Genomic DNA, 57,405 nt, shown 5'->3' with positions numbered 1-57,405 from the left:
ACGAGCTGGGCATCCCGCCGGAGCGGGTGGTGAAGCTCTCCGGGATCGGCTGCAGCTCGAAGAGCCCCGCCTACTTCCTCTCCCGCGCGCACGCGTTCAACGCGCTGCACGGGCGCATGCCGTCGGTCGCGACCGGCGCGCTCCTCGCGAACCAGGGGCTCACGGCGGTGGGGGTCTCGGGCGACGGCGACACCGCCTCCATCGGCGTCGGCCAGTTCGTGCACCTCATGCGGCGCAACCTGCCCATCGTGTACGTGGTGGAGGACAACGGCGTGTACGGGCTCACCAAGGGCCAGTTCAGCGCGACCGCCGACGTGGGCTCCCGGGCGAAGAGCGGCGCGGTCAACGAGCTGCCGCCCATCGACACCTGCGCCCTGGCGGTGGAGCTCGGCGCCACCTTCGTCGCCCGCAGCTTCTCCGGCGACAAGCGCCAGCTCTCGGCGCTGCTCAAGGCGGCGCTCGCGCACCGCGGCACGTCGATGCTCGACGTGCTCTCGCCCTGCGTCACCTTCAACGACCACGAGGGCTCGACCAAGTCGTTCGCCTACGTGAAGGAGCACGCCGAGGCGCTGGAGGAGCTCTCGTTCGTCCCGGCGCGCGAGGACATCGCGGTGGAGTACGCGCCCGGCACCTCGCTCGACGTCGAGCTGCACGACGGCTCGCGGCTCCGGCTCTCCAAGCTGGAGGAGGGGTACGACCCGCGCGACCGGATCCGGGCGCTGACGCGGCTCGCGACGGCGCAGCAGCGCGGCGAGGTGCTGACCGGCCTCTTCTACGTGAACACCGGCGCGCCCACGCTGCTCGACCAGCTGGCGCTGGTGGACGCGCCGCTGGCGACGCTGCCCGAGCGCGCGACGCGTCCCTCGCGCGAGGTGCTGGAGACGCTCCTGGCGGAGCTCCGGTAGCGCGGACGACCCGCCCGGCCGACCCAGCCCGCCGGGTCCGCGGGCGCCGCGGCGGAGCTGGCCCGGCGCGTGCTACGGCTGGGCAGCAATGGCCCACCGTCCCCCTGGCCTCCCGCGCGCCCACGCCGCCCGCGCCCTGCGCGCGGCGCCGCGGCTCGTGGCGTGGGTGGCGCTCTCGGCCGCGCTGGCGGGCGCCGCCCCGGCGCGCGCCGGCGAGCCGCGCCCGGCGCCGGCCGCCAGCGCCCCGGATTCCGGGGACTTCGAGGCGCTGCTGGCCGAGCAGGGCGACTGGGTCCGCGCCGCGCGCTGGGGGCGCGCCTGGCGCCCGGCCGGCGTCGACGGGGACTGGCGCCCCTATTTTCACGGATCGTGGACCTATACCGAGGACGGCTGGTTCTGGGTCACCGACGAGCCGTGGGGCTTCGCGACCTACCACTACGGCCGCTGGGTGCTCGACGGCGCGTACGGCTGGGTGTGGGTGCCGGGCCGCACCTGGGCGCCGGCGTGGGTGGCGTGGCGCTGGGACCGCGAGGTGGTCGGCTGGGCGCCGCTCCCGCCGGACGGGCCGGCGCCGCTCCCCTCCTGGACGTTCGTCCCGGCGGCGCGCTTCGTGGGCGAGCGCGTCGAGGCCAATGCGTTCCCCGCCGCGCGCGTGCCGGCGCTGTGGGCGCGGACCCGCCCGTCCGCCGCGCACGCGCCGGGCGGCGCCGGGGCCGCCGCCCGTCGGCTCGCCCCGCTCTCGCAGCACGGCCTGCGGCGCGGGTAGGGGGCGGGGCTCCGGCGCGTGGGGGGCCGGCGCAGCGTGATCGTGGGTCGACAACCCACACCCGCCTGTGCTCTCCTGGGAGTTCAACCCCACACCGAGCCGAGGTGGCCGTGCCCCCCACCGCCCCGACCCCCGCCCGCCGGATCCGCAAGGTGCTCGTCGCGAACCGCGGCGAGATCGCGATCCGCATCTTCCGCGCAGCCACCGAGCTCGGCATGGGCACGGTGGCCGTCTACTCCCACGAGGACCGGCTCTCGCTCCACCGCTACAAGGCGGACGAGGCGTACCTCGTCGGGAAGGGCCGCGGGCCCATCGACGCCTACCTCGGGATCGACGAGCTCATCGCCCTGGCGCGCGAGAAGGACGTGGACGCCATCCACCCCGGGTACGGCTTCCTCTCGGAGAACCCGGACTTCGCGGAGCGCGTCGAGGCGGCCGGGCTGGTCTTCGTCGGCCCCACCGCCGAGCAGCAGCGGCGCCTCGGCGACAAGGTGGCGGGGCGGAAGGCCGCCCTGGAGGCGGGGGTGCCGGTCGTGCCGGGGACCGACGGGCCCATCGCGCACGAGGAGGAGGCGCTCCTCTTCGCGAAGACCCACGGCTACCCGCTCATCGTCAAGGCGGCCGCGGGCGGCGGCGGGCGCGGGATGCGCGTGGCGCGCGACCGGCGCGAGCTCCTCGAGGGGCTCGCCTCGGCGCGGAGCGAGGCGCGCGCGTCCTTCGGCAACGCCACCGTCTTCCTGGAGCGCTTCCTCGAGCGCCCGAAGCACATCGAGGTGCAGGTCCTGGGGGACGCGCACGGCCACCTGGTCCACTTCTTCGAGCGCGACTGCTCCATCCAGCGGCGCCACCAGAAGGTGGTGGAGCAGGCGCCGGCGCCGGGGCTCGCCCCCGCGCTGCGGGAGGCGATCTGCGCGGCGGCGCTGAAGATCGCGGGCCTGGTGCGCTACCGCTCGGCCGGGACCTGCGAGTTCCTCCTCGATCGCGAGGGGCGCTTCTACTTCATCGAGATGAACCCGCGCATCCAGGTCGAGCACACGGTGACCGAGATGATCACCGGGCGGAACCTGGTCCAGGCCCAGCTCCGCATCGCCGAGGGCGCCACCCTGGCGGAGCTGGGCATGCCCGACCAGCGCGCCATCGAGGCGCGCGGCCACGCCATCCAGTGCCGCGTCACGACCGAGGACCCGCAGAACGGGTTCATGCCCGACACCGGCACGCTCAAGGCCTACCGCTCGCCGGGCGGCGCCGGGGTCCGGCTCGACGCCGGCAGCGCCTTCACCGGCGCGGTCATCACGCCGCACTACGACTCGCTGCTCGTCAAGGTGAGCAGCTGGGGCCTCACGCTCGACGAGGCCTCGCGCATCATGCACCGGTGCCTGCAGGAGTTCCGCATCCGGGGCGTGAAGACCAACATCCCGTTCCTCGAGAACGTGATCACGCACCCGGACTTCCTCGCCGGCCGCTGCGACACCTCCTTCATCGACGAGCACCCGGAGCTGCGCGAGGCTCGCCGGCGCCAGGACCGCGGCTCGAAGCTGCTCCAGTTCCTGGGCGAGGTGGTGGTGAACGGCTCGCCCGGCGTCCCGTCGAAGCTCGCGCCCTCGAAGCTGCGCGAGCCGCGCCTGCCGGCGGTGGACCTGGCGGCGGCCCCGGCGAAGGGGACGCGCGACCTCCTCCGCGAGCAGGGGCCGGAGGCGCTCGCGCGCTGGGTGCTGGCGCAGGAGCGGCTGCTCGTCACCGACACCACCATGCGCGACGCGCACCAGTCGCTCCTCGCCACCCGGGTCCGCTCCTACGACCTCTTGCGCGTCGCGCCCGCCACGGCGCGGCTGGCGCCCGGCCTCTTCTCGCTCGAGGCCTGGGGCGGCGCCACCTTCGACGTCTGCATGCGGTTCCTCAAGGAGGACCCGTGGGAGCGGCTGCACCGCCTCTCGGAGGCGGTCCCCAACGTCTGCCTGCAGATGCTGCTCCGCGGCTCGAACGCGGTCGGCTACACCAACTACCCCGACAACGTGGTGGAGGCGTTCGTCGCCACCGCCGCCCAGGCCGGCGTGGACGTGTTCCGCGTCTTCGACGCGCTCAACTGGACGAAGGGCATGGCGGTCGCCATGGGGGCGGTGCGGCGGAGCGGGAAGCTCTGCGAGGGCGCCATGTGCTACACGGGCGACCTCACCGACCCGAGGCGCGACAAGTACCCGCTCACCTACTACGTGGCGCTCGCGAAGGAGCTGGAGCGCATGGGCGCCCACGTGCTGGGCGTGAAGGACATGGCGGGGCTCCTCAAGCCGTTCGCCGCCCGCAAGCTCGTCAAGGCGCTCAAGGACGAGCTCGGGATCCCGGTCCACCTCCACACCCACGACACCTCCGGCTACGCGGGCGCCACGCTGCTCGAGGCGGCCCAGGCCGGGGTGGACATCGTCGACGCGGCGCTCTCGCCGCTCTCCGGGCTCACCTCGCAGCCGTCGCTCGACACGCTGGTGGCGGTGCTGCGGGGCACGCCGTGGGACACCGGCCTCGACCAGGGCGGGCTGCAGCAGCTCGCCGCGTACTGGGAGACGGTGCGCGAGCACTACGCGCCCTTCGAGTCGGGCCTCCGGAGCGGCACCGCCGAGGTCTACCGCCACGAGATCCCGGGCGGCCAGTACTCCAACTTCAAGCCGCAGGTGGCGGGGCTGGGCCTCCTCGACCGGTGGGAGGAGTGCAAGGAGATGTACCGGAAGGTGAACCTCCTCTTCGGCGACATCGTCAAGGTCACGCCCTCGTCCAAGGTCGTGGGCGACATGGCCATGTTCCTGGTGAAGAACGACCTCGAGCCGGAGGACCTCTTCCGGCCGGGTCAGGACCTCGCCTTCCCGGCCTCGGTGGTGGGGATGTTCAAGGGCATGCTGGGGCAGCCGCACGGCGGCTGGCCCCCGGCGCTGCAGCAGCTCGTGCTGAAGGGCGAGGAGCCCATCCACGTCCGGCCGGGAGAGCTCCTCGAGCCCGCCGACCTCGAGGCGGAGCGGCGGAAGGCCTCGGAGCGCGCCGGGCGGCGCGTCTCCGACGAGCAGCTCGTGAGCTGGCTCCTCTACCCGAGCGTCTGGGCGGAGCTGGAGCGGCACCGCGCCGACTACTCCGACACCTCGGTGCTGCCGACGCCTCACTTCCTGTACGGGCTCGAGCCGGGGCAGGAGACCAGCGTCGAGATCGAGCCGGGCAAGACGCTCATCGTGAAGCTCGTGCTGGTGGGGCCGCTCGCCAAGGACGGCACGCGCGAGGCCTTCTTCGAGCTGAACGGGGAGGGGCGCAACGTCATCGTGCGCGACCTCTCGGCGGCGCGCGACGGGGCGGCGCGGCCCAAGGCCGATCGGGCCGACCCGCGGCAGGTCGGCGCGCCCATGCCCGGCAAGATCGTGAAGCTGTGCGTGAAGCCGGGCGAGGAGGTGGCGGCGGGCACGGTCCTGCTCGTGACCGAGGCCATGAAGATGGAGACGAACGTGAAGGCGAAGGCGGCCGGGCGGGTGGCGGAGGTCCGCTTCCCGGAGGGCGCCCTGGTCGAGAAGGAGGACCTCCTCGTCCTCCTCGCCTGAGCCGCGCGGGGCCGGCCGGCGCCGGCGCGACACGGCCGCCCTCTACCTGGCGACCGTGGCGTGCTACGCCGACATGTACCTCACCCAGCCGGTGCTGCCCGAGCTCTCGCGCGAGTTCGGGGTGGCGCCGGCGCAGGCGGGCCTCACCGTCGCCGCGGTGGTGTTCGCCATCGCGGTCACCTCCACCTCCTACGGCGCGCTCTCCGACGCGTGGGGCCGCCGGCGGGTGATGGTCACCGCGGCGGCGCTGCTGGTCGTGCCCACCGTCGCCTGCGCCCTCGCCCCGTCCTTCCGGTGGCTCCTGGCGCTCCGCGCGCTCCAGGGCGCCTTCATCCCCGGGGTGACCGCGGTCTCGGTGGCCTACGCCGGCGACCGCTGGCCGCCCGACCGGCTGACGCGGGTCGTGGCCGGCATCATGGGGGCGGCGGTCGCGGGCGGGCTCCTCGGCCGCGTCATGGCGGGGCCGGTCACGGCCGCCTTCGGCTGGCGCGCGACGTTCCTCGTCGGCGCGGCCGCCACCGCGCTCGGGGCGGCCGGGCTCGCCCGCGAGCTCGCGCCGGCGGACGCGCGGCAGCCGCTCGGGCTCCGCCGCGCCTACGCCGGCGTGCTGGGCCACCTGCGCGAGCCGCGGCTGGTCGGCGCCTTCCTCATCGGCGCCTGCCTCTTCTTCGGCTGGATGGGGCTCTTCACCTTCTTGCCCTACCACCTCACCTCCGCCCGCTACCGGCTGCCGACCGCGCTCGTGTCGAGCGTCTACCTCGTGTACGCGGCGGGGGTGGTGGCCTCCCCGGTGGCGGGGCGGCTCGTCCAGCGCGTCTCGCCGCGCGCGGTGATGGCGGCCGGGCTCGCCGCCGGCGCGCTGGGGGCGGTCCTCACGCTGGCGGGGCCCTTGCCGATCGTGGTGCTGGGGCTGGTGGTCTTCGTCGGCGGCGCCTACACCGCCCAGGCGGTGGCGCCCTCGTTCGTGAACGCCAGCGCGCGGACGGCCAAGGGCGGCGCGAACGCGCTCTACCTCACCTTCTATTACGTGGGCGGGACGTTCGGCGCGTCGGTGCCGGGCCTCGCCTGGCAGCGCGGCGGCTGGCCCGGGGTGGTGGCGGCCTGCGTGGCCGCCCAGGCGGCGGCGCTCGCGGCGAACGCGCTGCTCTGCGGGCGGCGGCTCCGGCGGGATCAGAACGCCTCGTCGAACGCGAGGTAGTAGGCGGTGGCGCCCTGGCCGGCGAAGCCGACCTCGAAGCGGATCACCACCGCCTCGTCGAGCAGCGCCCGGACGCCGCCGAACGCGCCGGCGCCGACCACGGGGGCGTGGCCGCGGTCGCGGGCGCGCCCGGCGTCGCCGCCGGCCGACACGCCCCACTGCTGGCGCCGCCCCAGCCAGCGCGTCTCGGTGAGCCACGCGCGCAGCTCGACCCCGGCCAGGAGCTTCTCCTCGCCAGAGAGGCGGTCGCGCGCGAGCCCGCGCACCGTGCCGTTGCCGCCGAGCCCCTCGCCGTACGTGAGCCCCTCGTACTGCGAGCGCTCGTAGAACGGCACGTCGCCGAGCTTGAGGTCGTAGAGCCCGCGAAAGGCGAGCACCGTGTCGCGCCAGAGCGGCACGTAGACGCGGAGCCCGACGTCCCCGCCGGCGAGCTGCTGCGCCGCCAGGGGCGAGAGCGGCGGCGAGGCGAAGATCGAGGCGTCCGCGAGGACGCCGCGGCGCGGGGAGGAGGGGCGATCGCGCCGGTCGTAGACGAGCCCGAGGTGGACGAGCGACGACGGCCCGCCGCCCCGGCCCGGCGGCGCACCGGCGCGGAGCGCCTCGCCCGGGTCCGCCACGGAGATGTCGGTGAACCGGTAGCGCACCCACCAGCCGAGCGGCCCCAGGAGATCCCCGCGCAGGATGAGCGACAGCCAGGGGCCGGAGCTGCGCCACCGGAACGGATCGGGCGGGTTCCCCGCCCCCGGGGCGACCGGGAGGCCGCCCAGCCCGGCCCCCTCGCCCCAGTACGGCGCCTCGGGGTCGAACCAGACCTTCGCCTGGAAGAGCGCCCGCAGCGAGGTGTCGAAGAGCCGGAGGAGCTCGCCCTTGGTCTCGATCCCGCGCGGCCCGTGCGTCGACCAGGCGAACCCCAGCGCACCCCAGTCGCCACGCTGCCCCTCGCGGTCGAGCTGGTAGAGGTAGCTCGCGGCGCCCGCCTGGAGCCCGATGTCGCTGCCGTAGGTGACGAGGGGGATGGCCGTGAGCTGCACGACCGGCTCGCGCGGCGCGGCCGGTGCCGCTGGCGGCGTGGGCGGCGTGGGCGGCACCGGCGGGGGCGGGGTAGGGCTGGCCGGCTCGGTGCGGGTCGGCGTCGACGGCTCGTCCAGATCCGACGTCGAGCTCGAAGTCGGCGGCGCGGTCGTGGTCGAGGTCGAGGTCGGCGCGCGCGCGGCGCCGTCCGAGGGTGCGTCCCCCGCCGCGGCGAGCCAGAGCGCGAGCGCGATCGAGACCACCGCGCCTCGCTAGGCTCCCTGCCGGATCTCCCACCACGGCAGCACTTCCGGCCTGGGCTGGCGAGGCCGCGGCCGCACGCCGTGCGTGGCGAGCACCTCCAGCACCGCCGCCACCGCCGGCTCGAGCGCCGGGCGGACCCGGTCGGAGAGCCCGCCGTTGAGCTCCACGCTCTCGGGCTCGGCCCCGACCACCGCCACCTGGCGCGGGGCGCCGCCGGTGAACTCGAGCGTGAGGACCAGGTTCCGCAGCGCCGGCTCGTAGGGGCTGTTGCGGAGCGCCGGCTCGCGGTTCGGGAGCTCCCGGTCCATCACCTCGGCGTGCGACACCCGGTGCAGGGTGCCGGGCGGCGCCTTGCGGTGGACGCTCGAGACCACCACCAGCGCCTCGGCGCCGCGCACGAAGGGCGTCAGGTCGACGCCCTGCGTGCCGATCTCCGTGACCTGCACGTCGTCGGGCCAGTCGTACCAGCCCTCGAGGAGCTGCGCGACGTACGGGCCGAAGCCGTCGTCGCCCATGAGGACGTTGCCGAGTCCGATGATCGCGATGCGTGACATGGTGCTCCGCCGCAAGGAGGGGAGGGCAGGGCGGCGTGGCTTCCGCCCCGGTCCGTCATCTCCCCAGTCTGCCTAGCGAGCCGCGGCGTTGCCAGCGCGTTCGTCGGTCCCAGCTCTCCGGGGGCGTGCGGTCTTCGCCGGCGCCCGGCCGGGCTGGCCGGCGCGCGAGAGCTGGAAGGTCGCCACCATGCCGGCGAGCTCCTGAGACTGGCTCGACAGCTCCTCGGCCGCCGAGGACGACTCCTCGGAGCTGGCGGCGTTCTGTTGCACGACCGCGTCCATCTCGCCGACGGCCTTGCTGATCTGCACGATGCCAGCCGCCTGCTCCTTCGCCGACGCGGAGAGCTCGGCCACGATCTCCGTCACGCGGGCGACGGAGCCGACGATCTCGCCCAGCTGCGACGACACCTCCCGCGCCATGGCGTCGCCTTCCCCGGCCTGCTTCACCGCCTGCCGGATGAGCTCCTCGGTCTTGTGCGCGGCCTCCTTGGAGCGCAGGGCGAGCGAGCGGACCTCCTCCGCGACCACGGCGAAGCCGCGGCCGGCCTCCCCCGCGCGCGCGGCCTCGACGGCGGCGTTGAGGGCGAGGAGGTTCGTCTGGAAGGCGATCTCGCCGATGTCCTTGATGATCTGGGAGGTGCCCTCGGCCGAGGCGCGGATCCGCGCCATGGAGCTGGTCATCTGCCCGACCGCCGCCGCGCCGGCGGTGGCGGCGGCGTGCGCCGTCTTCGCCAGCGCGTCCGCCTGGCGGGCGTGGTCGGCCGCCTGCGCGGTGGTCGAGGTCATGGTCGCGAGGCTGGCGGCCGTCTCCTCCAGCGCGCTCGCCTGCTGGCTCGCGCCGCCCGCCACGACCTGGCTCGACGAGGCGATCTGGCCCGAGGCGGAGGCGACCTGGTGGGCCGCCTCGGCGACCTGCCCCAGCGCGTCGTGGAGCGCCTGCGCGGTCGCGTTCACCGCCTCGCGCATCCGGGCGTGGTCGCCCTGGTAGCTGCCCTCCATCCGGACCGTGAGGTCGCGCTGCGCCAGCGCCTCGAGCACCCGCCGCGCCTCGCGGCCGGGCGCCTCGACGAGCTCCAGCAGCTCGTTCACGTGGTCGAGGATCTTGCGGTGCGAGCCGCGGTAGCGCGACGCGTCCGCGCGAGCGGAGAGCTGCCCCTCCTTGGCGGACCGGATGAGCGCGTCGAGGTCCCGCCCGCGGCTCGCCACCGTGGTCATGAGGTCGTTGAGCCCGCGCTTCAGCTCGTCGAACCGGCCGCGGTAGTCCCCCTCGACGTTCGGCGGGATCTCGCCCGCGCAGAAGGCCACGAGCCAGTCGATCGCCTCGTCGAGCGGCCGCGCGACCGCGTCCATGGCCTCGTTCAGGCCGGCGATCACGGGCCGGAACTCCTCCGCCACGGCGCCGGGGTCGACGCGCGCCTGGAGCTGCCCCTCGACCAGCGCGTTGCGCACCCGCCCCGTCTCGGAGGCGAGGTTCCGGAGGGCGGCTCCCGTGCTGCGGGCGATGGTGAGGCCGATCGCCGCCAGGCCTGCCAGCGCCAGGACCACCGCCGCTGCCATGAGGACCCCGCACCAGGACACGACCTGCCGCGCGAGGCGGCGCTCCGCCTCGAGCGAGGCGGTGTTCTCCTGCACCACCGCCTGCACGGGGGCGTCGACCGCGGCGAGCGCCTTTCGCGCGTCGTACCAGGCGCGGTACAGGTCCTGCTCCGCCGCGGCCAGCTGGGGGCCCTCCGCTCCCGCCGCGCGCGCCGCCGCCTCGGCGGCGTTGCGCGCCCGCGCCGCCTCCATGACCGACCGGACCGCGCGCTGCCAGGCCACGAGCGGCGCGGCAGTCTCCTGCCACAGCGCGCTGGCGCGCGCGCCGCGCGGCAGCGCCTCGTAAGCGCGGCGCGCCTCCTCCACCGCGCTCAACCCCCGCTCGAGCCGGTCGAGCGAGAGCTGGCGGTCCTCCGCCGACAGGCCCCGGATCAGGCAACCATTCACGAAGCGGAAGACCTGCATCTGCCCGAGCGCGAGCCGGTCCAGGGCCAGCGCGCTCGGGTAGTGCACGCTCGCCACGGTCTCGAGCTGGTTCGCGACCTTGCGCTGGCCCAGGTAGGCGAGCGCGGAACCGGCCAGCATCATCGCGCCCGCGACGAAGAAGCCGAGCGCGACGCGGCCCACCGTCGTCTTGAGCCAGCGGAACATGCGGGCCTCCCGGCCGGAGCCGGCGTGCGGGCCGGACTCTACGTCCGTGCCGCCGCCGCCCACCAGGGCCGCTGAGCACCGGCTGTGCCACCCGCCGCCCGGGCCGCGCGCCGGCGGGCGAGCCGGGTGATTTCAAGGGTGCGCGCGGGCGCGCAGGCCGGGGACGCACGGGATGCGCGGACGGGGCGTGCGGCACCCGGGGGCGGGTCGCGACCCGCGCGCAAAGCGTGCGTCGAGCAGCTCCCTCCCCCGAGGCCGCTTCTGCATTTCGAGCGCACGGCGCCGCGCCGACGGACCGAGGGTACGTGCGACCCAGAGTGGAGCGACACATGGCCGCACCTCCCGGAACCGCGGCGATCGCGGGCTGGCGCGCTTCGTGCCTGGAGCGCGGGTGGGGGAATCACGCCACCTCGCGAGGACACCTGCATGAGCCGAACGTCGAAGCTGTACACCTTGAGCCTCACCGCGCTGCTGGCCGTGGCCTGCAGCAAGGGGTCCCCTCCGGCGGCGAGCGCGCCAGCGACCGGCGGCGTCGCGCTGCCGAAGGAGATCTCGGCCCTGCCGCCGAAGCCCCAGACGGCGCTGGCGACGGCGGGCGCCAGCGCGCTCCGGATGAGCGCGTTCCGCGACCTCGGGCGGGCGCTGACGGTCAGCTCCCTCCCTGCCGGCTCCGACTACGGGACCGCCTCGACCGTCAAGTGGGTGAACGAGCAGGCGCTCTCCCGCTTCGACATCCTGAATTCGATCTTCAAGGCCATCGGTCAGACGAACTACGCCGACCCGGCGAACGTCGGCGCCGGGCCGTACGGCGCGAACGTGACCTCGGTCGGCGACGGGGGCGGCGACGGGGCTCAGCAGAAGGCGCTCCAGACGTGGGTCGTCGACTCGACCGTGGCGACGGAGGGCGGGCAGCCGGTGAACGTGCTGCACTGCTGGATCGCGGACCGCGGCGGCCTGGTGACGGCCGTCCTCAAGGTCTATCGGGCGCCGGCGCAGAACGCCGACGGGTCATACTCGGACTACGGCGTCTGGACGATCGACGCGGACCTCTCCCCGGACGGCTCGCAGTACTTCGTCGCCTCGGCCGAGCTCGGCCCGGACGGCGCCTCGATCGTGAAGGTGCACAACACCGACGGTGGCGGTGGCGGTGGCGGGCCGCTCGAGACGCGCGGGATCATGCACAAATCCGGCGCGGCGGGGTACGGCAAGGTCTCGTTCTTCGACCAGAACTGCGGCTCCTCCGGCTGCCAGCCGCAGCCGGTGACGGTGGCTTACGCGTACGACGCGCACCACGTGAAGATGGCACTCACGAAGGGCGGCCAGACGGAGACGCTCTTCAAGGACCGCGACACGGTCGTCGATCTGGTCGAGCGCTACGGGCTGTACGACTCCGGCGGCGCGGACGTCGCGAAGTCGCGCCACTTCGGCTTCCCGTTCCGGTACGGGGCGAACGGTGGAAGCTGGGGCTACTACGGCGCCTGGCAGGGCCGGCACCAGATCTGGGCGAACGGCGAGACGGTCGCCGCGGGCGTCACCGTCACGAGAGGTGACCGCGGGCCCGACCAGCCGACCGAGACGTACACCACGAGCCGGGTCTACCCGGGCATCCTGGTGAAGCGTTCCTACGTCGGCGCCGCGCTCGACGACATCAAGGACGTGGTGGTCGGGGCGTGGGACTTCCAGAGCTTCACGCTGGTGGGGACCGGCGCCGCCTGGCAGCGGTGCGTCATGTCTCCGCCGCCGGCGCCCGGCATGCCCGCGCCGCAGCCGGTGTGCGACCCGGGCACCTTCACCGGGTTCGCGGACCTGGTGGCCGACCCTGCCATCGGGACGCAGGTCGACCTCGCCTCCTGGTCGAGCGGCATGGGGACGCCGTCGACGCGCACCACCCTCGGGGTGAACGCGACGCGGGACGGGCTCGTCGACGCCACCGGCGCGGCGTTCCTGCCCACGCTCGGCACCCAGGTCGGCGTCAACGCGAGCGGCCCGATCTGGATCGCGTACACGGGCTCGGGCTGGGTGAAGAAGCAGGTCGTGTCGATCGACCCGACCACGCACCAGCCGACGTTCGGCCCTGGCGACACCGCCTACGCGATCCCCGACGGCCGTGAGTACTACCTCGACAACATGGGCGTGCGCTACGTCGTGAGCTGCTCGGGCGGCGCTTGCACCGCGAAGCTCGAGAACCAGGCGGTGGCGAACCCGGCCAACGTGGCGGCCCTCGTCCCGGCCGGCACGGTGTTCACGCAGCCGTCCTGGGGCGCCACGCCCTCGACCTACACGCTCGTGACGGACCCCGCGGACCCGAGCTTCATGGAGCTCGTCTACCTGACGGTCGGGCAGCAGGACCTGCAGCAGCACCCGACGGCGGTGGCCGGGGGCGTCGTCACCTCGGGCCAGTGGGGGCTCAGCGCGACCATCGGCGGGACGCAGGTGCAGTTCAACTGGGAGTACCCGGATGCGAGCGGCGCGTGCACCACCTGCGGCACGCAGCAGTTCCTCCTCGACGCGGGCGGGCAGATCGTGCAGCTCGACGACCCCATCCGCCTCGCCGCGATGGACCTCGTGAACGGCGCCGGCGAGCACCACCGGTACTCGATGCAGTTCGACGGGTCGTGGGTGAGCGGCTTGCCCGATCTGCACGCCGACCTGCAGGCGGCGGGTTACCAGATCACCCCGGCCATCCAGGCCAAGGCCGTGGCCATCCCGACGGGCACGGTGGTGACCGACGCCGCCGACGCCTCCAGGCAGTACGTGTTCAAGCAGCTCCAGGTCAGCGAGTACCTCGCCACCGCCGCCGACCCGGGCGGCCTCGACCTCGCGGCCGCCGGCGCGCTCGACCTCTCGACGGTGCCGGCCTGGGTGGCGACCGGCCTCGGCGCGCGCCCGCCGTTCGTCCTCAAGTACTCCGAGGGGAACCCGGTGAAGTAGCGGTCCGCGAGCACCAGGCTGGGCCGCGCGCCCGCCCTCCGGGGCGGGCGCGCGCGTCTCGACGTCCTCCGGCCAGGGCAAAAGGAAAGGGTGAGGGCCGCTGGGCCCTCACCCTTCGAGCTACCGCAAGGCCGCGTTTACAGCACCTTCACGCGGGCGATCTCCTGCCCCTCGCCGTCCACGGTGTGGATGGCGCAGGCGAGGCACGGGTCGAACGAGTGGACCGTGCGGAGCGCCTCGAGCGGCTTCTTCGGGTCGGCGATGGGGTTGCCGACGAGCGACTTCTCGTACGGGCCGAGGTCCTTGTCGTCCTTGGCGCGGGGGCCGGCGTTCCAGGTCGAGGGCACGACCGCCTGGTAGTTGGCGAGCTTGCCGTTCTTGATGACCGTCCAGTGCGAGAGCGTCCCGCGCGGCGCCTCGTGGAAGCCGACGCCCTGGTACTCGCCCTTGGCCAGCTTCGGCATCGGGTCGTTGAAGATGGTGGTGTCGCCCTTGCCGATGTTCTCGACCAGCAGCTTCCAGTGCTTCTGGGCGAGCTCGCTCATCACCGCCGCGCGGATGGCGCGGGCGGCGATGCGGCCGACGGTGGACTCGAGGACGGCCGGGGTGAGCTTCGTCTTCGCCACCGCGCCGGCCGTGTTGAGCATGGCCGTCGCGTACTTGGTGGTGAGCGGGTCGCCGGCCTTGAGCGCGTACATGACCTGCGCCAGCGGGCCGACCTGCATGGGCTTCCCGTTGAAGCGGGGCGCCTTCACCCAGGTGTACTTGTCGGGGGCGGGGGTCTCGGCCTTCCAGTCGCCGGTGTAGTGGGGCTTGGTCTCGCCCTTCCACGGGTGGAGCGGCGAGCCGGAGTCGGCGTAGTAGGCGTACTTCGACGACTCGGTCACGCCGTCGCGGAAGTACGCGTCGCCGAAGCCGCCGATCGGCTTCGTCTGGCCGGCGATGATCGTGCCGCCGGGCATGTCGAACTTCGTGCCCTTCGTGTCGAGCGGCAGCTCCGGGACCGACAGGTAGTCGGTGACGCCGGCGCCGTACTTGGTCCACTCGGCGTACAGGCCGCCCACCGCCGCCACGTCGGGGAAGTACGCCTGCTGGACGAACGCGGACACCTCGTCGAGCAGCTCCTTCACCTGATACAGCTTCTGCATGTTGAGCGTGGCCGGGTTGTCGAGGTTGATGGCGTTGGCCACGCCGCCCACGGCCAGGTTCTGGATGTTCGGCGTCTTCGAGCCGAGGATCGCCACCACCTGCAGCGCCTTGCGCTGGTACTCGAGCGCCTGCAGGTAGTGCGAGACGGCGAGCAGGTTCACCTCCGGCGGCAGCCGCATCGCCGGGTGGCCCCAGTAGCCGTTCTGGAAGATGCCGAGCTGGCCGCCCGCGACGAAGCCGGCCAGCTTCTCCTTCACCGCCGCCAGGTCCCGGGTGGAGTTGTGCTTCCACGGGGAGAGCGACTCGGCGAGCTTCGACGCCGCGGCCGGATCGGCCTTGAGCGCGCTCGTCACGTCCACCCAGTCCAGCGCGGACAGATGGTAGAAGTGGACGATGTGATCGTGCAGGCAGTGCGCCGCGACGATGATGTTGCGGATGTACTGCGCGTTCATCGGCACTTCGAGGTCGAGCGCGTTCTCGACCGAGCGCACCGACGCCATGGCGTGCACGGTGGTGCACACGCCGCAGATGCGCTGGGCGAAGATCCAGGCCTCGCGCGGATCGCGACCCTGCAGGATGGTCTCGATCCCGCGCCACATGGTGCCCGACGACCAGGCGTTCTTGACCTTGTTCCCCTCCACCTCGAGGTCGATGCGGAGGTGGCCCTCGATGCGGGTGACGGGGTCGATGGTGACTCTCTGGCTCATTTACGCACCTCTATCGACCGGCAGCGGCCTGAACCTGACCCGCGCCGACATGGGAGTGATCGCGGGCGTCATCGACGACCACGACCGGGAAGAACCGAGCGACGACGAGGAACACGGCGACCCCGACGGCCGCCATTCCGACGGTGACGGCGATCTCGCCGAGGGACGGCATGTACTCGAAGCCATCCCCGCCGTTGTAGGCCGTGAGGTAGGCGTCGATGCGCCACAGCGCGCCGGCGAGGATGGAGAGCAGCGCGGCGCCGAGGAGCTTGCCCCGGTTCTGCTGGACCTTCTTCGAGAAGAACATGAAGGCCGGGACGAGGAAGAGCGCCGTCTCGAGCAGGAAGAAGAACAGGTGGAAGTCGAAGACCCCCAGGTACTTGAGCTTGCCGTGGGCGGCGATGTCGACCAGGCGGACCACGACGAACAGGAAGAGCAGGCCGCCGTTCACCTTGGAGAGGTCGGCGAAGAGCCGCTGGTCGGCCTTCGCGTTCCAGGTCATGTGCAGGATGTTCGTCAGCGCCACCACCGCGCCGTAGCCCATGGCGAGGCAGGAGATGAGGGCCAGGGTGGGCAGGAGCGCGGTGTGCCAGAGCGGGTTCAGCTTCGGCCCGGCGATGAGCATGAGGCCGCCGAGCGAGCTCTGGTGCATGGTGGGCAGGATCATCGCCGCGGCGATGAAGTAGGGCATGGCCTTCGCCAGCACCGGCCCCCACTTCTTGCCGATCTTCGCCCAGAACGGGTGCTTGCTGTCGGCGGCGCCCTCGAGGACGGCCGGGAGCACCTCGATCCACAGCACCATCACGTAGGTCATCACGCAGGCGGCGACCTCGAGCAGCACCGAGCCGAGGTTCCACACGCCGGGCAGGAACAGCCAGTAGACGTTCCAGTACCGGCCCAGCGCGATGAGGATGGAGGCGCCCGCCAGCGAGTACGCGATGGCGCCGAGCAGCACCGCCGGGCGGACCAGCGGGTGGTACTTGCCCTGGTTGAGGAGGTAGCAGAGCAGGCCCGTCGAGTAGGCGCCCGCGCCGATGCCGGTGAAGACGACGACGTTGACCGGCTCCCAGATGCCCCAGGCGTAGCCGTCGGACATGGCGCTCACCGGCCCGACGCCGGCGAAGAACCGGTAGGCCATGACCGCGACCGACAGCGCGAAGAGACCCAGGCAGACGTTCATCAGCGGGCTGAACAGCTTGCCGCCGATGGCCTTCGGATGATCGTGGCCGCTCATCTACTTGCCCTCCCCATGGTGCTCGGCCGCCTCTTCCTTCTTCCGGTTCCGGCGCACCACGAACGCGGCCGCCGCGTAGAGCGCGATGGGCGTGATGCCGTTCAGGTACGGCATGTGCGAGACGTGCTCGGAGAAGTAGGCCTGCGACTCCTCCGGCAGCTCGGGCAGGCCGAGCTGCTTGAACTCGACGCCCTTCGCGGCGAGGTACAGCACCTGCGTCCCGCCGCCCTCGACCTCGCCGTAGACGTGGCCGTTGTACTTCTGCGGGTTCGCCGCCAGGCGGCGCTTCGCCTCGGCGAGCAGCTCCGCGCGCTTGCCGTAGACCACCGCCTCGCGCGGGCACACCTCGCAGCAGGCAGGGTTCGCCACCGCCAGCGGGCCCGCCTTCTTGGGATCTGCCCGGTGCCGGCACAGCTCGCACTTCACGATGAGCGGGAACGCCTTCGTCCACTCGAACTTCGGGATGAGGTACGGGCAGGCGATCTGGCAGTAGCGGCAGCCGACGCAGGTGTTCTTGTCGTAGAGGACGATGCCGCTGCCGCGCACCTCGCCGTCGTGGTGGCGGGTGCCCTGGCCCTCCTTGTGGAGGGCGCCCATCATGCAGACCGAGACGCAGGACGGGTCGACGCAGTGCATGCACTGCTGCTTCATGAAGGCGTACTGGCCGCCCTCGGAAGCGAGCACCTTGATGACGTTCTTGGTGTTGCCGTTCAGGTCGTCGGGCTGGTCGTAGAGGCCGTCCGCGCTGCGGTCGTAGGGGAGGCCGTTCGCCTCCTTGCACTTCGTGACGCAGGCGCGGCAGCCGATGCAGAGGGTCGAGTCGTACAGCATGCCGACCGCTTCCGCCTCGACCTCCCGCTTCTCGCGGGCTTCGGCCCGGCCGACGACGGCGGTCGCGGCCCCGGCCGCCACCGCCCCCTTCAGCAGGCTTCGACGGGAGATGCGCATCGCGCTACTCCTTCCCCTGCTTCTCGGTGTCGTTCGAGAGCTTCTTCGAGGCCATGTAGCCGGCGCCGACCAGCCCGCCGACGATGAGGCCCGCCACGCCCACCGAGGCCGGCGTCACGACGCTGTGGTCGGGGCGGATGGCCGGGTAGGTGCCCGGGGCGGTCGGGCGCTCGACGTCGACCGTGTCGTGCAGCGGCATGCGGAAGCCGAGCTTCTGCTCGGTGCAGCCGAAGCACGGGTGGCCGATGCCGATGGGCCAGGCGCCGGGGACCTCGACGAAGTGGTTGAGCGAGCAGTTGGCGTGCGTCGCCGGGCCCTTGCAGCCGAGCTTGTAGAGGCAGTAGCCGGCCTTGTGGCCCTCGTCGCCGTACTTCTGCGCGAAGCGGCCGGCGTCGAAGTGCGGCCGGCGCGGGCAGTCCTCGTGGATGGTGCGGGCGTAGGCGAACTTCGGGCGGCCCAGGTCGTCGAGCGCCGGCAGCGTGCCGAAGGTCGCGAACTGGAGCACGGTGCCGAGCAGGTTGTACGGGTTCGCCGGGCAGCCGGGGATGTTCACCACCGGCTTGTCGGTGACGAGCTTGTTCACGCCCACCGCGCCCGTGGGGTTCGGGTCGGCCGAGGGGATGCCGCCCCAGGAGGCGCAGGAGCCGATGGAGACGATGGCGCCCGCCTTGGCGGCGACCTTCTTCAGCGTCTCCATGGCGGTCTTGCCGCCGACGCGGCAGTAGATGCCGTCCTCCTTCGTCGGGATGGCGCCCTCGACCACGAGCACGTACTTCCCGGCGTTCTTCTCCATCGACTCCTCGAGCGACTTCTCCGCCTGGTAGCCGGACGGCACCATGAGCGTCTCGTGGTAGTCGAGCGAGATGAGGCCCAGGATGAGCTGGGCGACGTCGGGGGCGCTCGTGCGGAGCAGCGACTCCGAGCAGCCGGTGCACTCCTGGAAGTGCAGCCAGATGACGGGCGGCTTGGCGCTCGAGGCGGCCTTCTCCGCCATCTTCTCGCCGGCCCAGGCCGGCAGGCCGACCGCGCCGGCGGCCATGGTGGCCACCTTCAGGAAGTCGCGGCGCGAAACGCCCTTGGTTTCCAGCTCGCTCATGAGGTTCTCCGTGAGGCCCGCCCAGGTGGCCCGTGGCCGACGCCGAGCGAGCGGTTGCGAGTGATCCATTCCCCGGACGGGGATGCAGCACGAGGTGTGCCGTCCGTCCACGGCGGAGCCACGGAGTAAATTCAAGTGCTTGCGAGTTACGGTGGAAACACGCCCGGCAGGTCGCTTTCCGCTTTGGCTGAAGGGGCGGAAGCGTGTATTCCGGTCCCGCTCCCGCGCGGAATTCACGCCGGGAGCGTGCGGGGTTGAACGTCCCGGGTGGGAACGGCGAATATCGGCGAGGAGGTAGGTCCTTGGAAGCGGTCTCAGCCCTCACTTCGGTCCCCGACGACCGGAGCAGCGCCCCTGCGCGCCCGCGCGCGCAGTCCGTGCTGGTGGTCGACGACGAGGTGCGCTCGCTGGAGGCGCTCACGCGGACGCTGGAGGAGGAGTTCACCGTCTTCACCGCCAGCACCGCGGAGGAGGCGCTCGAGGTCCTCCGGCGGGAGTTCGTCACCATCATCCTCTGCGACCAGCGGATGCCCGGCATGCCCGGGGTGGCGTTCCTGAAGAAGGTCCGGGCGGAGTGGCCCGACCCGATCCGCATCGTCATCTCCGGCTACACCGACGCCGAGGACATCATCGCGGGCGTCAACGAGGCCGGGATCTGGCAGTACCTCCTCAAGCCCTGGCACCCCGAGCAGCTCCTGCTCACGCTCCGCAGCGCGGTCGAGGTCTACCGGCTGCAGCGCGAGCACCAGCGGCTCTCGCTCGAGCTGCGCGACGCGCCGGTGGTGCTGAAGCAGCAGGTCGAGGCCAAGCGGGCCCAGGCGCGCCAGCGCTTCGCCGCCGACGCCATCGTCCGCGCGCCGGACAGCCCGCTCGAGCGCGTCTGCGAGCTGGTCGAGCGCATCGCGCCCCACGACCTCTCGGTGCTCATCACCGGCGAGTCCGGCACCGGCAAGGAGCTCGTCGCCCGCGCGCTGCACTACGGCAGCGGCCGGGGCGCGCGCCCGTTCGTGATCGAGAACTGCGGCGCCTTGCCGGACGAGCTGCTCGAGTCGGAGCTGTTCGGCCACAAGCGCGGCGCGTTCACCGGCGCCTACGAGGATCGGCTCGGCCTCTTCCAGGAGGCGGACGGCGGGACCATCTTCCTCGACGAGATCGGCGACACCTCGGCCGCCTTCCAGGTGAAGCTCCTGCGGGCCCTGCAGGAGGGCGAGATCCGCCCGGTGGGAAGCTCGCGCACGCTCTCGGTGGACGTGCGCGTGGTCGCCGCCACCAACCGCGACCTCGACGAGGACGTCCGGACCGGCCGCTTCCGCGAGGATCTCTACTACCGCATCGCCACCGTGACCCTGCCGCTCCCGCCGCTCCGCGACCGGCCGATGGACATCGAGCCGCTGGCGCGGTCGATCCTGGAGCGGAGCCGGGCGCAGCTGCGCCTCCCGGTGGAGGGGTTCACGCCCGAGGCCATGGCGTGCCTCAAGCGCTATCGCTGGCCCGGCAACGGCCGCGAGCTGCAGAACGAGGTCCAGCGCATGCTGGCCCTGGCCGACGGGCCCTGGCTGGGGGCGGAGCTGCTCTCCCCGCGCGTGCTGCACGCCGCCGCCGAGGGGCAGGAGCGCGACCTCTCGCTCCTCGCCGGGCTCGACGGGACGTTGAAGGAGCGCATCGAGCAGCTCGAGGCGCGCATCCTGCGCGAGACGCTCCTGCGGCACCGCTGGAACAAGACGCGCGCGGCCCAGGAGCTGGGGCTGTCGCGGGTGGGGCTCCGGTCGAAGCTCGCCCGCTACCAGCTCGAGCGGAGCTGACGGATGCCGGGCGACTCCAGCGCCGGCGGGCGCCTCAACGTCCTGTGGCTCCAGTCCGGCGGGTGCGGCGGCTGCAGCATGTCGCTCCTCGGCTCCAAGGCGGGCGACCTCCACCGGACGCTGGCCGGCGCCGGGGTGGAGCTGCTCTGGCACCCGAGCCTCTCCGAGGCGAGCGGCGCCGAGGCGCTCGAGGTGTGGCGCGCCTGCGCCGACGGCCGGACGCGGCTCGACGTGCTCTGCCTGGAGGGCGCGGTGCTGCGCGGGCCGGCGGGCACGGGCCGCTTCCACCTGGCGGCCGGGACCGGCGAGCCGATGATGGCCTGGGTGCGCCGCCTGGCGGCGCGGGCGCGGCAGGTGGTGGCGGTGGGCACCTGCGCCGCCTTCGGCGGGATGAGCTCGGGCGGCGGCAACCCGGCCGACGCCTGCGGCCTGCAGTACGAGGGCGACGCGCCGGGCGGGCTGCTCGGCGCGGAGTGGCGCGCGCCGGACGGGCTGCCGGTGGTCAACGTGGCGGGGTGCCCGCCCCACCCCGACTGGATGGTCGAGACGCTGGTCGCGCTCGGGATGGGCGCGCTCGGCCCGGCCGACCTCGACCGGCTGGGGCGCCCCAGGGCCTACGCCGACCAGCTCGTGCACCACGGCTGCCCGCGCAACGAGTACTACGAGTTCAAGGCGAGCGCGCACCGGCCTTCGGACCTGGGCTGCCTCATGGAGAACATGGGGTGCAAGGCGACGCAGGCGCACGCCGACTGCAACACGCGCCTGTGGAACGGCTCGGGGTCGTGCCTCCGCGGCGGGTTCGCGTGCATCGACTGCACCGCGCCCGGGTTCGAGGAGCCGGGCCACCCCTTCGCCGCCACGCCGAAGGTGGCCGGCATCCCCATCGCGCTGCCCATCGACATGCCCAAGGCCTGGTTCGTGGCGCTGGCGGCGCTGTCCAAGTCGGCCACCCCGCGGCGCGTCCGCGAGAACGCGGTCGCCGACCACCCGCTCGTCCCCCCCGGAATCCGGACCGCGGGGCGCAAGTGAAGCGCGTCGTCGTCGGCCCGTTCAACCGCGTCGAGGGGGACCTCGAGGTCACGCTCGACGTGGAGGGGGGCGCGGTGCGGGCGGCGCGGGTGTGCTCGCCGATGTACCGCGGGTTCGAGCAGCTCCTGGCCGGGAAGACACCGCTCGACGCGCTCACCATCGTGCCGCGCGTGTGCGGCATCTGCTCGGTCGCGCAGTCGGCGGCGGCCGCGCGCGCGCTCGCCTCCGCCATGGGCCTCGAGGCGCCGGCCAACGGGCGGCTCGCCTCGGACCTGGTCCGCGCGGCCGAGAGCGCCGCCGACCACCTCACCCACTTCTACCTCTTCTTCATGCCCGACTTCGCGCGCGAGGCCTACGCGCGGCGCCCCTGGTTCGACGCCGTCCAGGCGCGCTTCCAGGCGGTGCGCGGGAGCGCCGCGGCCGAGGCGCTCGAGGCGCGGGCGCGGCTCCTCGATCTCATGGGGCTCCTGGCCGGGAAGTGGCCGCACACGCTGGCGCTGCAGCCGGGCGGCACCTCGCGCGCCGTGCTCCCGCACGAGAAGCTCCAGCTGCTCCTCACGCTGCGCGCGTTCCGCGCCTTCCTGGAGCGGACGCTCTACGGGGACGCGCTCGAGCGCGTGGCGGCGCTCGACGACGCGGCGGCGCTCGCGGCCTGGCGCGACGCGCGCCCGGCCGGCGCGAGCGACTTCGCGGCCTTCCTCCGCGTGGCCGACGACCTCGGGCTCGAGCGGTACGGGCGGGCGCACGACGCCTTCATGAGCGTGGGCGCGTACGGGCCCGACGGCGCCCCGTGGCTCGCGCCGGGCGTGTACGACGGCGCGCTCCACCCGCTCGATCCCGCCTCCATCGACGAGGACGTGAGCCACGCCTGGCTCGCCGACGACGTCCCCCGCCACCCGGCCCAGGGAGTGACGCGCCCCGCTCCGGACAAGCCCGGCGCGTACACCTGGTGCAAGGCGCCCCGGCTCGGCGGGCGCGTGGTCGAGGTGGGGGCGCTGGCGCGCCAGGTGGTGGCGGGGCACCCGCTGGCCCGCGACCTGGTGGCGCGGGGCGGGGGCAACGTGCTCTCGCGCGTGGCGGGGCGGCTGCTCGAGCTGGCGCGGCTGGTGCCGGAGATGGAGCGGTGGGTGGCGGCGCTCGCGCCCGGCGAGCCGTTCTGCGCCGACGGCGCGCTGCCGGACGAGGCGAGCGGCGTGGGCCTCGTCGAGGCGGCCCGCGGCGGCCTCGGCCACTGGCTCGAGGTGCGCGGCGGCCGCATCCACGGCTACCAGATCATCGCGCCCACCACCTGGAACTTCTCGCCGCGCGACGCCGGCGGCCAGCCCGGGCCGCTCGAGCAGGCGCTCACCGGGCTGCCGGTGGGGGACGGCGAGGCGGCGGTCCTGGTGCAGCACGTGGTGCGGTCGTTCGACCCCTGCATGGTGTGCACGGTGCACTGATGACCCTGCGCGTGCCCATGGACGAGGCGCTGCACTGGAGCCAGGTGCCGGAGGGCGTCGGCGAGGGCGTCTGGATCCAGGTGATCCAGAAGATGGAGGAGGTCTACAACGACCTGCTCCAGTACGAGGTGGCGCTGGAGGAGAAGAACGCGGCGCTGGAGGCGTCGCAGCGCTTCATCGAGAGCGTCCTCGGCTCGATGTCCGACATCCTGCTCGTCTCCGGGCGCGACGGCGCCATCGAGGACGTGAACCACTCGCTGGTGAAGCTGACCGGCCGCTCCGAGCAGGAGCTGCGCGGCCAGCCGGTGGCCGAGCTGTTCGCCGACGCGGCGTCGCGCGAGCAGGCGACCCGGATCCTGGTGCGGCCCGGCGGCGACCCCGTGCACGACCTCGAGCTGCAGCTGCGCGCCGCCGACGGGAGCGCCATCCCGGTCTCGCTCAACGGCACGCCGCGCCACGGCCCCACCGGCCGGGTGCTGGGGATGGTGGTGACCGGGCGGCCGGTGGGCGAGCTCCGGCGCGCCTACGACGGCCTGCGCGAGGCGCACGAGAAGCTGAAGCGCGCGCAGCAGCAGCTCGTGCACGCGGAGAAGATGGCCTCGCTCGGGCGGCTCGTGGCCGGCGTCGCCCACGAGCTCAACAACCCCATCAGCTTCGTGCTCGGCAACGTCTACTCGCTGCAGCGCTACACGGCGCGGCTCGCGCGCTACCTCGGCGCGGTCCACCGGGGCGCGCCGCCGGCCGAGCTGGCCGCGCTCCGGGCGGAGCTGCGCATCGACCGGGTCATCGAGGATCTGCAGCCGCTCATCGAGGGGACCATCGAGGGCGCCGAGCGCACGCGCGCCATCGTGGACGGGCTGAAGCGGTTCTCGGCGGTGGACCGCGAGGAGCGCCGCCGCTTCGACCTCACGGCGGTGGTGCGGAGCGCGATCCATTGGGTGGCCAAGGCGGCCAAGACCAACTTCGAGGTCGAGCTCCACCTGCCGCCCGCGCTGGAGCTGGAGGGCTCGCCCGGCCAGCTGCAGCAGGTGCTCATGAACCTGGTGCAGAACGCCCACGACGCCACCGCGGCGCAGCCCGCCCCGCGGCTCGAGGTCGCGGCCCGGGTGGAGGGCGGCGCGGCGGTGCTCGAGTTCCACGACAACGGCCCGGGGATCGAGCCGGAGAACCTGCCGCGGCTCTTCGACCCGTTCTTCACCACCAAGCCGGTCGGGAAGGGCACCGGGCTCGGCCTCGCCATCAGCTACGGCATCGTCGAGCGGCACGGGGGCGCGCTCTCCGCCGCGAACCACCCGCGGGGCGGCGCCCTCTTCACGCTGCGGCTGCCGCTCGCGGCCGCGCCCGGCGCCGCGACCGACGGCGGCGCCGGGGGCTGAGCGGGCGCCCTACCGCGCGTAGGTCTTCAGCGCCGCCGAGACCGCCGCGCCCGGCGCGACGGCGCGCCCGGTCCGGGCCAGGGCCTGCTCCAGCGCGGCGAGCACCGCCAGCACGTGCTCCTGCCGCGACGACTCGCCCATGAGCCCGATGCGCCAGATCTTGCCGACGAGCGGCCCGAGGCCGCCGCCGATCTCGATGCCGTGGTCGGCGAGGAGCGCCTTCCGGATGGGCGCCTCGTCGTTCACGCCCTCGGGCGTCCGCACGCAGTTGAGGCTCGGCAGCCGGTGCCCCTCGGCCGCGTTGGGGGTGCAGCCCAGCTCGGCCAGGCCGGCCATGACCGCGGCCGAGTGGCGGCGGTGCCGCGCGAAGCGCGGCTCGAGCCCCTCCTCCAGCACCAGGCGCAGCGACTCGCGGAGCGCGTACACCATGCTGATGGGCGCGGTGTGGTGGTAGGCGCGCTTCCCGTCGGCCCAGTAGTCCGCGATCATCGAGACGTCGAGGTACCAGCTCTGGACCTTGTGCTTGCGGGCCCGCACCAGCTCGAGCGCGCGCGGCGAGAAGGTGAGCGGGGCCAGGCCGGGCGGGCAGGAGAGGCACTTCTGCGTCCCGGAGTAGCAGACGTCGATCCCGTTCCGATCCACCTCGACCGGCACGCCGCCGAGGGAGGTGACGGCGTCCACCACCAGGAGCGCGCCGTGGTCGCGGCAGAGCTTGCCGAGCCCGTCGAGCGGTTGCTGGGCGCCGGTGGAGGTCTCGGCGTGCACGATCGCCACCGCCCTGACCCGCCCCTCCTTGCGCAGCGCCTCCTCGATGCGGTCGAGCGTGAAGACCTGGCCCCAGGGCACCTCGAGCTTCACGAGCTGCCCGCCGCAGCGGCCGACGATCTCCGCCAGCCGGGCGCCGAAGACGCCCGCCACGCACACGATCACCTTGTCGCCCGGCTCGACGACGTTCACGAGCGCCGCCTCCATGCCGGCGGAGCCGGTGCCGGAGATGGCGATGGTAAACGGGTTCTCCGTCTGGAAGACTGTGCGCAGCATCCCCTGCACCTCGTTCATGATGACGAGGAACTCGGGGTCGAGGTGGCCGAGCAGCGGCGTCGACATCGCGCGCAGGACGCGCGGGTGGACCATGCTCGGGCCGGGGCCGAGGAGCAGGCGCGAGGAGGGCTTGAGCTCGGGGACGGTGCTGGCCATGGGTGAACCTCCGGCGAGGGGAAGGGGCCGCACGTGAGGGCGTGCGGGGGGTTCATCATAGCGAACGCGCGGGCTCGACATACGCCCCGAACCGAGCCACCCTCGGGCCTTGCCCCGGTCCGCCACCCGCGCGGTGTTGCTCATCACCGGCCTAGGCCTCGCGGGGCGGGCGGCGCTCGCGGCGCTCGCGCCGATCACCACCGACGAGGCCTACTACGTCGACTGGGCGCGCCACCTCGCGCCCGGGTACCTCGATCACCCGCCGCTCGTCGCCTGGCTCATCGCCGGCCCGCTGCGGCTCTTCGGCCGGTGCGCGCTGGCGGTGCGCCTGCCCTCGCTGCTGCTGCAGGCGGGGACGACCCTCTTCGCCGCCTCGCTGGCGCGCGCCTGGGCCGGGCCGCGCGCGGCGGTGCTGGCGGCGGCGCTCCTGCAGGCGGCCCCGGTGTTCTCGGTCGGCGCGGTGCTCGCCACGCCCGACGCGCCGCTCGCGTTCGCGTGGGCCGGCGCGCTGTGGGCCGTGGACCGGGCGCTGCGGGCCGACCGGCGGCTCTTCCTCCTCGCCGGCGCGCTGCTGGGGATGGCGGCGCTCTCGAAGCTCACCGCCGGCCTGCTCGCGGCCGGGGTGCTGGGCGCGCTCCTCGCGACCGGCGAAGGGCGCCGCGCGCTCGCCACCCCCTGGCCCTGGCTCGGCGCGGGGCTGGCGCTCCTCCTCGCCGCCCCCATGCTGCGGTGGAACGCCGCGCACGGCTGGCCGTCGTTCGCCTTCCAGCTCCAGCACGGGCTCTCCGGGCGCAGCTTCTCGTGGGCCCGCCTGGCGCAGTCGGCCGGGGCGCAGGCCGCCTACGTCTCGCCGGTGCTGCTCGCGCTCGCCGCCGCGGCGGCGTGGCGCGCGCTCCGGGCCGGCGCGGCGCAGCCTCCGGCCCGGCTCGCGGCGGCCCTGACCGCGCTCCCGGTGGCCGCCTTCTTCACGCTCGCCGCCGCGCGCACCCCCGGCGCGCTCCCGCACTGGCCGGCCCCGGCCTGGCTCTCCGCGCTCCTGCTCCTCGCCGCGGCCGGCGCGCGCTGGGCCCGGGCCGCGCTGTGGACCGGCGGCGCGCTGGTGGCGGCGCTCCTCCTCGCCCTGGCGCTGCCCCTCCCGTGGGCGAGCCCGCTCGACGAGCTGCGCGGCTGGGAGGAGCCGCTCGCGGTGGCGCGCCGCCTCGCGCCCGGGGCGCGGCTCGCGACGACGCACTGGATGGCGGTGGGCCAGCTCGGGTGGCGCTCCGCCGAGCCGCTCGCCTACGTCTCCGACCGGCCGGCCGGGCCCAGCTACTACCCGCCGGCGCCGCCCGACCCGCGCCCGCTCCTCGTGGTCGCGCCGGAGCGGCTCGGGCCGTCGCGGGCGAAGCTGGAGGAGCTGCTCGGTCCGCTGGAGGAGCGGGGTGAGCTGGCGGCGACGTGGCGCGGGCGCGTGGTGCGGCGCTACCGCTTCTACGCGCCGCGGCCGCCGCCCGCGCCGCCTGCCCCGGCGCGGTAACGAAGTCGCGGTCGGCGTCGAAGCCGCGGTCGGGGTCGAGGTCGATGTCGGGGTCGGGGTCGGGGTGCCGCCACGTTCCTACCCTGGCCGCCCCGCGCCCGCGCGCGCGTCGGCGCCCGTGCTCCGCGCCGCGCCGGGGTCCTCATGGCCAGAACGCGCACCGCGGTCCTCGAGAGGCGGCTGCGGAATCTTGCACCGCGGCGCCTGCGCGCCGCGGTGCTTCGGTCAGTCCTCGCCGCGGTCGAGGTCCCCGTGGGCGCGTTCCGGCGAACCTGGCGCCGGGGGCGGCGCTCCGCAATGGCGCCTCGTGCGCGCGCGGGCGCGGTGCGGCACGGCCGGGGCGGCGTGCGCGGCTGAGTGCCTGCGGGACTCACCTCGCCAGCGCGCGCAGCATGTGCTTCACCCGGACCGCGAGCGCCTGCGCGCGCCGCGCGGGCTCGGGCGCGAGCGCCCCGATCGCACGCGCCAGATCCACGGCGCCGACCACCTCGTGCAGCGAGCCGTTGGCCAGCGCGAAGTGCTTGCGCCGCATCGAGGTCGAGGTCGAGGTCGATGGTCGATGGTCGAGGTCGACGGTCGACGGTCGAGGTCGCACTCCTCCCCCGCCGGCACCCCCGCGGTGCGCGGCTCAGCGCGCGCCCACCGCCCCGCTCCGCAGCTCGACCGCCAGCATCGGCTCGAAGAGCAGCGACGGGTCGCGCTCGAGCCAGCTGCGCGCCACGACCGCCGGCGGCAGGTAGCCGGGGATGTGCTCCCAGCGGGCGACGGGCGCGAGGCGCGCCGCGAGCTCCGGCGGCAGGTGGTCGAGCGCGCCCCGCGCCAGGATGACCACCCCGCCCCCGGCGAGCGTCGGCGCGAGGGCCGCGCGCTCGACGCGGTGGACCGGCCGGCCCGCGCCCAGCGTGAAGATGCCCGGCACGTAGTCGTAGACGTGGAGGTCGCGCCCGGCGAGGCGCGCCAGCGCCTCGCGCGGGATGACGGGCGGGTTCACGGCGGGGATGGCGAAGGCGAGCAGCAGCGCCAGCCCGCCGCCGGCGCTGGCGGCCGCGGGCGCCAGCCGCCCGCGCGCGCAGAGCGCCGCGGCCGCCGCGAAGGCGAGCGCGGCGGGGGCGATGGCCGCCACCGCCGCGGGCGCGAGCGGCCACCGCAGCACCGCCAGCGCGCCGGCCGCCAGCGCGGCCAGCAGCGCGGCCGTGCCGAGGCGGGCCCAGCGCGGCGGCGCGGCGCGCGCGGCGAGCAGGGCCGCCGCCGGCGCGCAGCCGAGGCCGTAGTGCGGCCACTTGAGCGACGGGACGGTGAAGACCGCCAGCACCACCGCCATCCAGAGGAGCGGCAGGAGCGAGCCGGGCTCGCGCCAGGTGCGCAGCGCGCCTGGCAGCGCCGCGAGCACGAGCAGCGTCCAGGGCAGGAGGAACACCAGCAGCCCGACGAGCAGCGTCGCCTCGCCCCCCAGCGTCCAGGGGTGGCGGAACCGGTCGAGGTTCTGCTCCACCACGAAGAAGTCGTAGAAGCGGCGGCCGTGCACGGCGAAGCTCGCGACGTACCAGGGCAGGCCGACGAGCGCGCCCAGCGCGAACGCGCCCAGCGTGTACCGGCCTGCCAGCAGGCGCGGCCGCCGCAGCGCGACGAAGCCGCCGGCCAGGAGGAGGATGATCACCGCGCCGACCGGCCCCTTCAGCATGAAGGCGGCGCCCGCGCCGAGGCCCGCCCAGAGGAGCTGCCGGGGGCGATCCTCCTCGCAGGCGCGCCAGGCGCCGTACGCGGCGGCGGTGAAGGCGAGCGTCATGGGCGCGTCCATCATCGCCATCCGGCCGAACTTCACCCAGCCGAAGGTGCTGCCGACGAGGAGGGTGGCGAGGAGCTCCGCCGGCTCGCCGTACATGCGGCGGGCGAGGGCGCCGGTGAGGAGCGCCAGCGCGATCGCGCACAGCGCCGCCGGCAGGCGCCCGCCGAAGAAGCCGCGGCCGAAGGCGGCGTAGGCGGCGCGCTCGGCCCAGTAGAGGAGCGGCGGCTTGAACCACTTCGCCGCGCCGTCGATGGTCGGGGTGAGCCAGGCGCCGCGCGCGTCCATCTCGGCGCTGATGCCGAGGTAGTACGACTCGTCGGGGTGCGTGCCCGAGGAGGAGCTCCCGAGCGCGGGCAGGTAGAGCAGGGCCAGGAGACCCAGGGCGGCGAGCCGTGGCTTCATCGAGCCGCGACCCATATCGCAGGCGGCGCAGGCGCGGCAGGGGGTGCGCGGCCCGCGCGGCGGCTTGATGTGGGACAAGGTGCGTCAACGGGCCGCAACACGCAAAGCGCCTGATTCCGGGGACCTACACCCACAGCCTCGATCGCGGCGCTGGTGCGGGTCCGAAGCAGGGTATGGTTCCGTACGCACCGTCAAAGGTTCGGCGTGCAGCCCGGGGGGGCCGCCATGCGAACGTCGTTGCTCCACGATGGAGACGTGCTCGAGGTCCAGCCGACCGGGGAGGGCTGGGTGGCGGATGCGCTCGCGGCGGCCCACGCCTGCGTCTGGCGGTGGGAGGAGACGCCCGGTCGCCTGGCCTGGGAGGGCGCGCCCGGCGCGCTGCTGCGCGCGGTGCCGGGCACGCTCCTGGAGCTCGAGCAGCTCGTGCACGAGGACGACCGCGGCGCCCGCCGCACCGCCGTCGCGCGCGCGCTGCAGCGGGGCGGGACGTGGAGCTGCGCCTTCCGCCTGGTGGGCGGCGGCCAGCGCTGGGTCGAGGAGCGCGGGCGGGCGGTGGCGGGGCCGGCGGGCGGCGCCCGCGCCAGCGCGCTGCTGGTCGACGTGAGCCAGCGGCGCGAGGCCGAGGAGGCGCTGGAGCTCCGGCTCCGGCTCGAGGCGCGCGAGCGGCACCAGGCGCAGCTCGCGACCGGCACCGCCGAGGCGGCGCTGCGGGCGCTGGCGCGCTCCGAGGCGTACCTCGAGTCGATCTTCGCCTCGATGACGGACGGGCTGGTGCTCTTCGCGCCGGACGGCCGCATCACCCGCATGAACCCGACCGCCGCGCAGATGCTGGGCTTCGGCGAGGCGGAGGCGGCGATGACGACCGCCGAGCGCATGTCGCGGGTGCACCTCCTCGACGTCGACGGCAAGGTGGTGCCGCACGAGCGGCTGCCGGTCGTGCTGGCGTTGCGGGGCGAGCTGGTGCGCGCCCAGCCCTATTGCCTCGACCTCGCCGACGGCCGGAAGACCTGGGCCGTCTGCGGCGCGGCGCCCATCCGCGCGCCGGACGGGTCCATCGGCGGCGCGGTCCTCACCCTGGGCGACGTCACCCGGCTGCGCGAGGTGCAGGAGCAGCGCGAGGACCTGTCGCGCATGATCTCGCACGACCTGCGCACGCCGCTCGGGGTGATCCTGGCCCAGGCCAAGCTCATCGGGCGCCGCGCGGAGGCCACCGACGCGGTCCGGACGCGCGCCGACGCCATCGCGACCAGCGCCCAGCGCATGACCTCGATGCTGAACGACCTCGTCGAGTCGACGCTGCTCGAGGCGGGCAAGCTCCGCCTCGAGCGCGAGCCGGTGGACCTGGCCGCCATGGCGCGCGACCTGCGCGGCCGGCTGGCGGCGCCGTACGACGGCGAGCGCATCCGCATCGAGGAGGGGCCACAGCTCCCGAAGGTGAGCGCCGATCCGGCGCGCCTCGAGCGCGTGCTCGTGAACCTCTTCACGAACGCCCTCAAGTACTCGGAGCCCGGCACCGAGGTGCTCGTGCGCCTCGGCGGGCAGGAGGCGGAGGTGGTCCTGGAGGTGGTCGACCGCGGTCCCGGGATCGAGCCGGCGGACCTGCCGCACCTCTTCGAGCGCTACTTCCGCGCGCTGGGGCACCGCCGGTACGAGGGCATGGGCCTCGGCCTCTACACGGCCCGCTGCCTGGTCGAGGCGCACGGCGGCACCATCGCCGTGCACAGCGAGCGGGGGCGCGGCAGCACCTTCCGCGTCCGGCTGCCGACCGCCGATCGGCTCGGCTAGGGCGCGCTCGCGCCTGGCGTCGCTCGCGGACCTCGGTTACACCTGGGGGGTGGGCAAGCCGGGCGCGAACGATCTCTGCTGGTGCGGCAGCGGCCAGAAGTACAAGCGCTGCCACCGCGAGGCCGACCTGGCGGCCGGACCGGGCTCGCCCGTCCGCCCCGGTGCGGTGCGGCCGGGCGTCGTCTCCCCGCGCCGGGCGGTCCCGCCGGAGATCCCGCGGCCGAGCTACGCGCTCACCGGCCGGCCGCGCTCCGCGCCGCGCGTGGCGGACCCCCGGCTGCGCCTCGAGCGGATCCGCCGCGCCTGCCGGGCGGCGGCCGAGGTGCTGGCGGAGGGGGCGCGCGCGCTCCGGCCCGGCGTCACCACCGACGCCATCGACGGCGTCGTGCACCAGGCGTACCTGGCGCGCGGCGGCTACCCGAGCACGCTCAACTACCACGGGTTCCCGAAGTCGCTCTGCACCTCGGTGAACGAGGTCATCCTGCACGGCATCCCGGACTCGCGGCCGCTCGAGGACGGCGACATCGTGAACCTCGACGTCACCATCTACCTCGACGGCATGCACGGCGACTGCTCCGCCACCTACCCGGTCGGGAAGATCGACGAGGCCTCGCAGCGGCTGCTGCGCGTGACGCGCGAGTGCCTCGAGCTCGGCATCTCCGCGGTCCGCCCGGGGCGGCCCATCTCCGACATCGGGCGCGCCATCGAGAAGCACGCCGCGGCGCACGGGTACGGCGTGGTGCGCGCCTTCTGCGGTCACGGCATCGGAGAGGACTTCCACATGGAGCCGCAGGTGCTGCACTACTACGAGCCGCGCGCGCGCACGGTCCTCGAGGAGGGCATGGTCTTCACCATCGAGCCCATGCTCACCATGGGCCGCCCGGAGCACGTGGTGTGGCCGGACGGCTGGACCGCCTCGACCGTCGACGGCCAGCGCGCGGCGCAGTACGAGCACACCCTGGTGGTGACGCGGGATGGGGCCGAGATCCTGACCGTCGCGCCGGCCGAGCCGGCGGTGGCGCAGGTGCGCTGACCGGCCTCAGGGCGCCGCGGCGTCCTCGCCGCCGAGGTGGCCGCAGGCGCGCGCCACCCGCGACAGCAGCTGCTCGGCCCCGAACGGCTTCAAGAGGACGTCGCCGGGCGGAAAGGCGCTGGCGCGCGGCTGCGCGAGGCCGCTCATGAGCACGAGGGCCGGCGCACGGTCGAGCGCGGCGACGAGCTCCGAGGCGCTCATGGTGGGGAGCACCAGGTCGAGCACGATGGCGTCGGGCGCGGGCGCGCCGCGCAGCATCGCCAGCGCGGTCTCGGCGTCGAGCGCGGTCTCCACCTCGTAGCCGGTGAGCCGCAGGACCTCGGCGATGCTCTCGCACAGCTCGAGATCGTCCTCCACCACGAGCAGGCGATACCCGTTCCACATGACGCGCTCCTCGGGCTCGACGGTCCACACGGTGGGCATGCGGGGAAGACGCGTGGAGCCCCTGGAACGTGCCGCGGGGCCCCGCGCGCGCCCCGAAAGACCCACGCTGGCGGGCGGCGCCGGCGGCGGTCAGCGGGACCCCGTCCGGATCCACAGCTCCACCTGGCCCGCGACGTAGGGGACGGCGGCGTCCACGCGCAGGACGCGCGGGCCGAGCGAGAAGCCCTCGAACCCGTGGCGGGCCAGCGCGTCCGCCTCGTAGGGCGTCCAGCCGCCCTCGGGCCCCACCGCCACCACCGCCCGCGGCGCCCGCGGCGCGAGGGCCTCGAGCGGCCCCGCCGCCGCCGGGTGCGCCAGCAGCCGCTGTGCGCCCGGGAACGCGGCGTCGAGCTCGTCCTCGACGAACGGCTTGAAGCGCCGCCGCAGCAGCACCTCCGGCGCCACGGTGTCGCGGCCCTGCTCGAGCCCGAGCCGCAGCTCCGCGTCGAGCGCGCCGGCCTCGAGCAGCGGCGAGCCGAAGTAGCTCTTCTCGACGCGCCAGCTGCCGAGGAGCACGAGGCGCCCGACCCCCATGGCGGCCGCGGCGTGCAGCACCTTGCGCAGGATCTTGGGCCGGGGCAGCGCGAGGAGGAGGTCGACCGGCGCGCGCGGCGGGGGCGCCCGCTCGAGCCGGACCTGGAGCGTGACCGAGTCCGGCGCGAGCGCGAGGACCTCGCCCGTCCCGAGGAGGCCGCCCGCCACCCCGACCTGGAGCCGATCGCCGACCGAGGGCCGCAGCACCTCGAGCACGTGCGCGGCGCGCCGCCCCGTGAGCCGCAGCGCGCCGGCGGGGGAGAGCTCGGAGGGCTCGAGGAGGATCAGGTTCACGCGCGCGAAGGTAGCACCTCCCTCGCCCCGCGGGCCCTCCGCTCACCCCCGCCCTCTCCCGTGCCGCAGCCGCTGCGCCTCCCGGTACGGGAAGATGTCGACGATGTCGCCGGCCCGGTGGCGCGCCTGCATGCGGCGCCAGAAGGCGGCGGTGAGGATCTCCCCGTGGGCGGCCACGAAGGCGCCGCGGAGCTGCTCGGGGAGGCCCAGGAAGGCCAGGAACTCCTCGGGGAAGACGTCGTCCTCGCCGACGTAGAAGGTGGGCTCGCCGGACCAGGCCTCGTCGTCGTCGCGCGGGGCGGGCAGGTCCCTGAAGTTGCAGTCGGTGACGAGGCACAGCTCGTCGTAGTCGTAGAAGATGACGCGCCCGGTGCGGGTGACGCCGAAGTTCTTGAGCAGCAGGTCGCCCGGGAAGGTGTTGGTGGCGGCGAGATCCCGCAGCGCCTGGCCGTAGTCGAGCAGCGCGTCGCGGGCGGTCCACTCGTCGCGCTCCCGGATGAACAGGTTGAGCGGGCTCACCCGGCGCTCGGCGTACAGGTGCCGGATGAAGACGCGATCCCCCTCCACCCGCGCCGTGTCGCCCGACTCGGCCAGGAGCTCCTGGAGGAGCTCGGGCGCGAAGCGGGACCGGTCGAAGACGAGGTGCTCGAACTCCTGGGCGTCGACGAGCCGGCCAGCGCGGTCGTGCCGGAACACCAGCGCGTACTTCTGCATGACCTCCTGCCGCGTGACGTTCTTCGGCGGCGCGAACCGGTCGCGGATGACCTTGAACACCACGTCGAGCGAGGGGAGGGTGAACACGATCATCACCATCCCGCGGTCGCCGCGCGCCAGCTCGAACCGGTCGGTGGTGCGCGCCAGGTGCGCGACCAGCTCGCGGTAGAGCACGGTCTTGCCGTGCTTGTTGTGGCCGATGGCGATGTAGAGCTCGGAGAGCGGCTTCTGCGGGAGGATCGTCCGGAGGAAGGCGATCACCTCGCTCGGGCGCTCGGCGTCCACGTGGAAGTAGGAGCGGGTGAAGCTGAAGACGATGCTCGCGTCGTGGGCGCCGAGCAGCACCGCGTCGAGGAACACCCCGCCCTCCTCGTGCAGCAGCGCCAGCACCACCGGCGCGAAGGACGCGCCGCGGCGGACGCGGCCCACCAGGTAGGCGCCCTTGCCGCGGAAGAAGACGGGCTTCAGGACCTCCAGGGCCTCGGCCGGCCGCGGGTCGTCCGAGGCGCGGAGGTGGGCGTCCAGCTCCGCGGCGGCCAGCCGCGCGTCCGCCCCGAGGTCGCGGAACGGCGCCGTGAACGCGTGCTCGGCGAGGATGGCGCGGATCACCGCCTCGCTCGACCCCTGCAGAGGGTAGGCGGTGTGCACCGGCGGGCCCCCGGCGGCCGGGGACGTCTCGACGTCGGCGCTGACGAACTCGGCGCGAGGGTTCACCCCGACGGTCCCGAAGAGCCGCCGCGTCACCGAGTTGAAGAAGGTCTTCGCCAGCTCCGGGTCGGGCCGATCCGCCAGCTCGCGCTCGAACTCGGCCTTCATCTGCTCGCGCAGGACGGGGTCGGCGGCGGCGGTCCCGAGCACGCCCCTGAGCTCGCTCCCCGCCCGGGCCACGGCGCGCGTCCGGAGCTCGAGCCGCTCCAGCGCGTCCGCCTGCGCCCCGCGCCAGTCGCGCGCCTCGAAGCGCAGCCGGGCGCGGCGCGTGATGTGCTTGAACTCGGCCTGGTACGAGGCGAAGGACTCCCGCACCGAGGCGGCGCCCCACTGCGCCAGCTCGGCGTGCGACTCGGCGTGCGACTCGTGGAGCATCGACCCTCCGACCAGGGCCATAACGCCCGCGGCGAGGCCGAGCCCCTGCCGGGCGGGGCCGCGGCGGGGCGCGGCTTCAGGCGAGCGCGGCCGTCACGGCGCGCGGGCGCGCTGGCACGCCGCGAGCTCACGCGCGAGCGACTGGAGCTCGAAGTCCCACGCGAGCGGCCGGATGGGATCGACGCCGGGCAGGAGCCCGTACGCGGTGAACAGGAACGACCCCGCCGCCCCCTCGCGCCCGGCGAGCCCGTCGAGGAACCCGACCGGATCCGCGAGGTCGATGCCCGACATGTAGAGCAGCCGCCGCAGGTACCGCGCGCGCTCGGGGCGGCAGGGCTCGCCGGGCTTCGCGGGCGGCGCGGCCACGGCCGCGTCGGACGCCTGCGCCCGCGCGGCGCCGGCGACGAGCGCCGGCGGCGGAGGCATGCGCGAGCCCGCGGGGTAGACGCCGAACGTGCCCGTCCCGGCCAGCGGCGGGCCGCCCTCGAGCCGGAGGAAGCCCTCCGGGGTGCGGAGCTCCGTGGCCCCCGGCTTCGGCGGGAGCACCTCGACGGCGGCGCGGTCGGCACGCACGGAGCCCGGGACCGCCTGCTGCTGGGCCGCGGCCGGGAGCGCGGCGAGCAGGATGAGGGCGAGCGGGCGCATGGCGAGACCTCCGCGCTCCAACGTGAGGTCGCGACGGCGCGCCGGCGACCCCCCGGCGGGCGGGCAGGCGGGCGCCGGAGGGGGCGCGCCCGGCCGTCAGGCGTCCCGCTCGACGGACAGCGGGCCGGTCCTCCAGCCGAGGCGGATCGAGAGCAGGCGGGTCGAGAAGGCTACGGCGATCCCGACCAGCGCGGCGGGGCGAGGGTCGAGGTGCGCGCCCGCCACGCAGGCCAGGAACGCGCCGCAGCCCGCCACCGACGAGAGCGCGTACCACTCGCCCGGCTTGAAGATGAGCGGCTCCTCGCCCGTGAGCAGGTCGCGCACCAGGCCCCCGCCGACCGCGTTGATGGTGCCGAGGAGGAGCGCGGTGGTGAGGGGCAGGCCGGCCGCGAGCGCCTTCTGCGCCCCCACCACGCCGTAGATGCCGAGCCCGAGCGCGTCCACCAGGAGGATGACGAGCCGCAGCCGGTGCAGGTGCCCGCGCGCCACCGCCACGGCCGCCGTGCCGAGCAGCACCGCCGAGAGGTAGCGCCCGTCGGTCAGCAGCACCGGGGTCCCGCGCTGCAGCAGGATGTCGCGCAGGAGGCCGCCCGCGAGCGCCGTCACCAGCGCGAGCACGGCGGCGCCGACGAGGTCGTACCCCTTGCGCACGCCCGCGAGCGCGCCGGTGATGGCGAAGAGGAAGATGGCCGCCAGGTCGAAGCCGACGGCGGTCTGGAAAGGGTGCTCGAGCATGGGGCGGCCGCGCCCCATCTACCAGATGCGGCTCCGCCGCGCCCGGGGGGGCGGGTGGGCGGAGGTGGTCCGGCGGCCGCGGAGGGGAAAACGAGAAGGGCTCCCGCGGAGGGGAGCCCTTCGGGTCGGCGCGGGAGCTGGCCCACGCCTCGGTGAAGCCGCTACTTCTTCTTCTTCGGCGCGGCGGGCTCGGCGGCCGCGGCGGCGGTGCGGGTGCCGCGCTCGTCCATGCTGCTGAAGAACGTCGCCTTCTGGGCGGCGGAGCCGTCGGCCTTCATGGCGTGGCAGGCGGCGCAGAAGTTGTCCATCTCCTTGCCGCCCTTGGTGTCGACGCGCAGGTACTTGTAGTACGGGTTCGACGGGTGCGGGTCGTGGCAGCCGATGCACTCGAAGCGGCCGTCGCGCAGCAGCTCGGCGGGGACCTTCGCGACCTTCGGGTTCACCGAGGCGAGGCCGAACGGGTGGCTGGAGTGCTGGGAGACGGGCGCGAAGCCCTGCCCGCCCTTGTCGGTGTCCTGGTGGCAGGCGAGGCAGAGGGCGGTCGTCCCGCCGTACGGCTGCTTGGTCTTGGGGTTCAGGTACTTGGTGTTGGGCTGGACGGCGAAGATGATCTCGCCCTTGGCGGCGTGGAGCGAGTGGCAGCCGCCGCACCCGACGGCGTCGTGGCCGCCGGCGGCGAAGGCCGCAGCGGGGGCGAGCGTGCAGAGAGCGATGACGAGCTTGCGGACGGCAGACATGGTGCTTCCTCCCGGGGGGGCCGGCCGTAGGCCGGTTTGGCGCGCCACTCTACGAGCGGGCGGGCGGGCGTTTCCTTGACCAGCGACAAAGGAGTGACTCCTTCCGAGCCCCGGTGCGCTGGCCCGCGGGGGCGCTCGCCGCTACGCTGCCGCCCCGTGACTGCCCGCTCCCTGGCCGTGCTGCTCGACCTCGACGGCACGCTCGTCGACACCGTCCCGTTCATCTTGCAGTCCGTAGGCGCCGCCTTCGAGGGGCGCGCCCGCCGCCCGAGCGAGGCGGAGTGGCTCGCCGGCATCGGCCAGCCGCTCCGGGTCCAGCTGGCCCCGTACGCCACCGGCCCCGAGGATCTCGACGCCATCCTGGCGCGCTACCGCGCCTACCAGCGCGAGCACCACGACCGGATGACGCGCGCCTTCCCCGGTGCGGTGGAGGCGGTGCGCGCGGTCGCGGCCGCGGGCCACCGGGTGGGCGTCGTGACCGGCAAGCTGGGCGACACCGCCCAGCGCGCGCTCGAGCTGGTGGGCCTCGCGCCCTTCGTCCAGACCGTGGTGGCGGCCGACAGCTGCCCCGAGCACAAGCCGGACCCGGCGCCGGTGCTGCTCGCGCTCGCCAGGCTCGGCCGCCCCGCCACCGAGGCGCTCTTCCTCGGGGACGCGCCGGTGGACCTCCAGGCCGGCCGCGCCGCGGGGGTGACGACGGTCGCGGCGCTCTGGGGCGCGGCCTCGCGCGAGGTCCTCCTCGCCCACGGCCCGGCGCACCTGCTCGAGGACGTCTCCGGGCTGCCCGCGCTCGTGGCGCGGCTCGCCGCCCGGAGCGCCGCGGCGTGAGCGCGGCGCCGCCCGTCCGCCTCGTGCTCCTCGGACCCCGCAACGCCGAGAACGTCGGCGCGGTCGCCCGCGCCATGAAGAACTTCGGCCTCGACGACTGGGCGCTGGTGGCGCCGCGGGTCGAGGACCTCGCGCCGGCGCGGCGGCTGGCCGTCCACGCGGGCGACCTGCTCGAGTCCGTGCGGCGCTGCGCCACGCTGGAGGAGGCGGTGGCGGACTGCGCCTGGGTGGTCGGGACCACCCCGCGCCGGGTGCCAGGCCGGCGCCGGCTCGGACCGGCGGAGCTCGCGCGCGAGGCGGTGGCGCGCGCGCCCGCCCGCACCGCGCTCGTCTTCGGCGACGAGCGCAGCGGGCTCAGCAACGCCGACGCCCTCCGCTGCCACGAGCTCTCCGCCATCCCCGCCGAGGCGGCGCAGCCCTCGCTCAACCTGGCCCAGGCGGCGCTCCTCTACTGCTGGTCGCTGCGCGAGGCCGCGCTCGCCGCGGCGCCGCGCGCCCCGGCGCCACGGGCCGCCCCCGCCACGGACGCCGACGTCGCGCGCGTGGAGGAGCGGCTGCGGGAGGTGCTGCGCGGCGGCCGCTTCCTCGCCGGGCCGGAGCGCCACGCGGTGCGCGATCTCGCGGACACGCTGCGGCGCGCGCGCCTGTCCGCGCGCGAGGCGCGCCTGTGGACGGCGGCGCTCGCGCGCGTCGCGCGCACCCTCGCGCGCTGATCGCGCCTCCGTACGGCCGCGCCGCCGCGCGGGCGCCCGCTCGCCGCGGCGCCGGCCGGCGGTTGTCGGCCGGCGGCGCGTGCGCAGCTTACCCGCGACGCGCGACGGAGGAGTGCCGGGCAAAGCGAGAGATCGCTCGCCTGACCGCGGCGCCGGAGGGGAGCTCCCCGGGTGCGGAGGGGGGGCTCGCCGCCCGGCGCCGCGGCTCGCATTCCCCCGCCTCGCCGTCGAGCCGCCGCATGGTGCGGCCGGCAAGCTCAACGGAGAGGGGAAGCACATGAAGCTCAGCTACACGATGATCGTGGCAGGGGCGCTGGCGCTGGCGGGCGCGTCGGGGGCCTACGCTCAGGGTGCGGGCGGCACGGGCGGCACGGGCGGGACGGGGACGAGCGGGACGGGCAGCTCCACCGGCTCCTCGAGCACCGGCGGCACGACGGGGTCCGACACGAGCGGCTCGTCCACGATGGGCGGGACCGGCAGCGGCAGCTCGGGGTCCATGGGGAGCCCGGGCAGCACGAGCGGCAGCGACGCGGGCCTCGGCGGCACCGGCTCGGGCGCGTCCACCGGCAGCGACACGACCGGCGGGTCTTCGGGCGGCAGCTACGGCACGAGCGGCACCTCCGGCTCGACGGGCTCGAGCGGCTCCATGGGCTCCGGCTCCTCGGGCTCGAGCGGCTCGACCGGCGCGGGCTCCTCCGGGACCAGCGGGAGCACGGGGAGCAGCACGGGGTCCTCCGGGACCTCGACCTCTCCCGGCACCTCGGGCTCTTCTTCCGACACGACGACGAAGTAGGGCCGGGAGCGCGGAGGGCGGGAGCGCCGGCGGCGCGGCCCGCCCTCTCGCGGCCGCCGGCGCTACGCCGGGGGCGGCAGCACCTCGTACACGGTCGCCTCGAGGAGCGACGCCGCCTCGATCTCGGGCGACGCCGGCACGGCGTAGCTCGCCCGCTCGCGCAGGCCCGAGCGCGGAGTGTAGAGGCGCCCCGGGTCGCCGGCCAGCACCAGCACGCCGCGCGCCGCGAGCGCGCTCATCCAGCGCAGCGCGGTCTCGGAGAGCGCGCGCTCGTAGAACACGTCCCCGGCCAGGAGCACCTCGACCTCCGGCAGCGGCGCGCCGATGAGGTCGCCCGCGCGCCAGGAGATCTCCACGCCGTTGAGCGCCGCGTTGAGGTCGAGCGCGGCGCGCGCGAAGGGGTCGAGATCGCACGCCTCCACCCGCGCCGCGCCGGCGCGGGCGGCCGCGATCGCGACCAGGCCGCTGCCGGACGCGAAGTCGAGCACCCGGCGCCCGCGCACCAGCTCCGGGTGGTCGAGCACGTGGCGCGCCACCGCCTGGCCACCGGGCCAGGGGAACGCCCAGAAGGGCGCCTGATCCGAGCCGCCGAGCTCCTGCTGCGTGGCGTGCCAGAGCGGCGTCAGCTCGTCCGCCTGGTAGGTGACGACCTCGGGGACGATGGGGACCGGCGCCGGCCGCGTGCGGGCCCGGATGAAGGCGGTCAGGTCCGCGAGCGCGCCGGGGCCGCTCAGAACGCCACGCGGGAGAGGAGATAGGCGACCGCGGTCGAGACCGAGACGCCGATGAGCCCTGGGATCATGAAGCTGTGGTTCAAGAGGTATTTCCCGATGTGGGTGGTGCCGGTCCGGTCCATGTTGATGGCGGCCAGATCCGACGGGTAGAAGCAGAAGAAGAAGTAGGCGTAGCTCGCCGGCATGAGCCCCAGCATGAGTGTAGCGGGGAGCCCGAGCGCGATCCCGAAGGGAATCATGACCGTCAGGGTCGCCGCCTGGCTCTTGACGAACGCCGAGACGCAGAACATCGCGATGGCGAACGTCCAGGGCGCGAGCTGCACCATCGTCTTGATCTTCGCGATCAGGAACGCCTTGTTGGAGGTGACGAAGGTGTCGCTCATCCAGGCGATGCCGAAGATGGACACCACCGCGATCATGCCGGCCGTGAACACGCTCGACTTCGAGATGTCGGCCGCCTTCACGTTCGTCGCGAAGAGGATGAACGCGCCGAAGCCGAGCATCACCATCTGTACCACCGTCGTCATGGGGACGGGCTTGCCGTCGGCGAGCGGGAGCAGCTGCGGCAGGTGGTAGCCGGCGTTGGCGAAGGTGTCGCGGAGCGCGAGGAGCACGATGAAGAGGACGCCGCCGAAGAACAGCGCCACCGACAGCTTGGCGGTGCGGGGGAGCTGCTTGTCGAGGGTGGTGACCGAGACGTCGAGCTGCGCCCGGAAGGCGGGGTCCTCCAGGCGGCGCTGGAACTCGGGATCCTGGTCGAGATCCCGGCCGCGGTTGAGGCTCCACAGCGCGCCGGCCAGCACGCCGACGAGGCCGGCCGGGAGCGTGATCTTGACGATGTCGTAGATGGTGACGGGGGTGCCCATCCGCGCCGCGTAGCCGAGGAAGGTGGTGACGGCGGCGGCGACCGGGCTCGCGGTGATGCCCATCTGCGCCGCGACGCTGGAGATCGCCATCGGCCGCTCGGGGCGGATCCGGGTCTTCAGCGCGACGTCGGCGATGACCGGCAGGAGCGCGTACACGGCGTGGCCCGTGCCGACGCAGACGGTGAGGAAGAAGGTGCAGAACGGCGCGAGCAGGGTGACGCGCTTCGGGTGCGCGCGCAGGAGCCGCTCGGTCAGCTGCACGAGGTAGTCGAGGCCTCCAGCGACCTGCAGCGTGGCGGAGGCGGTCACCACGGCGAGGATGATGAGCATCACCGCGATGGGCGGCTCCGACGGCGGGACGCGGAAGCCGAAGACGAGGACCGCCACGCCCAGCCCGCCGATGAGCCCGAGCGCCACCCCGCCCCGGCGGATGCCGAGCAGGATGGCGCCCAGCACGAGCGCGAACTGGATCCAGAACATCGCCTGAGACATGGGTGCCACCTCCGGCGCGCATCAAAGGCATGAGGCCCCTGACGGGTCGAGGTGGTGTTTTGCCTCTCGCGACCGGGCAGGGCGCCCCGGAGTGTGTCGCTGTCGGCGCGGGTGCGTGGCCGCGTCAGCGCGCGGCGGGAGCACCTTGCAGGTCGGCCATCGCCTGCCGGGCCTGGGCCGCCTGCGGGCTCGTGGGCGCGATGTCGACCACGCGGCGCCACGCCGCGAGCGCCTGGTCGCGGTCCTTGAGGTCGAAGGCGTAGACGACGCCCAGGTTGTAGACGCTCTGGACGTGCCGCGGGTCGAGCTGGCTCGCCTTCTTGAAGTTCGCGACCGCCTTGTCGAAGGCCCCGAGCTCCCGGTACATGACGCCCTGGTCGGTGAGGACGTCCGGGTCGTTGGGCTTGAGCTCGAGCGCGCGCGCGTAGGCGTCCACCGACTTCTGCCGCTGCTTCGTGTCGAAGTAGTCGTTGCCGAGCGCGATCCAGGCCTGCGCGTTCTTCGGGTCCTGCGCCACGACCTGCTCCTCGCCCGCGATGCGGCGCTGCACGTCGAGGCCGCCCGCGGGCGGCATCGGCAGCCCGGGGGCGGCGCCCAGGCCACCCCCCATCCCGCCAGGCGGCGGCGGCGGGGGCGGGAACGAAGGCTCGCGGTCGGAGCGCTTGCACGCGGCGGGGGCGGCGGCGAGCGCGAGGGCGAGCGCGCACGGGGCGAGGCGCGGCAGGGGTCGGTTCAAGGTGTCCTCCTCGGGCGCCGGTCGGCGGCGCGGGCGGCGATTCTCGCACGCAACGCGCCGCGGCCGGGAGAGTCTCTCGACCCCTCCCGGCCGCGCCGAGGCTCCCGCGCCGCGGGGGCGCTACGCCTTCTTCTGCTCGTCTCGCCGCGCGCCGATCTCCTTCGAGAGCGAGTCGAGCTGGGCGTTCGGGGCCGGCGTCCCCGGCTCCCCCTCGCCCTCGGCACGGCGGCCGGTGAGGTGGGCCTCGCCGGGCGCCCAGCCGGGCTGCAGGCTGGCCGCGACCTCCTCGGCGGAGCTGCGGAAGAGCTTCACCACCGGCCGGACGGCGGCGGCGAGCGCCAGGTAGAAGCCGACGAAGGGGAGGAACATGAGGAAGGCGGCGCCCATGAGCGGGGCGAGCACGAAGGCGAGCAGCAGCGGGACGTGCACGTAGCGCTCGCCCGCCTCTCCCGGCAGCGCCTCGCCGTCCTTCGGCATGGGCTGGAGCGTCCAGCTCTTGGCGCTGAAGTAGTAGCCCTTCTTCACGCGGTTGCCGGCCTCGATCGTCGTCATGGCGCCTCTCCTCGTTTCGGTCCGTCGGGGGTTGGAAGCTCGCTGCAACCTCACGACGCCAATCTCGCAAATCCGCGCGGAAGGCGACATTGGGACGATGACCGAGCGTGCAGAGTTCGTTTCCGGGGCCGGCGCGCGCGTTCGCAGGTCGCGCGCGGCGCGATCGCCCGAGGGGCGCATCGGGAATTCACCCGAGGCGCCCGCCGGGGGGCCTACAGGTCGACGCCGGCGGGCGCGGGCGCCTGGGGGCCGGGGCCCGGCCGGCGCTGGTGCTCGCGCAGGCCCTGGCACGGGTCCTCGCGCGGGGCCGCGGCGGTGAAGACGACGTAGTCGAAGGGCAGCCCGCCCGCGCCGAAGGCGGCGGCGTAGTCCGCCGGCGTGCGAAGCGCGGGGGAGACCTCCTGGAAGGCGACCGCGCGCCGGGTGCGCCCCGGCGCCTCGCGGGCCAGGTAGCTCGGCACGGCGCGGTCGTCGCGCACGTGGCCGGCGCCGGCGATCAGCACCGCGCCGCCCTCGCGGCCGCGCGCCGCCGCCAGCAACCGCTCCGCCATCTGCGCGTCGCGGGCGCGCTGCATGGTGACGAACGGCTCCAGCATGGTCCGCGGCATCTCGCGGCAGTGCGACTCGTACATCTCGTCGCGGATCTCGTCCGTCGCCTCCTTCGAGAGCGGGCCCGCGCGGTCGAGCAGCGTGCGCACCTCGGGCGCGAGCGAGGCCGCCCCCGTCCGCACCACCTCGTGCACCTGCTTGCGGGAGAGGTTCGCCGCCTCGATCGGCAGCCCGGCGCGGAGCGCCACCTCGAAGATGGGGCGGTAGAGCGCGAAGTCGGGCCAGCCGCTCTTCGCCCACCCGATCGCCCGCGCCAGGGCGCCGGGGTCGTGCGGGCCGGGCCCCGCCAGCGCCTCGTCGACGCGCGGCTGCTGGGCGACGTCGAGCATCTCGAACGCGACCGCTGGCCGCCTGCCGGCCGCGACCAGCCCGGCGAGCGCGCGCGCCTGGAGGCGGTGGTGCTCGGGGTTGTCGTGGGTCTCGCCGAGCAGCACGAAGTCCGCGGAGACGAGCGCCCGCTCGAGCGCCGCGTCGTCCACGAACGCCCCCGCCCGCACGTCCCAGATGCGCCCGGCGAGCGGGTGGTCGGCGTGCAGGAGCCCGTCGGCCCCGGCGGCGCGCGGGTGGGTGGCGCAGGCGGCGAGCAGGAGCGGGAGCGCGAGCAGGGCAGAGGGCCTGGAGGCCGGGCTGGTCATGCCGTCGTTGTAATCGAAACCTCCGCTCCCGGCTGGGCGCCCCCGTCGGCGGGCGCCCGCTTTCCCGGCCGGCGCGCGAGCGGCAGCCCGCTGACGGACGGGGGCCGAAGCGGCTATGGTGCGCGCCTGCATGACGCAAACGGCCACGAGCTGCGCCTCCGCGCGCGCGGAGCGCGAGGACCGCGCGCAACCCGAGCGCGACGGCGAGGCGTGGCGGCTCCTCGACAGCATCTCGGACCACGCCATCTTCGCGCTCGACCCGGCCGGCCACATCACCACCTGGAACCGCGGCGCCGAGCGGCTCCTCGGCTACGCCCAGGAGGAGATCGTCGGGGAGCACGTCGGGCGCCTCCACCTCGGGCAGGAGGTCGCCGAGGGAGGCGTCGCCGAGGCGCTGGAGCAGGCGCTCCTCCACGGCCGGCACGCCGAGGAGGGGCTGCGGGTGCGCGCCGACGGGAGCACCTTCTGGGCGCAGGTGGTGTTGAACCCGCTGCGAGACGAGGCCGGCGGCACCTGCGGCTTCGCCGCGGTGCTGCGCGACGTCTCCGAGCGCAAGCGGCGGGAGGAGGCGCTGCACCGCCTGGCCGACGCGGGCATCGCGCTCCGGGCCCGCGACGAGTTCCTCTCGCTCGCCTCGCACGAGCTGCGCACCCCGCTCACCGCGCTGCGCCTGCACCTCCAGACGCTGGCCCGCTCGGCGCGGCGCAAGCCCGAGGAGGCGGTCGCGTCCCTGCCCGCGCGCGCCGCCAAGCTCGAGCAGCACGTCGACCGCATGAGCTCGCTCATCGACACGCTGCTCGACGTGGCCCGGATCGCCTCGGGCCACCTCCGGCTGGACCTCGCCCCGGTGAGCCTCGGCCCGATGGTGGCGGGCCTGGTCGAGCGGCGGCGCGCGGTGCTCCCCGAGCCGGGGCGGCTGCGGCTCAGCGTCGGGGGGGTCGTGCTGGGGCGCTGCGACGGCGCCCGCATCGAGCAGGTCGTGGCGAGCCTCATCGACAACGCGCTCAAGTACGGCGGCGACGAGCCGGTGGAGGTCGCGGTGGCGCGCGCCGACGACCGGGCGGTGCTGGTGGTGCGCGACCGCGGCATCGGCATCGCGGCCGAGGACCACGCGCGCATCTTCGAGCGGTTCGGGCGCGCCGCGCCCGTCTCCCAGTACGGCGGCTTCGGCTTCGGGCTATGGGCCGCCCGCGAGATCGTGAAGGCCCACGGCGGCACCATCCGGGTCCACAGCCAGCACGGCCGCGGCTCCACCTTCGTGGTCGAGCTGCCGCTCGCCTCGGCCGCCTGACGCGGCGAGCTGGAACGAGCCCACCATCGACGCCAGCTCCTGCGCCTGGCTCGTGAGCTCGCTCGCGGCGGAGGACGACTGCTCGGAGGTGGCGGCCGTCTGCTGGGTCACGCTGTCGACGTGGTGCAGCGCCTCCTGCAGCTGCCCGATCCCGCTCGCCTGCTCGCGGGCGCTGGCGGCCATCTCGGCCACGATCTCGGTCACCCGGGCCACCGTGCCCGCGATGTGCGCGAGCTTCTCGCTCACCTGGCGCGCGGTGAGCTCGCCGCCGGTCGCCTGCCGCACCGACTGATCGATGAGCGCCTCGGTCTTGTGCGCGGCCTCCTTCGAGCGCTGCGCCAGGGACCGCACCTCCTCCGCCACCACCGCGAAGCCGCGGCCCGCCTCGCCCGCGCGGGCGGCCTCGACCGCCGCGTTGAGCGCGAGGAGGTTGGTCTGGAAGGCGATCTCGTTGATGTCCTTGATGATCTGCGAGGTGCCCTGGGCCGAGGCCTGGATGCCCGCCATGGCGCCGGTCATCTGCGCCACCGCCGTCGAGCCCTCGTCGGCCGCGGCGCGCGCGTCGCGGGCGAGCGCGTCCGCCTGCTGCGCGTGATCGGCGGTGCGGCGGGTCATGCTGGCCATGGTGTCGAGCTGGGCCGCCGTCTCCTGGAGGCTGGCCGCCTGGCGCGCGGCCCCGTCGGCCACCGACTGGCTGGAGGTGGAGATCTGCTCCGACGCGGACGAGACCTCCTCCACCGCGCCGGAGACCTGCCGCAGCGCCTGCTGCAGCGCCTCGGCCGTGCGGTTCACGGCCTCCTTCACCCGCGCGTGGTCGCCGGCGTGGTCGCCGGCCACCCGCGCGGTGAGATCGCGCGCCGCCAGCCGCTCGAGGACCTGCGCCGCATCGTCGATGGGGCGGGTGACGGCGTCGAGCGTCTCGTTCACGCCCTGCACGATGGCCCGGAAGTCGCCCTGGTGCCGCGCGGCGTCGGCCCGGGCGGAGAGCTCGCCCCGCACCGCCGCGTCCACGAGGCGCCGCGTGTCGGCGAGGAGGGCGTTCACCGCCGCGATGCAGCCGTTGAGGCTGTCCTTGATGACGTTGAAGCCGCCCTGGTACTCCGCCTCGAGCGCCGGCGGGATCTCGCCGCGGGCCAGCCGCGAGAGATAGGCGGAGGTGGTCTCGATGGGCCCGGTGAACGCCTCGAGCGTGTCGTTCACCCCGGCCACGATGCCGCGGAACTCCACGTCCACGCGGGCGGGATCGCCCCGCACCGAGAGCTCGCCCGCGCGAACCGCCGCGGAGAGCCGGCCCATCTCGGCCTGCGCCGAGGCGATGGTGCGGCCGATGCGCCGCCCGAGCAGGAGCGACACCGCCACGAGCAGCGCCACGCCGGCGGCCATCGAGGCCAGGATGAGCCGGATGGCGCGCGCGGCGGTCTGCTCCCCGTCCGCGCGCAGCTGATCCGCCGCGCCCCGGACGCTCTGCGCGAGATCGGTGAGCGCCCCGTCGGCGGAGGCGTGGCGCGACTCGAGCGCCGTGAACGCGCTCGCCAGCTTGCGCTCCGCCTCGTCGGCGGCGCGCGGGTCCTCGCCCTGCGCGGCGGCGGTGCGGGCGTCGAGCGCGTCGAGCGCCCCGTGCGCCGATTCCGCCCAATCCTTGAGCGGCTCCTGGGCGGCGCCCCACAGCGCCTGCACCTCGCCGGCGTGCTTCAGCGCCTCGAAGGCGGCGGTCGCGTCGTCCACCTGCTGGAACCCCATCTGCGCCCGCCCGGTCGCGAGGCGGCGCACCTCGGCGCCGCGCGCCACCGCGCCGGCGTAGAGGGCGTGCATCACGGCGGCCTGGCCGTTGCGGAGGTCTTCCAGCGCCTGCAGGGTGGGGACGGTGTCCCCGACGACGGTCGCCAGCCGGCCGCGGATGGCGGCGGCGCTCCAGAAGGCGAGCCCGCCCACCAGCGCCAGGATGGCCATCGCGCCGGCGAACGAGACCCGGATGCGCGTGCGAATCTTCATGACGCCGCCTTTCGAGCTCGAGGCGCGCGGGTCGCGTCCGACCGCGGGTGCGGCCGGACGGACCCGCCCGGAACGCTACCGCGCCGCCACGAAGCTCTTCTTCACCACCTGCTGGCCCTCGGCCGACAGCATGTAGTCGAAGAACTGCTTCAGGCCGCCGGTGGGGCGCGCCTTCGCGACGAGGAGGAGCGGGCGCGAGAGGAGGTAGCTCCCGGCGCGGATCTCCTCGGGGGTCGGCTTCACGCCGTCGAGCGGCAGAGCCCGGACGCCGGCGGAGGCGTAGGCCATGGTGGCCGGGGCGACGGCGCCGGGGGTCGAGGCGACCAGCTTCACGCAGTCGGCCGCGTCGTCGAGCTCCTTCACCGGGCCGTAGGCGCCGCCGTCGAGGACCGTGGTCTTGAAGGTCTCGACCGTGGCGCGGCCGCTCTGGAGGCCCTCGCTGCAGGCGACGATGGGCAGATCGGGGCCGCCGACCTCCTTCCAGTTGTGGACCTTGCCCCCGAAGATGGCCTTGAGCTGCGCCTTCGAGAGCGCCTTGACCGGGTTCTTCTCGTGCACGAAGACGCCCAGCGCGTCGTAGCCGATGATCTGGAAGTACGGGCGCTGCTTGAGCTCCTCGTTGCTGAGGCTGCGCGAGACGCCCGCCACCGCCACCTCTCCGGCGAGCACGGCCTTGAGGCCCTTGCCCGCGCCGTTCATCCGGATGTCGGCGAACTTCACGCCCGTCTTGGCCTGGAAGGCCGGCGCGGCCTCCTTGACGATGCGCCCGCCGATGGTCGTGGCGCCGTCGTAGGTGAGCTCCTCCGCGCGCGCCGTCGCCGCCAGGGCCAGGGCCAGCGCCGCGGCCGTCGCCATCTTCCCCACAGTTCCGTTCATGGTTCGTCTCCTCGGCCGCGCGAGCCCGCGGGCCTCCGGAGCGACTCGATTGCAAGGGTCAGGCCCTCACCGGGCGAACTGGGGATGCGCGCGCAGCCGCGCCAGGGCGTCCTCCGGCGCGTCCTCCGGCCATGGGTCGGAGGAGCGCGCCACCCGGTCCACGAACCCGCCCTCGAGGGGGCGGTCCAGATCGTCGCAGGAGAGGGCGGCGGCGGTGGTCTCGTCCTTGGGGCCCGAGGGATCGCCGACCCCGACGCAGAAGCCGGCCAGGAGCAGCGCGGTGCGGACCTTGGTCGCCGCGCTGTAGGTGTAGAGGGCCGCCCGGGCGGCGCAGCGCGTACGCAGGGTCGAGAACGCCTCCACCGACCAGAGCGCCCCGTCGTGGCGCGGCGAGTACGGGTCCCAGAAGACGAGGTCGGCGCGCGCCGCCTCGGCGCGGAGCGCGGCCAGCGCCTCGCCCGCGGCGAGCCGCCAGCTCACCCGCGCCTCCTCGTGCCGGCCGGAGGCGAGCAGGGCGCGCGCCGCGAGGAGGTCCTCCCGCGCGGTGCCGAGCCGCGCCGCGCCCGCGTCGCTGGTCGCGAGCGCGAGGGCGCCCAGGTCGCGCTCGAAGCTGACGACGAGGAGCCCCCGCCCGCCGGGCGGCGCGGCGCGCGCGGTCCGGATCGCGGCGAGGGCGTTGGAGCCCGCGCCGAGCCCGACGTCGAAGAGCACGAGCGGCGGCCCCTCCTCGGCCAGGCGCTCCCGCAGCCGGGACTGGGCGACGTAGAGCTGCTCCGACTCGGCCGCGGCGCCGATGACCGGGTGCATGACCTCCCCCACCTCGCGGTCGAGGACGGCCGGCGCGCCGCTGGAGGTGTCGACGATGGCGAAGCGCGCCTCGCCGGGTCCACCGGCCTCCGTGCCCGGGCGATCGGACCCCTCCTCGGCGCCCGGCGCCGGGGCGGGCGCGGGCGCTCTCCGCCCGGGCGAACGGCCGGTGGCGTCGTGCTCGTGCCGGTCGATGGCCGCGAGCGTCGCGCGCAGGAACGCGCCGTACCGGCCCGCCTCGATGGCGGCGCGCGCGCCGCGCATGAGCCCGAGGTAGTGGTGGAGGTTGTGGATGGCGAGGAGGCGCGGCCCGAGCGGCTCCTGGCACTTCATGAGGTGGTGCAGGTACCCGCGCGCGTGCAGCGCGCAGGTGGGGCAGGCGCAGGCGCGGTCGAGCGGCTCGTCGGAGAGGCGGTACTCGCTGCGCGTGACCCGGACCCGCCCGGTGGAGGTGAACGCGGTGCCCTGCCAGGCGAGGTTGGTGGGGATGACGCAGTCGAACAGGTCGACGCCCTGCGCCACCGCCTCCAGGATGTCGGGCGGCGTGCCGACGCCCATGAGGTAGCGCGGGCGATCGCGCGGCAGGAGCTCCGCCGACCACCCGACGATGTCGCGGCGCTGCGCGCGGGTGTCGCCCACCGCCAGCCCGCCGATGGCGAACCCGTCGAAGGGGTGGCTGGTGAGGAAGCGCGCGGAGGCGGCGCGCAGCGACGGGTCGAGCCCGCCCTGCACGATCGCGAAGAGCGCCTGCGAGCGGTCGGTGCGCGCCGCCAGGCTCCGCAGCGCCCAGCGGTGGGTGCGCTCCATCGCCTCGCGCACCGCCGCCTCGGGGGCGGTGGAGGGCAGGCACACGTCGAGCACCATCATCACGTCGGAGCCGAGCGCGGTCTGCACCTCGATCGACCGCTCCGGGCTGAGGTCGAGCCGGCGCGCGTCCACGTAGCTGCGGAACCGCGCCCCCTCCTCGGTGACCGTCCGGTCGGCCGCCAGCGAGAAGATCTGGAAGCCGCCCGAGTCGGTCAGGATGGGGCCGTCCCAGCCCATGAACCTGTGCAGGCCGCCGAAGTGCCGCATCGCCTCGGGGCCGGGCCGGAGCAGCAGGTGGTAGGTGTTGCCGAGGATCATGGTCGCGCCGGCGGCGCGCACGTCGGCGGGGGTGAGGCCGGTGACGGTGGCGCGGGTGCCGACCGGCATGAAGGCGGGCGTCTCGACGCGGCCGTGCGGCGTGACGAGCGTGCCGCGCCGGGCGCGGGTGGCCCCGTCCTCGGGGCCGGGGTGGAAGGCGAAGTCCATGGGGCCCGCACCATGCCACGGGCGGCGCGCGCCGCGCCACGCCGGAGGGGAGGCTCGCCCGCCCCCCGCGCTCCCGGGTATCCTCGCCGCCGATGCCGCCTCCGCTCCCCGCGCCGCCGGCGCGCACGGTGCTCGCCGTCGACGACAGCCCGGCGATCCGGGCCGCCCTCGAGGCGCTGCTGGAGCCGCTCGGCTTCGAGGTCGTCCACGCCGAGCACGGCGCGGCCGCGCTGCAGCTGCTGCGGACGAGCGCCTTCGACCTGGCCTTCCTCGACCTGCAGATGCCGGTGCTCGACGGCCCGACCCTGCTCCGCTTCATGCGCCAGCACCGCGATCCCACGCGCGTGGTGCTGCTCACGAGCGCCGAGACCGCCTCCGTCGCCGCCACCATCAAGCTGGGGGTCTCGGACTACCTGCCGAAGCCGTTCGACGCCCCCGCCCTGCGCGCCGTGCTGGAGCGCGTCCTCGGGGCCGAGGCGCGGCGGCTCGAGCCGGACGGGGGGCGGCTCCTCCTGGTGGACGGCCCCGCCGGCGCGGCGGCGGCGCTGCGGGGCGCCCTGCCGCCGCACGCGGCGCTCGACGAGGCGCGGGGCGCCGAGGCGGAGGCGCTCGCGCGGACCCGGCCCTACCGCGCGCTGGCGCTCGGGCCGGGGGCGGGCGAGGGGCTCCGGCGCGCGCTCTCGGCGAGCGCGCCCGCCGCCGCGCGGCTCGCCCTGGGCGAGGCCGCCGCCGGCGCGGACGGGGTCCTGCCGTGGCCAGCCGCGCCGGACGCCCTGCGCGCGCCGCTCCTGCCCCTCTGCCTCCGCCCGCTGGTGAGCGCCGGCGGTGCGCGCGTGCAGCTCGCCGGCTTCCGCGGCGAGCCGGCGCAGGAGCCGCTCTACCTCGCGCTCGCGGCGCGGCGGCTCCACGTCGCGCTGGAGTGGCTGCGCCAGGAGGCGGCGGCGGTGGTGGTGGACCTGAGCCGGGCGCCGCCGCGGCCCGAGGCGGTGAGCCCGCTCGCCGAGGAGGCCGCGGGGGCGGCCCTGGACCGCGGGCTCGAGCCCATGTTCCTCGTCCCGCGCGGCCTCGAGCGGGCGCTCGCGGGCGGGCTGGCGGACCGCTTCATCGTGAGGGCGGCGTAGCCGGCGGCCCCGCCGGCCCGGCGGCCGCGCGCGCCATCCCGCGCTCCACCGCGCCGACGAGGTAGGGCCGCAGATCGCGCGCCGCGATGATCCGGTCGAGTGAGCCGACCTCGAGCGCGCGCTCGACGCTGTGCACGCGGTCGAACTCCTCGCCCACCTCGCCCAGCTTCTCCGAGCGGACGCGCGCGACGACCTCGGCCAGCCGCGCCCGGGCCGCCCCGCCCGCCTGGGCGGCGCGCTCCGCCTCGGCCACCCGCGGGTCCTTGCGGGTGCGCGTCTCCACCTCGCGGGCGAAGACCACCGCCGCCGCCGGCGCGCCGCCGATGACCGAGGCGCGCGCGCCCTCCACCGCGGCGATCTCCATCTCCTCGCGCAGCGTCTTCGCGAAGACCACGAAGGCGCCGCCGTGGTACCGCGAGACCACGCAGAAGACGATGGGGCCCTGGAAGTTCACGACCGCCCGGCCGATCTCGGCGCCGTACTCGAGCTGCAGGCGCCGCATCGACTCGGGCGAGCCGTCGAACCCCGACAGGTTCGCGAGCACCACCAGCGGGCGGTTGCCGCTGGCGGAGCTCACCGCGCGCGCGATCTTCTTCGACGACTGCGGGAAGAGGGTCCCCGCCGACCACACCTCGGGGCCGTCGGCCGGCACGAACTCGAGCCGCGGCAGCGGGCGCGACTGGATCCCGACCAGGCAGACCGGCCAGCCGCCCAGGTGGGCGTCCCAGACCACCGCGGTGTCGCCGCCGCGCAGGTCCTTCCAGCGCTCGAGCGGCGGGTGGTCCTGGTCGGAGACGGCGGCCATCACCCGGCGGATCTCGAACGGCTTCTTGCGGTCCGGGTTCTTCTCCTGGCTGAAGACGTCGCCCACCGTCTCGAAGCCGGCGCCGCCCTCCGGGCCGTGCGGGTACGGGCGCACGTCGCGGTCGCGCGGGTCGCCGGTCCGCGCCTGGCGCGGGAAGCGCTCGCCGGGCGCCCGGTAGGCGTGCTCGTGGTGCCGCAGCAGGAGCTGGAGCGCCTCCGGCACGCTGCGCGCCTGGTACTGCGCCTGGCCGTTCGGGCCCATGATGCGGTCGTACCCCCCGATGCCCTCGTTGTCCTCCGCCGACACCGAGCCCGAGTACTCGAGGGCCTGCTTGCCGGTGAGCACCATCGAGCTCCCGGGCGCCATGATGAGGACGCCCTTCGTGTGCATGAGCATGGTGGCCTCGGCGTTCCAGTAGGGCTGGGCGCCGACGGTGATGCCCATCACGACCACGTCGATCTCGCCGCCTCCTTGGGTGAACTCGATGATCCGGCGCAGCACGCGCGAGACCCAGTCCATGTTCTCGGTGCCGGTGGTCATCGAGATCTTGGCCCCCGCGCACACCTCGAACCACTCGAGCGGCACCCCGAGCTGCTCCGCCAGGTCGAGGGCGGCGGCGATCCGGCGGCACTCCGGCTCCGCCACCGAGCCCATCTCGCGCCCGGGATCGCCGAGCACGACCACCCGCTGCATGCCCTCCGGATAGCGTTCGGTGAAGCTCTTCACGACACCCACCACCACGTTGGCGGTGTTCTGGCCCGGGCCGCGGTGGACGGGGACGAGCCGCTGCCGCTCGTCGAGGTCGTACTCGAGGAACTCGCCGCGCGGGATCCCGGCGTGTGGCTCGGCGGGCGCCCACATCCGCAGCAGCTCGAAGGGGTGGACGAGCCCGCGCCGGCGGAGCTGCACGACCTTCTGCTGGTACTCGCCCATCGGCTCGAGCGGCCGGTCGGTGGGCTCGTCCCACCGCAGCGCCACGCCCTGCCCGTCGCGGGCGATGACGCGCAGCAGCGTCTGCCGCAGCTCGCCGGTGGCCGGGTCGGGGAGGCGGGCGTCGACGAGCGCCATCTCGAGGCCGGCGCCGGCGGCGGCGGGGGCGAGCCGCTCGGCGACGCGCTCCGCCTCCTCGCGGGTGACGGGGAGCGGCGGGCTCACCGTGAGCAGGATCCGGTTCCACTCGAGGCGCTGCCCGGGCGGACGCCGCGCCTGGAACCGGCGCATGCCGGCCAGCGCCTCGTGGAACATCCGCTCGAAGGCGGGGAGCTGGGTGAGCCGCCCGCTCGCGTCGCGCACCGCGGTGACGTCGCGCACCTCGGCCATGGCGAAGAGCCGCTCGTCCTTGGGGTTCGCCTGCGCCCGCGCGTGGAACAGGTAGACGTCCTCGACCGCCGGGAGCTGCGTCAGCTCGAAGCGCGCGAGCCGCTGCAGCTGCATGCGCTCGAACAGCATGGGGTGCACGCCGCGGTAGCGGCGGTCCTCGGCGAGCGCTCCGCCGGGCTCCGGGCGGAAGGTGAAGTGACGCTGGCTGCGGGCGCCGAGCCCTTCCGCCGGGAGCGTCACCATCACCGAGACGCGCCGCAGCCCGGGCAAGAACCCCGCCGCGGCCACCGCCGCGCGCAGCGGCTCCACGAGGGCGTCGTCCGGCTCGGCGGCCGCGTCGCGCCAGAGGTAGAGCTCCGCCACCAGCTCCCGTCCGGCGGGCACCTCGGCCTGGAGCCGCGCCAGCCGCGCCGCCGCCGCCGCAGCGCCGTCGGCGGGCGCGCAGGTGACGGCGACGCGGAACTCCTCGCCGTTCCGCTGGTAGTCGGCGGTGGCGCAGGGCTGGCCGTCCGCCTCACGGATCGCGACCTTCCCGAGCGGGCGGACCCGGTAGAACCGGCGGAGCAAGGTCTCGACCAGCGCCGCGCGCGGGGCGGGCGCGGCGGTGGCCATCCTCGAGACGAGGAGCGTCGCCATGGCCTGGCTCGCCTCGACCAGTCGGGTGATGAGCCGCTCCCGCTCGGCCGGATCGCCGCAGGCCGCCGGCAGCCGCGCCACGTCGGCCTCGGCCTGGGCGTACGCCGCCCGGCGCGCCTCCTCCAGCGCGGGCTGGTCGAGGCGGCGGTAGCGGACCTCGCGCGCGAGGTCGGCGAGGGGCGGGAAGCGCTCGTCCCCGAGCGCCACCAGCCGCTCGAGCAACGCGCGCGCCCCCTCGCCGGCGAGGCCGCGCGGGGGATGCTCGGCCAGCCTGCGCTCCAGCAGGCCGAGGATGGGCGCCACCTGCTCGTCGGCGCGCTCGTGCCCCTTCTGCAGGCGCAGGAGCGCCAGCGAGAGCGCCCGCCCCGTGGACTCGAGCGTCGCGCCGTAGTGCGCCAGCGCGCGCTCGAGGAGCGCGACGAAGGCGGTCGACAGCCCGCCGCCGCCCGCCTCCGGCTCGTGCAGGTAGCGCCAGAGCTCCTCGAGCGGCGGCTTGCCGCCGTCGGCGGCCGGGGGCCGGACGCGGCTGTAGAGCGACTGCAGATCGGCGAAGGCCCGCAGCGCCTCCTCCTCGAGCTCGAGCACCTCGGGGTCGGCGGCGGGCGCGGCCGCGGCGAGCTCACGCCAGCCGGCGGCGAGCCGCCGCGCGTCGGCCGCGGCCACGTCGAAGCCGAGCAGCAGCCGCCGGAGCTGGTGGAGCGCGGCCACCCACCGCTCGCGCGCGCCGGCGGGGGCCGGCGGCGGCGGGGGCAGCGCGAGCGCCGGGGCGGTCGGCTCCGCGCCGCTGCGCAGCGGCTCGAGCCGGAGCAGCGGCGCGCCGGCGTCGACCTGGCCGTTCACGGCCACCAGCACCTCGCGCACGACGCCCGCCTCGGGCGAGGTGATCTGGGTCTCCACCTTCATCGACTCGAGGCGCGCGAGCGGCTCGCCGGCGGCGACCTCCTGGCCGGGCTCGACCGCGATGGCCACCACCACCGCCGGCATGGGCGAGACGACCAGGCCGGCCGGCTCCCGCGCCACGCGGTGCGGCACGCCGTCGACCTGCAGCACCTGGTCGAGGCCGTCGCTGGCGAGGAGCACGCGGGCGCGCTGGCCCGCCCATGCGAGCCGCCGCTCGAGCCGGCCGAGCCGGTCGACCCGCACCTCGACCGGTCCGCCGCCCTGAGGCGCCACCTGGTAGAGCCGCGGCGCGATCTGCAGCACCTGGAAGCGGTGCCGGGCGCCGGCGTGGCGCAGCTCGATGGCGCGTCCGGAGGACGGGCCGACCCGCGGGCGACCGCGGCGCGCCTCGGCCAGGAAGCGCGCCCGCTCGAGGTCGAGCTCGGTCTCGTACGCCTCGACCGCGGCGGCGAGGAGCGCGGCCTCGGGCCGGGGCGCGACCAGCGGCGCGCCCGCGGCGAGCGCGGCGACCTCGCCCAGCCCGGCCTCGCCCGCGCGGACGGCGGGCGTGGCGCAGAGCGCGAGCAGCCAGGCCTTGTTGCTCCCGCTGCCGCGCAGCAGCACGTCGGCCTCGGCCAGCGCCCGCTCGAGCCGGCCGAGCGCCTCGAGGCGCGTCGCGCCGCGGGAGACGAGCGTGGCGAGCACGCCTCGGCCCGGCGGCGCGCGCTCCCCCTCGTCGAGCGCGGCGTCGGCGCGCACGCCCAGGCCGGAGGGGAGCCGCAGGAGGAGCACGCGGCCGGGGCGGGCCGCCTCCTCTCCTGGCGCGCGCGCGGCGAGGCGCGCCGCGAAGGCGTGGCCGTGGAGGGGGGCGGGCGCCTCCTCCAGCACGTCGCCCGCGGCGAGGCGCAGCGCGAGGCCTACCAGGTCGGTGCCGGACAACGCCTCGACGGCGGGCGCGGACTCCGCGAAGGGCTCGAGGCCGGCCAGCGCCCAGCGGCGCGTGTGCGGATCGACGAGGAGCTGGACGGCGGCGACGCCGACCCAACCCGCGGCGGCCGCGGCGCGGACGCCGAGGTCGCGCGCGAGACCGTCGCCCGCGGGGGTGAGCGCCGGGGACGGGCACTCGGCGAGGAGCGTCAGCTCGCCGAGCCGCAGGGAGGCGTCGCCGACCCCGAGCGCCCAGGCGCCGCCGCGCGCGTCGCGCGCTACCACCACCTCCACCAGGTGGTGCCCGGGAGGGGCGTCGGCGAGCGTGCCCCGCTCGACGCCTAGCTGCCCGGCCAGCCGGTCCAGCCCGCCTGGCGCCGCGAGCCGCCGGAGCGCCTCCAGCGGCGGGCCGAGGTGCCGGACACCGAGGTGCTGGCACGCCTCCGCGAACGCCAGCCGCTCGGCGGAACTGGCCGGTCCGAGCCAGGCGCTCTCGGCGCGGGAGGCCCGCAGGAGCTCCTCCGGCCCGCCGGTCGCCTCGATCGACTCGTCGGCTTCCCGGATGAAGCGCCCCGGCCGGTCGCGCGGATCGTGGACGGCCACCACCGCCCCGGCGCGCCCCAGCTCGCGCACGGCGCGCAGCACCCGTCGCGCGCTCTCGCCGTGATCGACCACCGCCACCCGGCCCAGCCCCAGCGTCCGTTCCATGCCACCCCCGGGGAGTGGCCCGTTAGATAGCGCCTGCAGCGCGAGGCGCACGCAGGATGAAAAGTCGCAGCCCCGCTGGATGGGGGTGCTCGCGGGGGCGCGGGCCCCGATGCCCCGATGTGCCCCGATGCCCGGCACCGATGCCCGATGCCGATGCTCCGGCACCGATGCCCGATGCCGATGCTCCCACCGATGCCCTCGGCCTCGGGTGCCGGACGAGCCTCGCCTCGGGTGCCGGACGAGAAGCCTGCGACAAACGGGAGGATCGGAGAACGTCGGACCTCCAAGAGGTCACGGAGTGGGGCGGCAGGCTAGGGGCGGGCACCAACACGCCCGTCAGGATGGGGAGAGAGCTCCGTGCGCGGAGCGATCGCGCTGCAGAAAGGGCGCTGCGCGGACTCAAAGGCGTTGCTGAGACGAACTCAGGCCAGCAGCAGCCAACCCGACGCTGCACCGCACCGCTCAGGCGGACTTCGAGCTCGTCAGCCTGGCGGCGAGAGCCCGCAGGCGAGGAGCCGCCGGGCGAGCCACGAGGCCTCGCCGACGAATGGCGCCTCGACCAGGTCGGAGCGGCGAACCAGCAGCGGCTTCAGAAAGCGCTGCGCGAAGAGGTGCAGGTAGTTCTTGCGGCGCTGCGGCCCGGTCGCGCCGAGCGCCAGGTACTCCGGCGCGTCGGTGATGAGATCGTTCGGCTCGCCGTAGGCATAGTGCCGGTGGCTGGACCACTTCCAGGCGGCGGCCGA

At 75.0% G+C, this 57,405-nt stretch carries 44 protein-coding genes and 1 pseudogene (1 of these 45 only partly in view); 17 read left to right on the top strand and 28 right to left on the bottom strand.

From position 1 onward, the window contains the following. From HWY08_RS00225 to HWY08_RS00210, 4 genes are all read left to right on the top strand, one after another. Nucleotides 1-905, top strand: partial view of a 2-oxoacid:ferredoxin oxidoreductase subunit beta gene (locus HWY08_RS00225; RefSeq protein WP_176062115.1) — the 3' portion only. 136 nt of this gene lie to the left of the window's left edge; only the last 905 of its 1,041 coding nucleotides appear in the window; its start codon lies off the left edge, out of view; the stop codon is at nt 903-905. Between the two features lie 88 nt (nt 906-993). After that, nucleotides 994-1,671 carry a DUF6600 domain-containing protein gene (locus HWY08_RS00220; protein WP_176062114.1) on the top strand — a complete coding sequence of 226 codons (678 nt, stop codon included), beginning with the start codon at nt 994-996 and terminating at the stop codon, nt 1,669-1,671. Nucleotides 1,672-1,781: 110 nt separating this feature from the next. Then, nucleotides 1,782-5,240: a pyruvate carboxylase gene (locus HWY08_RS00215; RefSeq protein WP_176062113.1), complete on the top strand. Its 3,459-nt coding sequence runs from the start codon at nt 1,782-1,784 to the stop codon at nt 5,238-5,240. Between the two features lie 46 nt (nt 5,241-5,286). Beyond that, a complete protein-coding gene (locus tag HWY08_RS00210) occupies nt 5,287-6,438 on the top strand; it encodes an MFS transporter (protein ID WP_255499451.1) in 1,152 nt (383 codons plus the stop codon). On the opposite strand, the gene HWY08_RS00205 is transcribed toward HWY08_RS00210, so the two are convergent. Then, entirely contained in the window at nt 6,411-7,469 is a 1,059-nt protein-coding gene (locus tag HWY08_RS00205; protein ID WP_176062112.1) for a BamA/TamA family outer membrane protein, read from the bottom strand. The two genes, HWY08_RS00210 and HWY08_RS00205, sit on opposite strands and share 28 nt — an antisense overlap. On the opposite strand from HWY08_RS00205, the gene HWY08_RS00200 reads away from it, so the two are divergent. Next, on the top strand, nt 7,459-7,725 hold the full coding sequence (locus tag HWY08_RS00200; protein ID WP_176062111.1) for a hypothetical protein: 267 nt from the start codon (nt 7,459-7,461) through the stop codon (nt 7,723-7,725). The two genes, HWY08_RS00205 and HWY08_RS00200, sit on opposite strands and share 11 nt — an antisense overlap. Here the strand turns inward: HWY08_RS00200 and HWY08_RS00195 are convergent. Next, complete coding sequence (locus tag HWY08_RS00195; RefSeq protein WP_176062110.1) at nt 7,722-8,267, bottom strand: hydrogenase maturation protease; 546 nt, start codon at nt 8,265-8,267, stop codon at nt 7,722-7,724. The two genes, HWY08_RS00200 and HWY08_RS00195, sit on opposite strands and share 4 nt — an antisense overlap. 72 nt (nt 8,268-8,339) lie before the next feature. Then, complete coding sequence (locus HWY08_RS00190; RefSeq protein WP_176062109.1) at nt 8,340-10,454, bottom strand: methyl-accepting chemotaxis protein; 2,115 nt, start codon at nt 10,452-10,454, stop codon at nt 8,340-8,342. A 426-nt stretch (nt 10,455-10,880) separates the two neighbouring features. Between HWY08_RS00190 and HWY08_RS00185 the strand changes: the two genes are divergently transcribed. Further along, a complete protein-coding gene (locus HWY08_RS00185) occupies nt 10,881-13,385 on the top strand; it encodes a hypothetical protein (RefSeq protein WP_176062108.1) in 2,505 nt (834 codons plus the stop codon). A gap of 137 nt (nt 13,386-13,522) precedes the next feature. On the opposite strand, the gene HWY08_RS00180 is transcribed toward HWY08_RS00185, so the two are convergent. The 4 genes from HWY08_RS00180 to HWY08_RS00165 are packed head-to-tail and all read right to left on the bottom strand — an operon-like array spanning nt 13,523 to nt 18,519. After that, complete coding sequence (locus tag HWY08_RS00180) at nt 13,523-15,241, bottom strand: nickel-dependent hydrogenase large subunit (RefSeq protein ID WP_176062107.1); 1,719 nt, start codon at nt 15,239-15,241, stop codon at nt 13,523-13,525. A 10-nt stretch (nt 15,242-15,251) separates the two neighbouring features. Further along, nucleotides 15,252-16,475, bottom strand: a complete 1,224-nt coding sequence (locus HWY08_RS00175; protein ID WP_176062106.1) for a polysulfide reductase NrfD family protein — start codon at nt 16,473-16,475, stop codon at nt 15,252-15,254. Then, nucleotides 16,476-17,423: a hydrogenase 2 operon protein HybA gene (hybA, locus tag HWY08_RS00170; RefSeq protein WP_176062105.1), complete on the bottom strand. Its 948-nt coding sequence runs from the start codon at nt 17,421-17,423 to the stop codon at nt 16,476-16,478. It lies immediately after the preceding gene. 4 nt (nt 17,424-17,427) lie between these two features. Further along, entirely contained in the window at nt 17,428-18,519 is a 1,092-nt protein-coding gene (locus HWY08_RS00165; protein ID WP_176062104.1) for a hydrogenase small subunit, read from the bottom strand. A gap of 302 nt (nt 18,520-18,821) precedes the next feature. Here HWY08_RS00165 and HWY08_RS00160 point away from each other — a divergent pair, with 302 nt between their 5' ends. The 4 genes from HWY08_RS00160 to HWY08_RS00145 are packed head-to-tail and all read left to right on the top strand — an operon-like array spanning nt 18,822 to nt 24,165. Further along, nucleotides 18,822-20,321 carry a sigma-54-dependent transcriptional regulator gene (locus HWY08_RS00160; protein ID WP_176062103.1) on the top strand — a complete coding sequence of 500 codons (1,500 nt, stop codon included), beginning with the start codon at nt 18,822-18,824 and terminating at the stop codon, nt 20,319-20,321. A gap of 3 nt (nt 20,322-20,324) precedes the next feature. Continuing rightward, nucleotides 20,325-21,350, top strand: a complete 1,026-nt coding sequence (locus HWY08_RS00155) for an NADH-quinone oxidoreductase subunit B family protein (protein WP_176062102.1) — start codon at nt 20,325-20,327, stop codon at nt 21,348-21,350. Next, on the top strand, nt 21,347-22,789 hold the full coding sequence (locus HWY08_RS00150) for a nickel-dependent hydrogenase large subunit (protein ID WP_176062101.1): 1,443 nt from the start codon (nt 21,347-21,349) through the stop codon (nt 22,787-22,789). The genes HWY08_RS00155 and HWY08_RS00150 overlap by 4 nt, the downstream gene beginning before the upstream one ends. Continuing rightward, the gene (locus HWY08_RS00145) at nt 22,789-24,165 is read left to right on the top strand and encodes a sensor histidine kinase (protein ID WP_176062100.1); all 1,377 of its coding nucleotides are present in this window, start codon (nt 22,789-22,791) and stop codon (nt 24,163-24,165) included. The genes HWY08_RS00150 and HWY08_RS00145 overlap by 1 nt, the downstream gene beginning before the upstream one ends. 9 nt (nt 24,166-24,174) lie before the next feature. Here the strand turns inward: HWY08_RS00145 and HWY08_RS00140 are convergent, their stop codons facing one another. Then, nucleotides 24,175-25,362, bottom strand: coding sequence for a pyridoxal-phosphate-dependent aminotransferase family protein (locus tag HWY08_RS00140; protein WP_176062099.1), 1,188 nt, complete (start codon nt 25,360-25,362; stop codon nt 24,175-24,177). 109 nt (nt 25,363-25,471) lie between these two features. Between HWY08_RS00140 and HWY08_RS00135 the strand changes: the two genes are divergently transcribed. Next, nucleotides 25,472-26,878, top strand: coding sequence for a glycosyltransferase family 39 protein (locus tag HWY08_RS00135; RefSeq protein ID WP_176062098.1), 1,407 nt, complete (start codon nt 25,472-25,474; stop codon nt 26,876-26,878). A gap of 370 nt (nt 26,879-27,248) precedes the next feature. Here the strand turns inward: HWY08_RS00135 and HWY08_RS00130 are convergent, their stop codons facing one another. Further along, nucleotides 27,249-27,473, bottom strand: a complete 225-nt coding sequence (locus HWY08_RS00130) for a hypothetical protein (RefSeq protein WP_176062097.1) — start codon at nt 27,471-27,473, stop codon at nt 27,249-27,251. Between the two features lie 33 nt (nt 27,474-27,506). Beyond that, nucleotides 27,507-29,066 carry an ArnT family glycosyltransferase gene (locus tag HWY08_RS00125; RefSeq protein ID WP_176062096.1) on the bottom strand — a complete coding sequence of 520 codons (1,560 nt, stop codon included), beginning with the start codon at nt 29,064-29,066 and terminating at the stop codon, nt 27,507-27,509. A 255-nt stretch (nt 29,067-29,321) separates the two neighbouring features. Here HWY08_RS00125 and HWY08_RS00120 point away from each other — a divergent pair, with 255 nt between their 5' ends. Both HWY08_RS00120 and map read left to right on the top strand, forming a co-directional pair. After that, nucleotides 29,322-30,851, top strand: coding sequence for a sensor histidine kinase (locus HWY08_RS00120; RefSeq protein WP_176062095.1), 1,530 nt, complete (start codon nt 29,322-29,324; stop codon nt 30,849-30,851). A 49-nt stretch (nt 30,852-30,900) separates the two neighbouring features. After that, nucleotides 30,901-31,884 (top strand): type I methionyl aminopeptidase, encoded by a 984-nt coding sequence (map, locus tag HWY08_RS00115; protein ID WP_176062094.1) that lies wholly within the window; start codon nt 30,901-30,903, stop codon nt 31,882-31,884. Nucleotides 31,885-31,890: 6 nt separating this feature from the next. On the opposite strand, the gene HWY08_RS00110 is transcribed toward map, so the two are convergent. From HWY08_RS00110 to HWY08_RS00085, 6 genes are all read right to left on the bottom strand, one after another. Beyond that, complete coding sequence (locus HWY08_RS00110) at nt 31,891-32,307, bottom strand: response regulator (RefSeq protein WP_176062093.1); 417 nt, start codon at nt 32,305-32,307, stop codon at nt 31,891-31,893. Nucleotides 32,308-32,397: 90 nt separating this feature from the next. Next, a complete protein-coding gene (locus tag HWY08_RS00105) occupies nt 32,398-33,135 on the bottom strand; it encodes a 16S rRNA (uracil(1498)-N(3))-methyltransferase (RefSeq protein WP_176062092.1) in 738 nt (245 codons plus the stop codon). A gap of 42 nt (nt 33,136-33,177) precedes the next feature. After that, a complete protein-coding gene (gene aceK / locus HWY08_RS00100; RefSeq protein WP_176062091.1) occupies nt 33,178-34,932 on the bottom strand; it encodes a bifunctional isocitrate dehydrogenase kinase/phosphatase in 1,755 nt (584 codons plus the stop codon). Between the two features lie 93 nt (nt 34,933-35,025). Further along, the gene (locus HWY08_RS00095; protein WP_176062090.1) at nt 35,026-35,577 is read right to left on the bottom strand and encodes a hypothetical protein; all 552 of its coding nucleotides are present in this window, start codon (nt 35,575-35,577) and stop codon (nt 35,026-35,028) included. A gap of 96 nt (nt 35,578-35,673) precedes the next feature. Further along, a complete protein-coding gene (locus tag HWY08_RS00090; protein ID WP_176062089.1) occupies nt 35,674-36,312 on the bottom strand; it encodes a trimeric intracellular cation channel family protein in 639 nt (212 codons plus the stop codon). Between the two features lie 161 nt (nt 36,313-36,473). Next, complete coding sequence (locus tag HWY08_RS00085) at nt 36,474-37,049, bottom strand: cytochrome c3 family protein (RefSeq protein WP_176062088.1); 576 nt, start codon at nt 37,047-37,049, stop codon at nt 36,474-36,476. A gap of 156 nt (nt 37,050-37,205) precedes the next feature. Here HWY08_RS00085 and HWY08_RS00080 point away from each other — a divergent pair, with 156 nt between their 5' ends. Together HWY08_RS00080 and HWY08_RS00075 are read left to right on the top strand one after the other, a co-directional pair. Further along, on the top strand, nt 37,206-37,877 hold the full coding sequence (locus tag HWY08_RS00080) for an HAD-IA family hydrolase (RefSeq protein WP_176062087.1): 672 nt from the start codon (nt 37,206-37,208) through the stop codon (nt 37,875-37,877). Beyond that, entirely contained in the window at nt 37,874-38,590 is a 717-nt protein-coding gene (locus tag HWY08_RS00075; protein ID WP_176062086.1) for an RNA methyltransferase, read from the top strand. The genes HWY08_RS00080 and HWY08_RS00075 overlap by 4 nt, the downstream gene beginning before the upstream one ends. A gap of 345 nt (nt 38,591-38,935) precedes the next feature. Here HWY08_RS00075 and HWY08_RS00070 read toward each other — a convergent pair whose 3' ends face one another. From HWY08_RS00070 to HWY08_RS00040, 7 genes are all read right to left on the bottom strand, one after another. Continuing rightward, entirely contained in the window at nt 38,936-39,166 is a 231-nt protein-coding gene (locus tag HWY08_RS00070; RefSeq protein WP_176062085.1) for a hypothetical protein, read from the bottom strand. Nucleotides 39,167-39,190: 24 nt separating this feature from the next. Beyond that, complete coding sequence (locus tag HWY08_RS00065) at nt 39,191-39,370, bottom strand: hypothetical protein (protein ID WP_176062084.1); 180 nt, start codon at nt 39,368-39,370, stop codon at nt 39,191-39,193. A gap of 75 nt (nt 39,371-39,445) precedes the next feature. Further along, nucleotides 39,446-39,919: a class I SAM-dependent methyltransferase gene (locus HWY08_RS00060; protein WP_235969374.1), complete on the bottom strand. Its 474-nt coding sequence runs from the start codon at nt 39,917-39,919 to the stop codon at nt 39,446-39,448. A gap of 194 nt (nt 39,920-40,113) precedes the next feature. Continuing rightward, entirely contained in the window at nt 40,114-41,475 is a 1,362-nt protein-coding gene (locus tag HWY08_RS00055; protein ID WP_176062083.1) for an anaerobic C4-dicarboxylate transporter, read from the bottom strand. Nucleotides 41,476-41,599: 124 nt separating this feature from the next. Further along, nucleotides 41,600-42,211, bottom strand: a complete 612-nt coding sequence (locus HWY08_RS00050; protein WP_235969373.1) for a tetratricopeptide repeat protein — start codon at nt 42,209-42,211, stop codon at nt 41,600-41,602. Nucleotides 42,212-42,331: 120 nt separating this feature from the next. Next, nucleotides 42,332-42,763, bottom strand: coding sequence for a hypothetical protein (locus tag HWY08_RS00045; RefSeq protein ID WP_176062082.1), 432 nt, complete (start codon nt 42,761-42,763; stop codon nt 42,332-42,334). A 212-nt stretch (nt 42,764-42,975) separates the two neighbouring features. Continuing rightward, entirely contained in the window at nt 42,976-44,007 is a 1,032-nt protein-coding gene (locus tag HWY08_RS00040) for a ChaN family lipoprotein (protein ID WP_235969372.1), read from the bottom strand. A 130-nt stretch (nt 44,008-44,137) separates the two neighbouring features. On the opposite strand from HWY08_RS00040, the gene HWY08_RS00035 reads away from it, so the two are divergent. Continuing rightward, entirely contained in the window at nt 44,138-45,298 is a 1,161-nt protein-coding gene (locus tag HWY08_RS00035; protein ID WP_176062081.1) for a PAS domain-containing sensor histidine kinase, read from the top strand. On the opposite strand, the gene HWY08_RS00030 is transcribed toward HWY08_RS00035, so the two are convergent. From HWY08_RS00030 to tgt, 3 genes are all read right to left on the bottom strand, one after another. Continuing rightward, nucleotides 45,185-47,290 carry a methyl-accepting chemotaxis protein gene (locus HWY08_RS00030; RefSeq protein ID WP_176062080.1) on the bottom strand — a complete coding sequence of 702 codons (2,106 nt, stop codon included), beginning with the start codon at nt 47,288-47,290 and terminating at the stop codon, nt 45,185-45,187. The two genes, HWY08_RS00035 and HWY08_RS00030, sit on opposite strands and share 114 nt — an antisense overlap. 75 nt (nt 47,291-47,365) lie before the next feature. Next, nucleotides 47,366-48,166, bottom strand: a complete 801-nt coding sequence (locus tag HWY08_RS00025) for a phosphate ABC transporter substrate-binding protein (protein ID WP_176062079.1) — start codon at nt 48,164-48,166, stop codon at nt 47,366-47,368. Nucleotides 48,167-48,232: 66 nt separating this feature from the next. Further along, on the bottom strand, nt 48,233-50,266 hold the full coding sequence (tgt, locus tag HWY08_RS00020) for a tRNA guanosine(34) transglycosylase Tgt (RefSeq protein WP_176062078.1): 2,034 nt from the start codon (nt 50,264-50,266) through the stop codon (nt 48,233-48,235). A 92-nt stretch (nt 50,267-50,358) separates the two neighbouring features. Between tgt and HWY08_RS00015 the strand changes: the two genes are divergently transcribed. Further along, nucleotides 50,359-51,387: a response regulator gene (locus HWY08_RS00015; RefSeq protein ID WP_176062077.1), complete on the top strand. Its 1,029-nt coding sequence runs from the start codon at nt 50,359-50,361 to the stop codon at nt 51,385-51,387. Here the strand turns inward: HWY08_RS00015 and HWY08_RS00010 are convergent. Both HWY08_RS00010 and HWY08_RS00005 read right to left on the bottom strand, forming a co-directional pair. Next, nucleotides 51,368-56,662 carry a carboxyl transferase domain-containing protein gene (locus HWY08_RS00010; RefSeq protein WP_176062076.1) on the bottom strand — a complete coding sequence of 1,765 codons (5,295 nt, stop codon included), beginning with the start codon at nt 56,660-56,662 and terminating at the stop codon, nt 51,368-51,370. The genes HWY08_RS00015 and HWY08_RS00010 overlap by 20 nt on opposite strands. A gap of 482 nt (nt 56,663-57,144) precedes the next feature. Then, nucleotides 57,145-57,405, bottom strand: a pseudogene (locus HWY08_RS00005) (transposase); the annotation flags it as partial.

It is taken from the genome of Anaeromyxobacter diazotrophicus, from assembly GCF_013340205.1.
Lineage (GTDB): Bacteria > Myxococcota > Myxococcia > Myxococcales > Anaeromyxobacteraceae > Anaeromyxobacter_A > Anaeromyxobacter_A diazotrophicus.
This window is presented reverse-complemented; position numbering and strand designations above follow the sequence as displayed.

What these genes read in the sequence shown, in the direction of transcription:
- HWY08_RS00220 (WP_176062114.1), top strand. Translation starts at nt 994, where the DNA reads ATGGCCCACCGTCCCCCTGGCCTCCCGCGCGCCCACGCCGCCCGCGCC.
- HWY08_RS00195 (WP_176062110.1), bottom strand. Translation starts at nt 8,267, where the DNA reads ATGTCACGCATCGCGATCATCGGACTCGGCAACGTCCTCATGGGCGAC.
- HWY08_RS00190 (WP_176062109.1), bottom strand. Translation starts at nt 10,454, where the DNA reads ATGTTCCGCTGGCTCAAGACGACGGTGGGCCGCGTCGCGCTCGGCTTC.
- HWY08_RS00185 (WP_176062108.1), top strand. Translation starts at nt 10,881, where the DNA reads ATGAGCCGAACGTCGAAGCTGTACACCTTGAGCCTCACCGCGCTGCTG.
- HWY08_RS00180 (WP_176062107.1), bottom strand. Translation starts at nt 15,241, where the DNA reads ATGAGCCAGAGAGTCACCATCGACCCCGTCACCCGCATCGAGGGCCAC.
- HWY08_RS00175 (WP_176062106.1), bottom strand. Translation starts at nt 16,475, where the DNA reads ATGAGCGGCCACGATCATCCGAAGGCCATCGGCGGCAAGCTGTTCAGC.
- hybA (WP_176062105.1), bottom strand. Translation starts at nt 17,423, where the DNA reads ATGCGCATCTCCCGTCGAAGCCTGCTGAAGGGGGCGGTGGCGGCCGGG.
- HWY08_RS00165 (WP_176062104.1), bottom strand. Translation starts at nt 18,519, where the DNA reads ATGAGCGAGCTGGAAACCAAGGGCGTTTCGCGCCGCGACTTCCTGAAG.
- HWY08_RS00155 (WP_176062102.1), top strand. Translation starts at nt 20,325, where the DNA reads ATGCCGGGCGACTCCAGCGCCGGCGGGCGCCTCAACGTCCTGTGGCTC.
- HWY08_RS00145 (WP_176062100.1), top strand. Translation starts at nt 22,789, where the DNA reads ATGACCCTGCGCGTGCCCATGGACGAGGCGCTGCACTGGAGCCAGGTG.
- HWY08_RS00140 (WP_176062099.1), bottom strand. Translation starts at nt 25,362, where the DNA reads ATGGCCAGCACCGTCCCCGAGCTCAAGCCCTCCTCGCGCCTGCTCCTC.
- HWY08_RS00125 (WP_176062096.1), bottom strand. Translation starts at nt 29,066, where the DNA reads ATGAAGCCACGGCTCGCCGCCCTGGGTCTCCTGGCCCTGCTCTACCTG.
- HWY08_RS00110 (WP_176062093.1), bottom strand. Translation starts at nt 32,307, where the DNA reads ATGCCCACCGTGTGGACCGTCGAGCCCGAGGAGCGCGTCATGTGGAAC.
- aceK (WP_176062091.1), bottom strand. Translation starts at nt 34,932, where the DNA reads ATGCTCCACGAGTCGCACGCCGAGTCGCACGCCGAGCTGGCGCAGTGG.
- HWY08_RS00095 (WP_176062090.1), bottom strand. Translation starts at nt 35,577, where the DNA reads ATGCGCCCGCTCGCCCTCATCCTGCTCGCCGCGCTCCCGGCCGCGGCC.
- HWY08_RS00090 (WP_176062089.1), bottom strand. Translation starts at nt 36,312, where the DNA reads ATGCTCGAGCACCCTTTCCAGACCGCCGTCGGCTTCGACCTGGCGGCC.
- HWY08_RS00085 (WP_176062088.1), bottom strand. Translation starts at nt 37,049, where the DNA reads ATGTCTGCCGTCCGCAAGCTCGTCATCGCTCTCTGCACGCTCGCCCCC.
- HWY08_RS00055 (WP_176062083.1), bottom strand. Translation starts at nt 41,475, where the DNA reads ATGTCTCAGGCGATGTTCTGGATCCAGTTCGCGCTCGTGCTGGGCGCC.
- HWY08_RS00045 (WP_176062082.1), bottom strand. Translation starts at nt 42,763, where the DNA reads ATGACGACGATCGAGGCCGGCAACCGCGTGAAGAAGGGCTACTACTTC.
- HWY08_RS00040 (WP_235969372.1), bottom strand. Translation starts at nt 44,007, where the DNA reads ATGACCAGCCCGGCCTCCAGGCCCTCTGCCCTGCTCGCGCTCCCGCTC.
- HWY08_RS00035 (WP_176062081.1), top strand. Translation starts at nt 44,138, where the DNA reads ATGACGCAAACGGCCACGAGCTGCGCCTCCGCGCGCGCGGAGCGCGAG.
- HWY08_RS00030 (WP_176062080.1), bottom strand. Translation starts at nt 47,290, where the DNA reads ATGAAGATTCGCACGCGCATCCGGGTCTCGTTCGCCGGCGCGATGGCC.
- HWY08_RS00025 (WP_176062079.1), bottom strand. Translation starts at nt 48,166, where the DNA reads ATGAACGGAACTGTGGGGAAGATGGCGACGGCCGCGGCGCTGGCCCTG.
- tgt (WP_176062078.1), bottom strand. Translation starts at nt 50,266, where the DNA reads ATGGACTTCGCCTTCCACCCCGGCCCCGAGGACGGGGCCACCCGCGCC.
- HWY08_RS00015 (WP_176062077.1), top strand. Translation starts at nt 50,359, where the DNA reads ATGCCGCCTCCGCTCCCCGCGCCGCCGGCGCGCACGGTGCTCGCCGTC.
- HWY08_RS00010 (WP_176062076.1), bottom strand. Translation starts at nt 56,662, where the DNA reads ATGGAACGGACGCTGGGGCTGGGCCGGGTGGCGGTGGTCGATCACGGC.